Genomic DNA, 49,087 nt, shown 5'->3' with positions numbered 1-49,087 from the left:
CCAGCGGACTCCGACCAGGTCGGCGAGCCCGCCCACGAGCAGGCATCCGATCCCCGCCGGCGTGCCCAGCAACACCGCGATCGGCGCTGCTCCCGCGAGCGACCCCAGGACGATTCCGGCCAGCGGGAGCGAGGCCACCAGCCGTCCGGATGACCGGGGCCCGGCCAGTGCCGAGGTCAGCTCGCCCGCCCGCACCGCGTCGGCGCGGGCGGGCGCCGCGAGCATCGTCGCGACGGGAGCCAGCCTTGCGCCGACGGCCGCGCAGACCTGGTAGGCGACTCCGAGCTGTCGCAGTGATGACGCCTCACTGCGGCACAACAATGGACCGGGCTCCTCCGTCCGGTCGAGCGCGGCACCGAGCTGGTCCAGGGGCACCCAGGCCGATCGTCCCGCCGGTGCCGCAACGAGTTCGTCGATGCCGCCCGCCGCCCGGCGCAGGGCCTCGAGCTGGGTTGCGCCGGCGTCGAGCTCGGCCGCGAACGCGGCGAGGAGGTCTTCGGCGGACTGGCGGACCGCCACCTGCCTACGCCGCTCCCGTGACCGCCGTCGCGCCCGGGCGAGACAGCAGAGCAGCACGGCCACGACGCCCGCCGCCACCGGTCCGGCGGCCAGCGTGAGCAGGACGGCACCGAGGACCAGGCCGATTCCCGAACCGATCACGGTTCCGGTCCTCGGCCGGGTGACTGCGACGGTTGCCGGGACGGTCCCCACGCGCTCGAGTACGGTCATGCTCGCCTCCGCACCTGCGACCCGGCGTCGACCAGGGCTGGAAGCGAGACACCGCGCACGTCCAGCAGGTCGCGCAGGATCGGCAGGCCCTCCGCCGGCGTCTGGTCGCAGGCGCGCATGACTAGCCCGTTCCGGGAAGGTGAGGCAGAAACGACCAGGGCCGGCACGACCTGAACCAGTCCGCTGCCCGCCTGGCGGAACACCCCGATCGCGCAGACCCGGCGGCGGCCGTCGGCCTCCCGGCGAAGATGAACGGCGGTGTGGAGCGCTGCCGCGATCTGGCTGTGGACCGCTGGGCGGGACAGCCCGGCGAGGGCGGCGAGAGCCTCCAGACGGGTGGGCAGCGCACTGGTGTCGTTGGCGTGCACGGTGCTCAACCCGCCCTCGTGACCGGTGTTGAGGGCGACGAGGAGATCGAGCACCTCGGGGCCGCGGACCTCGCTGAGCACCAGCCGGTCCGGGCGCATGCGCAGCGCCTGGCGGACCAGATCGCGCTGGGTCACCTCGCCAGCGCCCTCGATGTTCGGCGAGCGGGCCTCGAGTCGCACCATCCCCGGACGGTCCATGACGAGCTCGGCGGTGTCCTCCACTAGCACGATCCGTTCGTCGGGGCGCACCGCTCCCAGTAGCGCGGCAAGCAGCGTGCTCTTGCCCGAGCCGGTTCCCCCGGTCACCACGATCGCAAGTCGGGCGCTCAGGACTGCGTGCAGCACGGCCGCCACGGCCGGGCTCATTGTTCCGGCGAGCACGAGTTCGTCGAAGGTGAAGGGGCGACGCCGGGTCCGTCGCAGCGACAGGCACGTACCCTGCACCGCAATCGGTGCCAGAACCGCGTGCAACCGGGTTCCGTCGCGCAGTTGCACGTCGGCGAAGGGCATCGCGGCGTCCAGGCGCCGCCCGGCCGTCGCGGCGAGACGAACGGCCAGGCGCCGCACCGCTTCCTCGTCCGCGAAAGCGACCGAGGTACGGATGAGCCGGCCCCGGCGTTCCACCCAGACCTCGCCGGGCCCGTTGACCAGGACATCGGTGACGTGTGGATCAGCGAGGAGGGGATCCAGCGGGCCGGCTCCGAGCGGCTCCGCGGGTACGGTCGTCGGTTCCGGTGGTTTCGGTGGTTCCGGTGGTTCGAGCGGTTCCGGCGGGATTGCGAACGGCGGTGAAGATCGTGTGGAGACCGCGGGCCTCGCGGCCGCTCGGGCAGCCGGTGCGGCCGCGTGACCTGTGGCGGGGAATGGGGACCTGCGTCGCTCGCCGAGCCCGGTCATGACCAGGCCTCCGGATCGGGCCACACCCGTGGCCCGAGAACGCCGAGGCGGGTCAGCAGTTCCTCGCTGAGGCGATCGATGGTGTTCCCGCTGGCTGAGCCGCCGTAGCGGTCGCGAGTGGGAACCGGACGGTGCCGTCGGCTGCTGATCACCCCGGCCAGTGGCACGCCGAGCATCGTGGCGATCGCCTCCGGGGTGAGGCGGTCGGATGGGTGCAGCCGGACGACGGCGCGCACATCGGCAGCCTGGCGGATGGCAGCCGAGCAGACACGTTCGGCCGCCACGATCGACGGCAGGTCCGCGGGCGTGACGATCAGCACCGTCTGGCAGGTCCGCAGGGCCACGGTGGTGCCCGCGTCGGTTGCGGTGGCCGCCGGATTCCCTCGGCCGGGGAGATCTAGGATCACCAGGTCGGACGTGCAACGAGCGGTCGCGAGCAGGGTGGCGATCGTCGCCGGGGGAACGGCTGGGCTGACAGCGGGATCCCAGGACACCACGGAGAGGTCACTCCGGCGGGGCAGCAGGCCGGACCAGGCGATCGGCCCGACCGGGCCGTTCCCGTCCATCTGGTCGTGCTGGTCGTGGCGCGCGGGAAACAGCGACGCCAGGCTGGAGGTCTCCCCGCCAGGGAAGGCACCGGACATGGACGGCACGAGGCGGGCGAAGGCGGGGGCGAGCCCACCACCGTGCGGATCCGCGTCGATCAGCATCGTGCGCAGGTCGTGCCTCAGCCCGGCCAGGGCTAGCGAGACGGCCAAGGTGGAGGCTCCCGTCCCGCCGCGGCAGCCGATGATGCCCAGCGTCACCGAATGATGCCGATCGAGCCCGTCGAGATCGCTGAGGAGGTCGACGAGCCAGGGCTCGGCTTCGGGAAGGAAGACCACGTGATCGGCGCCAATGCGCACGGAGGCGTCCCACACCCGGCCGTCGTCGACGTGTCCTCCGACCAGGACGACATGCCGTCGATCGGGCAGCGCGGCCGCGATGCACGGCTCGATCTCGTCCATTCCGACGATGATCAGGGGGGCCGACGTCCAGTTGCGGCGCACCGCGCTCATCTCGGCGGCGACCGTCATCGATACACCGGCGGCCGCCGCAAGCCGCAACAGATCGTCAAGCAGGTCCGGAATGGCGGTGACGATGAGCGGGCGTACGACCGGACCGTGGTTCTCCGCGGCGGTCAGCAGGGGCGGCGCAGGGGACATGGCGGCCTCGTTCCCATCGGGGTCGGGGAAGACGTGGTCTCACCATGCGCCGCGACAGGCCCTGTGGATGACCGCCCTCCACAGGGCCTGAAGATCTTCTGATGGAAGTTTCGACCGGCCGAGACCCTGCCGAGACCGCAGGCCGGGAACGCGTGGCTGCCGCCTACGTGGCAGGAGGGGCGGCGGCCCACGCAGGGGTCCGTACCGAGTGGTTCATACGGGCAGGTTCGTTGTGGTCCATCCGTGCAGCGGATCCGTCAGGTGCGTCAATCGCGCCGTAAGTGTGGATCAGGTCCGGGCGAGCGCCTCGCAGACGGCGAGGGACTCCCGTGCGGCGAGTTCCAGGGCCTTCGCGCAGTGCCGTACCCAGATGGCCACGCCGTCGGCGCCGCCACCGACATAGGCTGCGGCGGCCTCGCGGTACCCGGCGATGACGTCCCCGGTGCGGTCCACCCGCAGGATGCTCGCCGGGTTCTGCCCCAGCTCGAGATGCCCCACGTCGGTCGCCGTGAGCGCCTTGGGATCGAGGCCCCGGCCGATCAGGACCAGGCGGGTGGCGGCCCGGGCGATGACCCCGTCGAGGGCGCCGAACGGTCGCAGGGCCAGCAGTTCCCCGTGCACCACGGCGGCCACCACGATCGCCGGCGCGCTCGTGGGCGCGACGAGGAGTCCGGTCAGGCCATCCAGCCGGACCGAGGTCTCCACCGAGTGGGGAGGCGGGCCCAACCGCAACGGGTCGAGGATCTCCCGGGTGCCGGCATCGGCCCGCGGACGACCGAGCTCGTCGTCCGGGACGAAACCCCGGCCCAGCAACACGTGCATGCGGGCCAGGGCCTGTCGCGGTGCCTGCTCCCAGGCCGGAACCAGGATGCCCAGCTCGGCGTAGAGCCGAACCGTGCCGAGGACGACAGGGAACGGATGGCCGGATCCGGCCATGGCGGCGTCGTTCCGTGTACCGCGGTCGGTGACCGCTCCGGCCTCCGACGCGTCCGTCTTCTCCAGACCGGGGAGCACACCTTCGGGCCCGGGTCGGGCCAGGTGCGCCCGCAGTTCGTCCAGGCTGATCTCGTATCCCTCGAGGGCGGCGCAGGCGCGGGCGGCCCGCAACGATGCCTCCGCGGTCACCTCGGCGCTCTGGCGGCGCAGAACGCGGTGGCGCAGGAGCGTGTCCACCGCGGATCGGGCGCTGTCCGCCGCTTCGCGCACTCCGGGCAGAGCGGCAACACGGGCGAGTGGATCGGCGGCGAGGACTGTTCCAGACGGGCGGAGACTCACAGCTCGCACGCTACCCGTTCGTGCCATGCGGGCTGGGCCACGCGGGGTCGGACCACCCGGGCCGTGCGGGCCAAGCGGGAAGACGGTGAGACCCGTAGGAGGAGTCACAGGTCTGAGCCGCGTCGTTGGGCCTCCGGGCGGCTCCGCGCGGGGGAGACTGCGTAGAGGGACCGGGGCGGCGGACCGCGTCACGACGGGGGACGGTCGGCCGAGAGGGTGTTGCCGGGAGGGTGTTGACGGTATGGGCCGGAGGGGCCCAGGGCGGATGGCCTCCGGTGGGGCTTCCCGGTCCACCGCCGGTTCGGACCCTGTCGGATCAGGGCGCAGGTCGGATCAGGGTGGTAGCGCGAACTGTCCCGCCGTCCAGCACGGGCGGGTCGCCGCCAGAGGGAGGACCAGAAGTGTCGATCGCAGCCGGGAAGGCTCGGGACGGCCGTGAGCCGACGCTGGGTGAGCTGGTGGCCCTGGCCACTCGCGATGTCTCGTTGCTGATTCGTCAGGAGATCAACCTGGCCAAGGCCGAGCTCGCCCAGCAGGCGGTGTCAGCTGTGCTCGGAATCGGTTTTCTGGCGGTGGCGGCCGGCCTCGGGTTCTGCGCTCTGATCGCCGTCACGATCTTTCTGGGGGAGCTGTTCACCTGGGCCGGCATCGAGCGTTTCTGGTCCTATCTGCTGACGGCCGGTCTCTACCTCGTCGTTGCGGGGCTGCTGGCCCTGTTCGCGATGGCGCGGTTCCGCAAGCTCTCCCCGCCCGAGCGGACCATCCAGACCGTGCGCGACGACATCACCTGGCTACGTAATCCCACGACCGCCCCAGTCGGGTCGACCGCCCCAGTCGGGTCGGCGGGCCCGGTCGGACCGGGAGACGCGGTCGGGTCGGCGGATGCGGCCGCCCACCCGGGCCAGCGCGGGCACTGACACCCCCGCGCTGGGTGCGCGGTGTCCGCCGGTACCCAAGCCTGCCGGCGGTCGGCAGAGGGTCTGGCGACGGAGCCGGCGGCGGACGTTCGAGGGCCGACTGCGGACCCCACGACCGGCCCGTCACGAGCACCGCCGGTCCGGGGCCGATGGCTGGTCTGCCATCCTGGCAGGCGATGGAGGACACCGTTCCCGAGCCCGCCACTGTCCTGGTCGACGGGCCGTGGCGGCATCGTGACGTGTCTGCCAACGGTACCCGGCTGCACGTGGCGGAGTTGGGGAGTGGCCCGCTCGTCCTGCTGCTGCACGGCTTCCCGCAGTTCTGGTGGGCCTGGCGTCACCAATTCACCGCGCTGGCGGCGGCGGGCTACCGCGTCGTCGCGCCGGACCTGCGCGGCTATGGAGCGAGTGACAAGCCGCCTCGGGGCTATGACGCCTTCACTCTCTCCGATGACGTGGCCGGTCTGGTCAGGGCATTGGGGGAACCGGACGCCGCGGTCGTGGGCCACGACTGGGGTGGGCTGCTTGGCTGGACCACCGCGGTTCGTCACCCGATGGTGGTGCGTCGGCTCGCGATCCTGGCCATGCCTCATCCGCTGCGGCTGCGGCACCAGATCGCGGCGGATCCCCGTGGTCAGGGTGCCGCCAGCCGGTACATGCTCGGTTTTCAGCTGCCATGGCGGCCCGAACGGGTCCTGGTGGCCGAGGACGCCGCCCACGTCGCAACGCTGCTACGCGGCTGGGGAGGACCGGGGTATCCGGATGCCGAGGCCGAGCGGCGATATCGATCGGCAATGCGCATTCCCGGGGTGGCGCACAGCTCCCTGGAGTACCATCGGTGGATCTTCCGGTCGTTGTTCCGGCCCGATGGGGCGCGTTTCGGTAGTGTCCTCCGTCGGTCGCTGCGGATGGAGACCCTGCAGATACACGGGGAAATGGACCGTTGTTTCCTGCCGTCCACCGCCCAGGGCGCCGGGCGCTACGTCAGCGGTCCCTACACCTGGCGCCTGCTCGGTGAGATCGGGCACTTCCCGCATGAGGAGGCCCCCGACCTCGTCAACGCCGAACTGCTCGGCTGGCTTCGTCCCTGAGCGTCGCCCGGCCGTCGGTGCGGGAGTACCGGCGGTCAGTTGCACCCCTGCGTGCTCACCTCCGCCGTGGCGATCACCCCGGCGGCGGCAGGCCTGGCCACTTCGGCGGCGCTCAGGACGTAACCGGTGTCGCTGTCGTTGACGGCCGCGGCGAACACGACACCCAGGACGTCCCCGCTTTCGGACAACAGGGGTCCACCGGAGTTTCCCGGCAGCACCCGTCCGCGGACCGCGTAGATGTCGCGCAGGACGAGGCCGTGCGAGTAGATGTCCGGGGCCTGGGCGGTCTGATGGTTGCGGACGCGCGCCGCCACAGTGGTGTAGGGCCCGTCCTGGGGATAACCGGCAATCACTGCGGCATCTTCGGCCGCGGCCGGTGGGTTTATCCGGAACCGCAGCGGCGGCCGTTGCAGGTCCGGCACGCGGAGCACGGCGACGTCCCGGTCGGGGTCGAACAGGACGACCTCGGCCGGCAGGGTGCGCGAGGCCAGCACGATCATCGGACGGTGCACCCCGGCTACGACGTGCGCGTTGGTCATGACGCGTTGCGGGGCGATGACGAACCCGGATCCCTCGACCCGTTTGTCGCAGGACCTGGCGACGCCACGGATCTTCACGATGCTCGCCGCCGCGTTGCGGACCCCGGCAGTCTGGGTGGAAGCGGGATCGGGCGGATCGGCGGCGACGATGCGCCCGCCGCCGAGCCCGGCGAAGACCTCGGGGAAGCCGTTGTTGTCAGCCAGTTGGCGCAGGTCGGCGAATGCACTGCGGACCTCGTTGGGCATCCCGGCGTCCACGGTGGCGAGGATCCGCGATTCCCGGACAGAGCGAGCGAGGGACTCGAAGGGCGACCGATCGACGGCCGTCGCCAGCAGCCAGGCGACAAGAACCACCGATAAGCCGGAGAGCACCGCACCCGCGGCGGCATCGACGGCCCTGCCGGGGCGCCAGGTCACCCGGTCCCGGATGGCGACCCCGACCGCGGTGCCCGCGACCTGCCCAACCAGGGCGAGACCGAGCACGGTCAGGAGACCGACCATGGCGCCGTGGCTCTCCTGACCGATCAGTTCGGCGAAGGGCTTCGCGACCTTGGCACCGAGCACACCGCCGCCGAAGAAGCCGACGAACGACAGCGCGCCCACCAGGAAGCCCTGCCGGTACCCGGAGATCGCGAAGAGCACGGCGAGCAGGAGAAGAACGATGTCCAGGACGTTGAGCACGACGGGCGTCGGTTCGACTCAGGAGATCTTCAGTGTGGCTGTCATGTTGGGATGCAGAGTGCAGACCACCGGGTAGCTACCCGGTTCCGTCACGGAGAAGGTGATGCTCTGTGACTCTCCCGCGGAGACGATGCGCGTGTGTGCCTCGGGAATCCGCGGAATGACGAAGTTGTGCGGCGGGGACTGCGGCGTGACCGAGAAGTCGACGCGGATCCGCCCCGGCCTGGCCACCAGTTCCATCGCGGAGAAGTGCAGGTTTGGCAGGCCCGTGACGGCGAAGATCTGCAGGCCACCCGCTCCCTCGGTGGGGGTGAGGGAGGGCCCCGTCGACGCGCCGTCCTTGCCCGAGCCGCCGCAGCCCGCGGCGCCCAGGAACAGACCGAGCGCCAGCCCGAGGGCTACCGTGAGCCGGCCCAGCCGGGGTGTCCGTCCGGTCCAGCCCGCCCGGTCCATCCAGGCCACCCGAGCGGGCGGGCGCTGGATACCACCCGGCCGTCGTGACCGCCCCTGCCGGGGGGAGTGGATGGACGGTCGCGGTCCCGCATGGTCACGGTCCGCGGTGCTGGTCATCAGCTGTGCCTCTCGTCGCAGGGCGATGCCGGTGCCGTCGGCGGGCTGGACTTGTCCAGTGGCGGGGACTTGTCCAGTGGACCGGACTGTAGCGGTGCAGGGGACGGTGTCGGCGGGCGGGACGTCTGCGCGGGCATGACCGGGGTCCCGCTGGTCGTGGCCCGCGCGACTGGGTAGTCGATGAGCTCGGTGTCGTCCCACGGCTGTTCCCACCCGCCGAGACGGAGAAGAACATCGAGGATGCCCGCGGTGAAGCCCCACACCAGCATGCTGCGGACCCGAAAGGCGGGTCCGGCGAGGCCGGTGCGGTGGCGCAGCATGACCCGGTTGGCCGGGTCGGCCAGCTCCGCGAGTGGCACCCGGGCGACCGACGAGGTCTCGGCGGGATCGACGGGCACGACCGCGCACGGAATACGCCACCAGCCGATCACCGGGGTCACGAGATAACGACTGGCGTGCAGGTAGAGCGGGGAGGCGACGGTGAGCACCTCGACCCCCGCGGGATCGAGCCCTACCTCTTCCTCGGCTTCGCGCCTCTTCCTCGGCTTCGCGCAGCGCCGTGTGCACCCGCGACTCGTCCGTCGCGTCGGTGGCGCCACCGGGGAACGCGGGCTGGTTGGCATGGCTGCGCAGCTCGGCCGCCCGTTCGAGCAGGAGGATGTCCGGCCCCTCCGGGCCATCATCGCCGAACAGGATGAGTACGGCGGCCGGTCGAGCATCCGCGCCCGCATGACCCGGATGGGTCCGGCTGGTCACGAGGGCCTGCCCGGCCTTCTCCGCCAGAGTGCGCAGCCAGGCCGGGGGCGGGGGGATGGTGGCCCCGTCGGCGTTGGCTGGCATCTCGTTCATCGCAGGGTTTCGACGTCGTTGCGTGTTCCCCGGACCAGCCGGGCCGCCTCGGCAGGCTCAGTGGGGCCGAGCCCGAAGGACGGGCACAGCCGGGCCAGCCCGCAGGCGCCGCAGGCCGGGCGGCGCGAGTGACAGATCCGTCGCCCATGAAAGATCATGCGATCGGAGGCGATGGTCCAGTCCCGCTGTTCGATGAGCGCTGCCAGGTCCGACTCGACCTTGACGGGGTCGGTCTGAGTGGTCAGCCCAAAGCGGCGGGACAGCCGCCCGACGTGAGTGTCGACGGTGATTCCGGGCAGGTCGAACGCATGCCCCAGCACGACGTTCGCCGTCTTGCGACCGACGCCCGGCAAGGTCACCAGGGCCGCCAGCGACCGTGGAACCTCACCGTCGAAGCGTTCGGTCAGGGCCGCGCCGATGCCGATCAGCGAGTTCGCCTTGGCGCGGAAGAACCCGGTCTGTCGCAGCATGTCCTCGAGTTCGGCGCGGTCCGCGCCCGCATAGTCGGCTGCGGTCCGATAACGGGCGAACACTCCAGGAGTGACCTCGTTGACCTTCTTGTCCGTGCACTGGGCCGACAAGACGGTGGCGACCAGCAGTTCGAGAGCGTTGTCGAAGTGTAACGCGATGTGGGCGTCGGGATGGATATTGCCCAGCAGACGCACTATCCGGCGAGCCCGCCGGGTCTTCGCGAGCGGGGTCTCCGCCGCGGCGTCGACGGTTGCGGGCATGTCTGGCAGCGTATCTGCCGGTCGATCCGCCCGTCCGGCACCGCTGCCGGGTGGTCCGAACGGGCTCCGGCCAGGTGGCCGATGCGCGACACACCCACCCCCGGTCGCATGCGATGGTCGCCGGTCGGCCACCATGGAGAGGTCATGTTTGTCATTGCCGCGGTCACCTTTCCCCTGCTGCTTCTCGGCCTTCTGCTGGCGATGGAACGGGTGGAACGTCCGTTGAATGCCGCCGACACCGGTAAGGGCCTCGAGGGCTTCCTCGACAACGCCCGGCCGGACGAGGTCAGCACTTTCGTCAATCAGGGCCTCCCCGCCGCGTTGGAGCGCTACCGGCGGCGTCTGCGCCGACCGCCGCCGGGCAAGCATCGAGCCGCCTGACCGCGCGGGGCTAGGCCGGGCCGATCGGGCCTGTCGGGTCCTGTCGATCGGCTTGTCGGAGCCATCTGGGGGTCCCTGGCCGTGCTCTCTGCCGATAGTCCTGGCATGCTCAGGACCGTGGAGGATCTGCTTGCCCGCGTACCACTGTTCGTAGGGCTGTCCGAGCAGGACCGAATGGCCCTCTCTGACCATCTTGATCGGCAGGATGTCACCCGTGGGGACGTGCTGTTCCGTGAAGGAGATGTCGGGGACCGGGTCTTCGTCGTCCTGTCCGGAAAGGTGAAGATAGGACGTCAGTCGGCCGACGGCCGGGAGAACCTGCTGTCCGTGATGGGTCCCGGAGACCTGTTCGGAGAGCTGTCGTTGTTCGACCCCGGCCCCCGCACGGCTACCGCTACGGCAGTCACGGATGCATCGCTGCTGTCGCTGGAACATACCGCGTTGCGTCCCTGGCTGCGATCACGCCCGGAGGCGGGCGCGATGCTCCTACGAGTGCTGGCCCGCCGGTTGCGGCGTACCAATGACAACGTTGCTGACATGGTGTTCACGGATGTGCCGGGGCGAGTGGCGAAAGCCCTCCTCGACTTGGCGGAACGCTTCGGAGAGCCGGCACAGCCCGGCAATGAGGCCGCCGGTGTCCGTGTCGAGCACGGACTCACGCAGGAGGAACTGGCCCAACTGGTGGGCGCATCCCGGGAGACGGTGAATAAGGCGCTCGCCGACTTCGCCACCCGGGGCTGGCTGCGCCTGGACTCCCGCGCGGTCGTGCTGCTCGATCGCGAACGCCTGTCCCGCCGCGCACGCTGAGGCCGGCGACCGGCGACCGGCGAAAAGCTCGGGGTCCCGCCGGGGCCTCGAGCGCCGGTCGACGCGCGCAAGGCCTGGCCACGGGAGGTGACCGCTCCAGCGGGTTATCCGGTCGTCCCGGCCACGCCCGCGGGGGTGGTGGTCGCGCCGCCGGCGGCGTCGGCGGCCCCGCTGACCGGCAGGTTCCCCAGCAGCCGGCGGGTCTGCGGCGCCTCGCTGACAGCCCCCGTGGCGGTCGCGGCCGCCAGGGCCCGCAGATAGGCGGCACGACCGCCTTCCAGATCGCCGTTGGCCACCAACGCGGTGCCGAGCGCGCGGTAACCGAGCACCTGGGCGCGTACGTCCTCGGCACCCACGTTGACCGCGCGCCGGGCCACGATGAGAGCCTGGGCGGGCTGCCCGGCATCCAACAGGATGCCGGCGAGATGGGCGTATGCCTGCCGGCGGGGGAACATCAGGGTTGCCGGTTCGCTTGCCGACAATGCCTCCCGCAACAGCTCGGTCGCCTCATCGAGCCGCCCGCGAGCCCGGGCGATCTGCGCGACCAGTACCTTCGCCCCGAGCTGGGCATGCGGGCGCAACTCCAGCTGCGCGAGGTCCGCCTGCGCGATCTCGGCGGCCTGTCCGGCCTTGTCCACTTCGCCGGCGTCGAGCCAGGTCAGCCCGAGCAGCACCCGGGCCAGCGCGCCGACGACGACGTGCCCGCGGGCGGCCGCCTCGGCACATGCCTGTTCCAGGTACTCTGCCCCGCGGGCCGGTTCGCCGGTGCCACGGGCCGCCAGCCCACGGGCGACCAGGGTCAGCATCGTTCCCCACGCGTCGCCGATGCTGGCGAACAGCTCAGCGGCCCGCTCCGCGTGGGCCTCGGCGGTGGCGATGTCGCCCAGCTCGGCGGTCGCTATCGCGTCGATGGTGAGGCAGACGGCCATCCCCCACTGCTCGCCCACGGAACTGGCCAGCTCGATCAGTTCGCGGGTGAGTTCGCGGGCCCGGGTGAGCTGCCCGGACAACAGCAGCACCAGCGCCTCCGTGCCCCGGCACCAGCCGAGGCCGCCGGTGTCCTCGAGCCGGTCGAACACCGCGGACGCCTCGCGCAGCGTCCGCTCGGCGCGGGGGTAGTCCCCCCGGGTGGTGGCGCTCCAGGCCAGGTGCTGCAACGCCCAACCGACCCCGCGGGGGTCGTCGACCTGGCGGGCGATCGCGAGGGCCTCGCGGTAGCGCTCCTCCGCCGCGTCGATGCGGCCAGCGTTGTATTCGAGCATGCCCAGCCGGCGCAACGCGGCGGCCTCCGCGTGGTTGTCACCGGCCTGTTGCGCCGATTCCAGGGCGGTGAGCAGGCACTGCGCCGCCTCTTCGGCGCGTCCCTGCTTCTGGCGCAGCTCGCCGAGCACGGAGAAGGCGGCGGCCCGTCGGGCGGGTGCGTTGGCCCGTAGCGTGGGGCGTAGCGTGCGTTCGGCCTCGTCGAGTTGGCGCAGCGCGACCAGGGCCTCAGCGTGCAGCACGCGGGCGGCATTGTCCTCATCCGGGTCGATGATGCCGCGGCCCAGACGGCGCGCGTTGGCCAGCAGGTCGGCGGCGGCCCGATGATTGTCTCGGGCCAGCGCCTCGCGCGCCAGCCGGACATGTGCGTGGAACCCGGACATCCGGGACGACCAGGCCGGATCGGTGGCGGGAAGGTTCATCGATGCGGCCAGGTCATAGGCCCGCAGGGCGTGGTTCGCGACAAAGGTGGAGACGGCCCGCGAGCTGCCGACCATCGCCGTCACCCCCCAGCGCGCCGCCGTGGCGTGCCGGCGGGCCCGCTCGACCTTGGGCAGCCCGGCGTAGCCGGCGTCGCGGGCCATGGGATGGACGAACCGCCACCTCGTCTCCGTCGTCCGGGGCGGCCGGGCGAGCTGGCGCTCGGTCAGTACCCGCAGCGCGCGGGTGACCTCCTCGGCGGGCCGTTCGTCGACCACCGGCAGCGCCTCGGCTGGAAACCGCGGGCCGAGCACCGCCGCCGCGCGCAGCACCGCCTTGGCCACCGGGTCGAGATCGTCGATGCGGGCGGCCAGCACCGACTGCACCCCGGCGGGAAGAGTCGCCTCCGTCAGGGAGCCCTCGAGGACCCAGCCCGGCCACTCCCCATTGGTCGTCTCGGCCGACTGGTGCAGCATTCCGCGGTCGATCAGCAGGTTGAGCAGCTCCACCAGGAAGAAGGGGTTGCCATGCACCCGGGAGAGCAGATCGGCCCGGCCGCGGGGCTCCAGCTGCACCCCGCCGAGATGATCCTGCAACAGGCGGCTGGAGGCCTCGAGGCTCAGCGGCTGCAGGGCGATGCGATGGATGTGGGGCAGCTCGGCGAGCCGTGGACCCGTCCGGTCCAGCAGCACAAGCAGAACCGGTCCGGACAACGCCGAGGCCAGCCGGCTCATCGCGTCGCTGAGCTGGCTGGTCGCCCATTCCAGATCGTCGATCATGACCAGGATGGGCCCGGAGGACGCGAGCGCGCCGAGGAGCAGGGCGACCGCGTCCACCGTCGCGTCGACGGACCGCTGTTCGGCCTCCGCGATGTGCGAGGCCCGGACCGCCGGATCCCCCGGAGCCGCCGCGGTGGCGACGGCGGACCGCCGGTCGAGCGGAACGCCGAGCAGCAGCAGCAGTCGGTCGGCGATGCCGGGTGGCAGCCGGGCACCGCTGTGCGGATGCGCCAGCCCCGCCACAGTTCGCCGGACGCGGTCGGCCACCCGGTCGAGGGAGTCGCCGTCGGTCACCCCGCACGCGTTGCGAACGACGTCGACCAGGGGCGCCAGCCCGTGGCCGTCACCGTGCCGGACCGTCCGTCCCCAGAGCACCGTCGCGCGGGGGGTCCGCTCCGCCCGACAGGCGAGTTCGACGGCCAACCGGGTCTTGCCGATCCCGGCCTCCCCGGTGATCAGCGCCACCTCGGGTGACCGGTTGGTGACGACCAGGTCGAACAGATCGGTCAGCGAGGCGAGCTCGGCGTCCCGGCCGAGGAACATGGCGTCGTCGGCGAGTCCGGGGCGGGCGACGTTCGACGGGCGCAGGCTCACCAGCTCATAGGCTGGGACGGGCTCCCGCTTGCCCTTGAGGACCAGGTCGGGCAGCTCTCGCCAGGTGGCCACGGACCGGGTGGCGAGCGCGGTCTCCCGGCCGGCGTAGACGGTGCCGATCGTGGCCGCGGCCGACAACCGGGCTGCGGTGTTCACGGTATCGCCGATCACGGTGTAGGAGAGTGCGGCCTGCACCCCCGCGAGGACCTCGCCGGTGTTGACGCCCACCCGCAGGCCGAGCCGGCCGTCATCGTCACCCCCCGTGGAGGTGAGCACCAGCCGACGAACGGTCTCCTGCATCGCGGCGGCGGCCCGAACGGCACGTTCAGGGTCATCCTCATGGGCGGTGGGGGCCCCGAAGACGGCCATGATGCCGTCGCCGGTAAGGTTGTCGACGCGGCCGCCGACCTCGTCGATCTCGTGGGCGAGGGCGGCGAGGACCCGATCGGTCATCTCCCCGACGCGTTCCGGATCGCGATCCTCTGCCCAGGCGGTGAAGTCGGACAGATCACCGAACAGAACGGTGACGACCCGGCGCTCGGAAGCATCTACCGCGGGACTCTCGACCGAGGTGAACTCCAAGCCGCAGTGGTAGCAGAATCGTCCGCCCGGAACGGCCGCCGAGCTGCACCGGGGGCACCGCAGCGGGCCCGTGTGCGGAGCTGTGATCACTATGGGTGGGGCCTCCCGTCCGGGTGGCCGGTGGGTGGGGGGCCGGACCGGTCGCCCGGTTTCCGGCTGGTCGAAATCGTCATCCTGCGCACGGGCGGTTCCCTCCGTGCCAGAGTTTAGTGGCCTGGGTCTCCTTCCCCGAATCCCGTCCTGTCGGATGACCGACCGCAGCCGCGTCGATGCTGCTGCGATACCGCTGCGTGGTGCGATACCGCCGCGTGGTATCGATCCGATATCTCTCGGTGGTGTCCCGATATCTCTCGGTGGTGTGAGGCGGCCGTCCGGCTACCGCTGCCACGGACGTGCCGCTCGCCATCGGCCTTCCGGCTGGCCGACTGGCCGGCTGGGCTGATCAGGCGCCGTCGGGGTGCTCCCGCAGGTAGGTCAGCTGGGCGCGGACCGACAGTTCCGCCGCGAACCACAGGGCGCGGTCGACGTCCGCGTAGACCCGGCGGACCACGTCGGCCGCATCCGCCTCCGCGGCGTCGACCCCGGCGTCCACCAGAGCACGCCGCACCTGGTCGAGCCGGCTGTGGCGGTGAGCCAGATAGCGCTCGGCCGCGTGGCCGGCCGCGGGCAGTTCGGGGCCGTGGCCGGGCAGCACGGTGGTCTCGCCGAGTTCCCGCAGCAGCCGCAGGCTGTCCAGGTAGTCGCCGAGACGGCCGTCCGGGTGGGCGACCACGGTACTGCCACGCCCGAGAATCGTGTCTCCGGTCAGCACCGCCGGACCGGGCAGGAGGCCGCCGGAGGCCGGGCCCGGCTCCGGCCGGTCCCGGTAATCCGCGGGGTGCTCGTCTCCGCCGGGCGGCCCGTCTTCCCCGAGTGGTTTGTCTTCCCCGAGTAGAAAGAACGACAACGAGTCGGCGGTGTGCCCCGGAGTGGGGAGGACCCGGAGCTCGATGCCGGCCGTGGCGATCACATCGCCGGCCGTGAGCCCCTCCGATCCCAGCCGGAAGACGGGGTCGAGCGCCCGGACCGGGGCGCCGGTGAGATCGTGCAACGTGGCCGCGCCGGCACTGTGGTCGACATGGCCGTGGGTCAGCAGAATCAGGTCGACGCGGCCGGCCGCCGCGACCGCCGCCAGATGTCCGGCGTGGTCCGGGCCGGGGTCCACGACCACACACCTCTCCTCGCCGGCGGCGCGCAGGATCCAGGTGTTGGTGCCGTCGAGCGTCATCGGGCCCGGATTCGGAGCGAGAAGCACGGCGGCCAGGGGAGTGATCTGTCGAGGCGCGGCCATGGCTACTGCTGCGCCCGGTCGGCGGGGCCCGCGTCCCGCAGATCGTCGTGGTTTCCCGGGTCGTCGTATGCCTCGTCATGCGGCAGCAGGAGGCGCGCTTCGCCGCCGCTGACCAGAATCCTCGGCATGATCGGCGACAGGTCGCGGGCGTGGGCGGCGGCTAGTACCGCCGCGACGTCGTCGTATTCGGACAGTTCGGCGAGGGTGAACGCGGTGGGTGGCAGCATGTCCATCGTCCCGGCCGTATGGCGCTCGAGGGCGTCCGCGGGGCGTATCCACTGCATCCGGTCCGCCTCGCTGGAGGGCTGGCCGGGATGCTGGCCCGTGGGAAGCGCCGCGACGAAGAACCTGGTGTCGTACCGTTGCGGCTCGGTCTCGGGAGTCACCCATCTGGCCCAGGGGGCGAGGAGATCGGCCCGCAGCACGAGGGAGTATTTGCGGAGCAGGGCGCTCAGGCCGAGCTCGTGCCGTTCCAGTGCGAGGCGCTCGGCGGCCCGCAGCTGATCGCTGAGCGCCTCCGGGCCGCCGCCGAGCCGGCCGTCCTCGCCCGCCACCGCGCCGGCCAGCAGGATCCCGCATTCCTCGAAGGTCTCCCGCACGGCGGCACAGACGAGCGCGCGGGCGAGTGCGGGATCAGCGTCGAGCGCGTGCATGACCTCGGCGACCGATGGACCCGCCCAGGGCACGTCCGGCCCCATATCGGCCGGATCTACTCGTCCACCTGGGAATGCGTACATCCCACCGGCGAACGCCATGGTCGCTGCCCGGCGCAGCAGGTATGCCTCGATCCCCTGGTTACCCGGCGCGTCGCGCAGCAGCACGACCGTCGAGGCGTCGCGCACCGCCGCGGGCGGATGGCGCGCCGTCACCTCGTCGCGGCGGCCTCCGTCGGCCGGGGACCAGCGCAGCCGAGCGATCAGGGCAGCCTTGTGGTCGACCATTGCCCAGATGCTAGAGCCGTTGGTGCCGAGGCGGGGTTTGTTTGTCCCGGCGGCCGCGGCGCGCCGCCGCGATCCCGAGGCCGGCACCGGCGGGACCGCCTACTACCCCCCGAGCACCAGTTCGATCTCGACCGGTGCGCCCAGCGGCAGCGCCGAGACACCGACGGCCGAGCGGGCATGCTGACCGGCCTCGCCGAAGACCGCCGCGAGCAGTTTACTCGCCCCGTTGACGACCGTTGGCTGGCCGGTAAAGCCGGGGGCGCTCGCGACGAATCCAACCACCTTGATGATCCGGGTGATCCCGTCGAGTCCGTCGGCCACCGACGCCGCTGCCGCCAGCGCGTTGAGCGCGGCCGTCCGGGCGAGCTCCGCGGCCTGCTCGACGGTCACCTCGGCGCCCGCGCCCACCAGGCCGGTGTGGGCCAGCCGGCCGTCCACCAGCGGGAGCTGACCGGCCGTCCAGATCAGGCCGCCCGCCCGGACCGCGGGAAGGTAGGCGCCGGCCGGGGTCGGGACCGGCGGCAGCGTCAGGCCCAGCGCCGCCAGGCGTTCGCTCGGTGCGGCCATGTCAGGACTGGCTCTTGGGACGCTTGAAGTAGGCGACGAGGCTCTCGGGGTTGGGACCGGGAACGATCTGGACTAGCTCCCAGCCGTCCTCACCCCAGTTGTCGAGAATCTGCTTGGTGGCGTGGATCAGCACCGGCGCCGTCACGTACTCCCACTTCGTCTGCATGACACCGGACCTTAGAGCATCGCGCCGACGGTTCCGGACACCCGTGTCACCGGGCCCGAGCCTTCGCCGCCACATCGTCCCGGTCACCTCTCCCCACATCCCCTACCTTGGCTCGCCCCGCGGTGCGCCGCGGGTTTTCTCCCGGCTCACCACCGTGGTGGGGACCGTGCACGCGGGTACGGTCAAGCCTGTGAACGGCGAGAACACCGTGACCGACAGCGAGAACGCTGTGATCGACAGTGAGAACACCGTGACCAAGGAAGTGAGTAGCGAGGTGGCCGGTCCATGGGACCGGCGGTTGCACATCGTTACCGGCAAGGGCGGTACCGGCAAGACGACCGTGGCCGGCGCGCTGGCCGTGGCGCTTGCGACCGATGGTCGTCGAGTCCTGCTCACCGAGGTCGAGGGCCGGCAGCAGATCGCGCAGCTGTTCGACACCCCTCCGTTGCCCTACCGGGAGCGCAAGGTGGCCAGCGCTCCCGGCGGCGGGGAGGTGTTCGCGTTGGCGATCGACGCGGACGAGGCCTTGCTGGAGTATCTAGAGATGTTCTACAACCTGCGGCGGGCCGGGAGGGCCCTGGGCAGGATCGGCGCGGTGGATTTCGCCACGACCGTCGCTCCCGGGGTTCGCGACGTGCTGCTCACCGGCAAGGTCAAGGAGGCGGTCAACCGGCCCGACGCCACCCGGCCGGGAGGGCTGGCCTACGACGCGGTGGTGCTCGACGCGCCGCCCACTGGTCGGATCACCCGGTTTCTCAACGTCACCGCGGAGGTGGCGGGGCTGGCCAAGGTCGGGCCGATCCGGGCCCAGGCCGACAGCGTGATGGCCGTGCTGGCGCCCGATCGGGCCGCCGTGCATCTGGTTACCCTCCTCGAGGAGATGCCGGTGCAGGAGACGGTGGACGGCGTGGCCGAGCTGACCCGTGCTGGTCTGCCGCTCGGCGGTGTGGTGGTCAACATGACCCGCCCGCCCCTGCTGCGCGCGAAGGAGTTCCGCCTAGCCCGGCGCGGGGAGCTGGACCGGGAGGAGATTGCCGCCGGGATCAAGGAGGCTGGGATGGAGCCCACCCCTGAGCTGGTCGAGGCGCTGGCCTGGGAGGCGGCCCAGCACGCCGATCGCGTCGCGCTGGAGGCGGCTGAGCGTGCGGAGATCGCCGGGCTCGGCCGCCCCGTGTATGAGGTGCCGCTGGTTGCGGACGGCGTCGACCTCGGCACTGTCTACCGGTTCGCGGAGATGCTGCGGGCGCAGCAGATGGTGGCATGAGCTCCGCGTGCCCGACGCCCGGTGCACCACGGCGGGAACCCGGGGCGCCGTCCGCCGTGCCGTCCGCGGGGCGGCGAAGGCCGGCAGCAGGGAGCGTCCGGCAGTCGGCGGCGCGTCGCGGCGGGCCGGGAACGCGCCGGACGCGTCCGCATCCGGCCGGCGTGCCACTGCTCGACGTCGACGCGATGCTCGACACGGAACGAATCGTGGTCTGCTGTGGCTCGGGTGGGGTCGGCAAGACGACCATGGCCGCGACGCTCGCGCTGCGGGCGGCCGAGCGCGGGCGCAACGTCGTCGTCCTGACGATCGACCCGGCGCGGCGACTCGCCCAGGCCCTGGGCCTGACCGCGCTCGACAACACCCCACGCGAGGTGGCCGGTGCCGCCGGTGGTCGCCTCGACGCGATGATGCTGGACATGAAGCGGACGTTCGACGAGATCGTCCTGGCGCACAGCACCCCCGAGCGGGCCGAGGCCCTCCTTGCCAACCCCTTCTACCAGTCGCTGTCGTCCTCCTTCGCCGGCACCCAGGAATACATGGCGATGGAGAAGCTCGGCCAGCTCGACGCCACCGGCACGTGGGATCTGATCGTGGTCGACACGCCCCCGACCCGGTCGGCGCTGGACTTCCTCGATGCTCCGACGAGGCTCGGGGCCTTCCTCGACGGAAGGCTGCTACGACTGTTGCTCGCGCCGGCGAAGGCCGGCGGGCGGGCGTACGTGAAGGTGCTCGGCGCCGGCCTCGGCATGTTCACTCGAGTCCTCACCAAGGTGCTCGGCGCCCAACTGCTGACCGACGTCAGCCAGTTCGTGGCGGCACTGGAGACGATGTTCGGTGGCTTCCGGGCGAGGGCGGAGGAGACCTACCGCCTGCTCGGCGATCCCGGCACCTCGTTCATCGTGGTCGCCGCGCCCGAGGCCGCGGCGCTACGGGAGGCGTCCTACTTCGTCGATCGGCTCGACGCGAAGGGGATGCCCCTCGCCGGACTGGTCGTGAACCGGATGCACCACAGCGATGCCGAGGCGCTCAACGTCGAGCGCAGCCTCGCCGCCGCCGAGAACCTCGAGGAGCACGGGGAGCATCCGCTTGCCGCCGCGGTGCTGCGTATCCACGCCGATCGGGTCCGGCTAGCGAGCCGGGAGGCGCGGCTGCGGGAGCGGTTCACCAGCGCCCATCCCGACACCCCGATGGTGGAGGTGGAGGCGTTGTCGGAAGACGTGCACGATCTGGTCGGACTGCGGGAGATCGGCGATGCGCTCGCGCGTGACGAACGGCTGGATCGGACCGCTTGATCAGATTGATCATCCTGATCGGCGAGCCCCGGTTCATCCGGGCGAGAGAACGCGGTTGACAGCGGATGTGTGTGATCCCGGACCGGGACGACGTTGTCCTCGGGCGGGGTATAGCCGGCGAAGGATCCGATCGGCCTTGGGGGACTGGTCGGACCACCGCTGAATCAGCCGGCGGAGGCCGATCTGTGATCGGCCTGGGCGTCCGTGAGCAGCTTCCGCCAGGACGTGACGTCCGGGCGGCGACGTAGCAGCGCGCGACGCTCCCGTTCGGTCATGCCCCCCCAGACGCCGAACTCGACGTGGTTGTCGAGAGCGTCCGCGAGGCACTCGGTGCGGACGGCGCAGCCGAAGCACCGGGTCTTCACCCGGTTCTGGGCGGCGCCCTGGACGAACAGCTCATCCGGGTCGAGGTCGCGACAGGCGGCGTGGGCCGTCCAGTCGCCGTCGACGGTGGAACCCACGAGATGGGTCGTGTTGGCACGGCGTGGCGTGCTGACGGTGGGGGTCAGGCTTCTGGTCATGCCACCTGCCTTTCTTCTCGAGTCCGGGTCAGGGGCCCGTGCGGGTGGTGACGTGGCGTTGCCCCGAAACCGTACGGAGTGGCGTGGCCACGGCACAGACCCCACACGGGTGGTTGTCCAAATGACTAGTCCGGGCCATTGATCCGGATCGCCATGGTAGTGCTGTCTGTGACTTCCGCATGTCTGTTGCGTGACAATGAGGTATCGGCTCGGAGGTGGTGCGGGTTCTTCATCGTTTCGTTTCCGTTTTGACGAGATTGCCCCACTGTGGGACAAAAATCGCGATGACGCCTAAAAGTAGAGGTGTGGAGCGTGGACGGCGGGGCAGCCGGTGTGGAGGTTGTCACGGTTCTCCGGGGCGCGCCCGGGACCGGCAGGGTCGCCGGCCGGGGCTGGAACTGCGACGTCCCAGCTCACGGCATTATCGGCTGCGATGGGCCGCCGCCTTGCGGTGTTCGTGGAAATCGGGGCGGCGGGGGTGGCGCTTGTTGATCGAATGTTGGCCCGTATGCTCCGACGGGTGGCCCAGCCTGGCTGGACGGAGGTCCCTGGATGACCGCGCCCCCTGGGCACCCCACGCCCGGTCGTGGGCAGTTCGAGGATTCCGCCCGCGATCGTGTACCGGGGCGCCGGTACGAGCCTGACGAACTCCGCTTCGGCGACGCCGACCAGCCCGCGCCTCGTCCCATCGCATCATCGGCCCGCCGGCTGGGGTTCGTGGCCACGCGGCTGCTCGGCGCCGGTGTGATCAGCGTGGTGGCGGGCGTGCTCGTCGGCATGCTGGCCCTGCCGGTGGTGGGGGCGGCCGGACTGACCGTCAAGGGCGGCGCGGACGACTTCCTCGACCTGCCGGCCAACCTGGCTGTCCCCCCGCTGGCCCAGGCGTCGCGCGTCCTCGACGCGCGGGGGAACGTCCTCGCCGTGCTGCGCGGGGAGCAGGACCGCGAGGTCGTGTCCCTGGGCCGCGTTCCGCCGGTGATGCGTCAGGCGATCATCGACATCGAGGATTCCCGGTTCTACGAGCACGACGGGCTGGATTACAAGAGTCTCGTCCGGGCGTATCTCACCAACCGGGAGAACGGCGAGGTCACCCAGGGCGGCTCGACCCTGACCCAGCAGTACGTCAAGAACGTTCTTCTGATGTCCGCGACGACGGCCGAGGCGAAGGAGGCCGCGACCGAGCAGACCGTCCAGCGCAAGCTTCGGGAAGCGCGTTATGCGCTGTACCTCGAAGCCCATCTGAGTAAGGACGAGATCCTCGAGCGTTATCTCAACATCGCCTACTTCGGCGATGGCGCGTACGGCGTCCAGGTAGCCGCGCAGCACTACTTCAACGTCGACGTCGACAAGCTCACCCTGCCGCAGGCGGCGCTGCTGGCCGGCCTGGTGAAAAACCCGACCGCCTTCAACCCGGTGATGCATCCGCAGGCGGCGCGGGAACGGCGCAACGTGGTCCTCGACCGCATGTTCGAACTTCATCACATCGACGCGGCGGCCTTTCACCAGGCGCACGACGGCGAGGTGGTGCTCAACCGGCCGCCCCACTCGGCCGATCCCTGCGCCGACTCGGTCGCGCCGTTCTTCTGCGCCCTCGTGCGCCAGCGGCTGCTGAACGACAGATCCTTCGCCCCGACGGAGGAGGACGCGCGCAGACTGCTGTTCGAGGGCGGCCTCACGATCAGAACGACGCTGGACCCGGTGGCGCAACAGGCGGCGCAGTCGGCCGCGACCGAGGTCATCCCGATCGGGAACCGGGTGGCGGCGAGCGTCGCGATGGTGCAGCCGAACACCGGCCAGGTGCTCGCCCTGGCGATCAACCGGGTCTACGGCCCGGCGGCGGACGGACAGCCCGCCGCTCTGTCCACGGACTTCGTCCACACCAAGGAGATCTATCCCGTCGACGAGGACTCGTTCTCCCCGGGATCGACCTACAAGGTGTTCACTCTGATCTCCGCGCTCGAATCGGGACTACCGCTTTCCACGACGCTGCACGCCCCCCTCTGCTACCACTCGAACGTCTTCCCGAACCCGGATCCCCAGGGCAAGAACTGCTACGGCAACGCCGATTCCAGCGAGGACGGTTTCTACTCGTTGACGACCGCCACCTGGTCATCGGTCAACACCTACTACATCCAGCTCGCCGAGAAGCTGGGCGTGCTGAAGACGGCCGAGGTGGCCCGTCGCATGGGCGTCACCTCGTGCCGGATCCGGCAGCACAACAACAACGATCCCGAATGCAGGGGGGTGAACGGGATCGGCCGGGTTGACGGCTCCTCCACCCTCGGATCCAACGAGATCAGCACCCTCGATCTGGCGACCGCCTACGCGACGTTGGCCGCGCGGGGCAGGAAGTGCGACGCGCGGACCGTGCTCGCGATCACCCAGCGGGTGGGCGGGACGGACCGGCCGCTTCCCTTCGACACCGGCGCTCCCTGCCAGCAGGTGCTCGACCCGAAGATTGCGGACAAGGTCAGCGCCGTGCTGCAGGGGGTCATCAACCACGGGACGGCCAGCGGGAACGGGCAGATCGGCCGGCCGGCCGCCGGCAAGACCGGCACCGCGGAGGGGTTCAGCACCGCCTCCTTCGCGGGTTACATCCCCCAGCTCGCCGCGACCGTGACCCTCGCGGACCCGCGCGGACCGACGTCGCATCCCCTGATCAATGTGAAGGGTCGCAACGTCTTCGGTGGCGGATATCCCGCCCAGGTGTGGTCCCGCACGATGATCCGGACGATCGCCGGCCTCGGGCTACCGGTCGAACCGCTGCCGACCCCGGACAACACCCAGCCCAAGGTGCCGACGAAGGTACTGCCGGACGTGGTCGGGCAGCCGCAGCAGGTCGCCGAGCAGACGCTCGTCCAGCTGGGCTTCCATGTCAGGTCGCAGCCGGTCCCGCATCCGGCGCCTCCCGGCACCGTCGTGGCGATGTCGCCCGCCCCAGGCAGTGAGGTCTCGCTCAACACCGAGGTCACCCTGCAGATCTCCGGGGGGCTGACCGGCACGGCCGTCCTGCCGGGTGGATCGGCGCTACCCGGCTTCGGAACGCTCGCCCAGCCGAATGACGGCCGATCGGCCGGGGGCGGCCAGCCGGGCACGGACCTGCGTCGGCAGCTGAACGCTTTAGGCGGCTCGGGGCCGTTGGCCCGGGAGGACGGCAGGGGTGGCCGGGGCCAGGGCGAGAGCCGGCTGCGCTGACCGGCTCACGCGGGCCGCGCGGCTCGCTCAGCCGCCCGCCAACCGGGCCTTCACGAGTGCGGCGACCCGGCCGCCGTCGGCCCGGCCGGCGACCGCGGCCTGCACGGACTTCATGGCGGGACCGATCGCTCGTGGACCGCTGACATCCAGACCCGCGAGTACCTGGTCGATGATCGTGGCCAGTTCGTCGTCGCCGAGCTGCTTCGGCAGATATTCCTCGATCACCTCGCCCTCGGCCCGCTCGCGGTCCGCCTGGTCGCCGCGACCGGCCGCGGTGTAAGCGTCGGCCGCCTCCCGGCGCTTCTTCACCTCGCGGGTCAGGACCTTCGAAACCTCCGTGTCGTCGAGGACCCGCGCGGAGCTGCCGGCCACCTCCGCATCCTTCACCGCGGCCAGGGCCAGCCGCAGGGTGGACGTCCGCAGCTCGTCACGGGACTTCATCGCGACGGTCAGATCGGCGCGCAGACGTTCCTTGAGGGTGCTCATAACCACCGGAGCCTATGGTCTGCGGGCACGGTGGTCACGCCGGTTCCGTCGGCGGGGCACCCGGTGGCGCGCGGAACCGGGCCGGGTGGCGGCAGGTCACCGTCCGCGGTGGGTGAGACTGAGACGATGAACGCGCGTCACACAGCGGCGAGGACTCTCGTGGGTGTCGCGGCCGCGGGGGCGCTCGTGTCGGCCTACGGCGGGTTGTACGAGCGCACGGCGTACACCCTGCGGAGGGTGCGGATCCCGGTGCTGCCGGCCGGCGCGCGCCCCCTGCGCGTGCTGCACATCTCCGACCTGCACGTCACCCCCCGTCAGCACGGCAAGCTCGCCTGGTTGGGGGACTTGGCCCGGCTCGTCCCCGACCTGGTCGCCCTGACTGGTGACGTGCTGTCCGCGGCCGACGCCCGGGATCCCCTGCTCGCCGCGCTGGAGCCGCTCTACTCGTTCCCCGGGGTCTTCGTACCGGGGAACAACGACTACTTCGTCCCGGCCCTGAAGAGCCCGCACCGCTACCTCCGGCGGGGCGACGAGGCCGAGCCCAAGGGCGCTCCGCTGGACTGGGCGGCCTTCGCCGGTGGTCTCGCCGCCGCCAGCGGGTGGACCGAGCTGACCAACGTGCGGGCGGTCATCGAGGTCGACGGTCGCCGGATCGACCTGCGTGGCGTGGACGACGCCCGGCTGCGCCGCGACCGGCTCGCGGTCGTGACCGGCCCCCCGGAGCCCGGCGTCGAGCTCGCGTTGGGACTGTCCCACACACCGGAACCGCGGGTCCTCGACGCGTTCACGGCGGACGGGGTGGGGCTCACCCTTTCGGGGCACACGCACGGGGGCCAGATCCGGCTGCCCCGAGTCGGGGCGCTCGTGACCAACTGCGGGCTGGACCGGGCTCGGGTTCGCGGACTGTCCCGTCACGAGGTCGACGGGCGGTCGTCCTGGCTGCACGTGTCGCCCGGGCTGGGCACGTCCCCGTTCGCGCCGCTGCGCCTCGGCTGCCGGCCGGAGGCGACCCTGCTCACCCTGGTGCCGGCCGGGGTGCCGGCCGGCGACCCCGCCCCGTCGGACCACTGAGCCCGTCGGGTATGCTTCAGCTCGGTCGCGGGGTGTGGCGCAGCTTGGTAGCGCGCTTCGTTCGGGACGAAGAGGTCGTGGGTTCGAATCCCGCCACCCCGACCAGATGACGCGTCGCACCCCGTCTCCCCGGCAGGGAGGCGGGGTTCCTGCCGCCCAGGGGGGATCGGCCGCTTCTGAGCGTCCTACCCGATTACCCGTCCACCCCACGGCCGCTCTCCCTTACCCGCACATCCTCCTCGGCCGCGAGCACTGAGCCGGCAGCTAGGCGCCGGCAGGGCACCGATCGGCCTGCCGTCTTCGGCCGATTGCTGCCCTGCCGCGTTGCGCGGCTTGCATTCGCCGAAATCCCCCCCAGACGGGGGACGCAACCAGTCCGATCAGGCCACTCAGGATAGGGATCAGTGCAGTCGACCGTAATAACGACGGCCTTCCGGGTAAGAACATCGCAACAGTTCTCCTCTGCGGTATCGGATCCGTCGCGCCGCTCACCGTCGGTGGCCTCGCTTCGAGCATATCCAGTATTCTCCTGCCGGGCTCCGGCGAAGTCGTCTGTCGGTAATCCAGATTCGTGATCGCGTGGAGCGGTTGTTCGGGTCGGCGGGAGTGGTGACGTAGTCCTTGGGTGATCTTGGTGGTGCCGGCCGGGCGCGGGATACTGATCCATCGCCGCCGTCTCGTCCCCACCGCCGGCGTCCACGCACTGCCGGGCCCGACCTCCGGCCGCCCCCGGAGCCTAATGGCGGTTGATCGCGACGGCGGTCGTCGGTGGGCCGCCGGCGAAAGGTGCTGCGGGTACGGTCCGCCGTCGGCGGATCTCCCGGACGCGCCCGTCGTGCGACGTGCCCGGGAGCCGGGTGCTCTACCGTGTACCGGAGGGGTCATAGGCTCATGATCGATCATTGGTCCGCCTACGTTAAGATCGCACCATGGAAAAGGGGAAGCGGGAGACAGTGACGAGATATCGCCGAGTGGTCGTCAAACTGAGCGGTCGCGCGATCGCCGGTTCCGCCGAATTCGGCTTCGATTCCAACGCGCTGGAGCACCTCGCCCGAGAAATCATCGCCGTCCGCCAGTCCGGCGTGGAGGTGGCGATCGTCGTCGGCGGTGGGAACCTCTTCCGTGGTAACCAGTCGGGCCGGTGGGGTATTGACCGGGTCGAAGCCGACAATATCGGCATGTTGAGTACGGTCATCAACAGTCTGTTGCTCCGGGGGAAGCTCACCGCGCTGGGTGAGGACAACCTGCGGGTGATGACGGCGGTTCCCGTTCCGGCGGTGGCCGAGCCCTACATCCGGCTGCGAGCGGTGCACCTGCTGGAGAAGGGGGCGACGGTCATCCTCGCCTGCGGCAACGGCCAGCCCTTCCTCACTACCGACTACCCGGCGGTGCAGCGGGCGCTGGAGCTCAATGCCGACGCGGTGCTGGCCGCCAAGGACGGCGTGGACGGCGTCTACGACAGCGATCCGAAGATCAATCCAGGGGCCAGGCTCTTCTCGCACCTCAGTTATGACGAGGTGATCAGCCGCGGGCTCCGGGTGATGGATCAGTCGGCCTTCATCTTGGCCCGTGACTTCGATATGCCGCTGCATATCTTCGATATCGAGCAGCGGGGCGCGATGACGGCGATCTGCCGTGGTGAGCACCGGGGGACGGTCATCTCCTCTTCGCCGGAGAAGTCCGAAGAGTTCGGGAACGAGGTGCTGGCCAGCCCCGCCGAATCGACGGCCTGATCCCGAGGCGCCGGCCACACAATCGATCTCGACGTCGGTCCCGATCTGCCCCCGAGGGGCAGGTCGAGGAAGACCGAATCCGCTTCTCGAAGGACGGGCGCGGTTTGTCTGCACGGCGGCGGACTCACCGCGGGACGCATTACGCCCGTTTCGTGGACGAAGACGACGACTCCTAACCCGGTCCCATAATTCAAGCTTCGTGAAGATACGTTCGTGAAGATACGACTGACCTAGGTTTCCACGGTCGCCGCCGACAGGTCCCCGTCCGCCTGCGCGGCTGATCGTCTCTGTTCCGGACGGCCACCACGCCAGGGATCTTGGACGTCAGTAGGAGCGGGCGATCAGGCAGACGAGGTCGTCGGCGTCGCTGCCGGCCTCGGGGATCCCGTCGTCCGGTGTCTGGAGGCACCGCACGGTGAGCGCTTCCTCGGCGAGCTCGGCCTCGCCCTCCTCGCCGACAAGGCGCCAGGGGATCCGGGCGAAGCCGGCCTGGGCGGCCCGGGCGGCCTCGGCAACGGTGGCGACGTCCGTCGTCCGGCTCTCGCGTAGGGCCAGCGCCTCGGCGTACAGGTCGGCCTGCACCTCGTCCAGCAGCACCGGCACCCGCGCGGCGGCCTCGGCCAGCGGCACCGGCACTTTCTCGGAGGTGTCCCGGCGCACCAGGATGACGTTGCCCGCGGCCAGGTCCCGCGGACCCACCTCGACCCGTACCGGGATGCCCTTGATCTCCGCGTCGGTGACCCGCCGGCCGAAGGACAGCCCAGGACGGGCGTCGACCCGCACCCGAAGACCGGCGTCGGTCAGCGCGGCGGCGATCTGGCGGGCATTCGTGACGACGGTCTCGTCGTCGCGCACCGGCAGGACTACGACCTGCGTCGGCGCCAACCGGGGCGGGACACGCAGGCCGTTGTCGTCGCCATGCGCCATGATCAGCCCGCCGACCATCCGGGTCGAGCAGCCCCACGACGTCGTCCACGCCAGGTGCCGGGCTCCGTCGTCGCCGAGGAAGTCGATGTCGAAGGCGCGGGCGAAGTTCTGGCCGAGCTCGTGACTGGTCGCCATCTGCAGGGCCTTGCCGTCGCCCATCATGCCCTCGCAGGTCATCGTGTTGGTCGCGCCGGCGAACCGTTCCCGGCGCGTCTTCACTCCGACGAACACCGGGACCGCCAGCACCTGCGTCATGAAGTCGCGGTAGACCTCGAGCGCGATCCGACGGGCGTAGGCCGCGGCATCGGCCTCGTCGGCGTGCGCGGTGTGGCCCTCCTGCCAGAGGAACTCGCTGCTGCGCAGGAACAGCCGGGGACGCAGCTCCCACCGGACCACGTTCGCCCACTGGTTGAGCAGCAGCGGCAGGTCACGGTAGCTCTGGGTCCACTTGGCCAGGTATTCGCCGATCACGGTCTCGCTGGTGGGCCGGACGACTACGGGCTCCTCCAACTCCTTGCCGCCACCGATGGTGACCACCGCCAGCTCCGGGCTGAAGCCCTCGACGTGCTCGGCCTCCCGGCGCAGGTAGCTCTCGGGGATGAACAAGGGGAAGTAGGCATTGACGGCCCCGGCGGCCTTGATCCGGGAGTCCACCTCGGCCTGCATGCGTTCCCAGATCGCGTAGCCGTACGGTCGGATGACCATCGTCCCGCGGACGGGGCCGTTGTCGGCCAGCTCGGCCTTGGCGAGCACGTCCTGATACCAGCGCGGAAAGTCGGTCGAGCGGGAGGTGAGTACAGCCACCCCGCCACGATATTGCCTCGACCACGGCTCGTGGCCCCGGGGACCGGCACTTGTTGTGTCCCCGCCCCGGCGGGCGTCCCCGGATGCCGCTCGGAAGGCGCCTCGCGCCGGTCGCGGTCGTCTCGGCTGACGGCCCGTCGCCAGAGTGGACGGTCGCTGAGGGGACGGTTCAGGTCCGGCCCGGATCGCCGCCGCGTCCGACCGGCTGCCCGTCGACCCCGCGCCGAGAATCCCGCGAAACCTCCTGGAATACCAGTGAGACGTCCACGTCGCCGTGATGGCTGACCAGCGCGGCCGTGGGGGGGACGAGGATCATCGCGGTGGTCAGGTCGGCGGCGGTGGCTCCCGGGGCGAGGAGCAGCTCGTGTTGGACGAGTAAGCCGTCGTTGACGGTGACCACCTCGGCCAGTGACCGTGGCCGTCCCCCGATGACCGGACGGGGTTCCGGCAGGAGATCGTCGCTGTCGACGGTGTTCATGTTCTGGTCGTCCTCCGTTGTCGTGTCGCGTGTCGTGCCGCGTCTGGTTGGTGCCGCCGGCACGGGGGTGCGCAGCGCCGGCCCCGGGTCGTCCGGCCGACCGGGCGCGGCGGTACCCGCGGGCTCTGCGCCATGCGGTCTGCCGCTTGCCGGACCCCGCCGATCCGCCGCGTGACGGGACATCGTCGTCCCGCCACGCGGCGGTGGCTGGTCGTGGCGCGCTTCATCGCCGGGCGGGACGGCTCCCGGTGGGCGGGCCGGCGCAGGCGGATGCGCTGGTCGGATGGAACGGACGGGTCGTGCTGCTCTTCGGATACGCCGTTGATGCTGTCAGCCACATCGATGTTGCTTTACAGCAAAGCACGAGAACGCGGGGTTGGCTACCGGCGATCTGTGCTCAGAGTGGACGTCTGGTAACAGAGAACGAAGATCCCGATCAGCTGCGTAGCGCGGCGCGCGGGTTGGCCGCTTCGCCGGCTCCGTCCCACTGCGTCGCAGGGCGCGGCGCCCCGGGTCGGACATGACACGCGTCGGTGAACTTTCGGTGCTTGCCGCGTCGGAAGGTTGGCAGCGATGGTGCCGCTCGATGACCGTGAATGATCCAGTTCCGGCGGCTCGGCGATCTTCCTGTCAAGCTCTCGCCTGTTCCTGTCCGTTCTCTCCAGGCTTCCGTCCGTTCTCGTCCACTTCCGTCCGTTCTCGTCACGCTCCTGTCCGTGGCCGAGAGTCACTCGTCCACGGCGCTCCGGGTGTGGCGTGATGTTTGGGGTGACGAGTGAGAGTGACTATTTGTCGATCATTCGACACGCACGGTTGTGATCGGATTGGCCGCGGGCTGGCTAATCAACCACGAATCCAGTGACATGGATGTGTTCCGGTTGGTGATAGGTCTGCGTTCGCGGACGTTCACCTTGCGTTCATTCGAGATGGCTTCGATTCTTGTCGGCGCCCCAGTCCAGGGGGCGGACGATTCGGCGCCGTAGCGCGCAAGAACGAAGGGCTGCTCGTGAACCGAGGCAAGCGTCAGGCCGCCGTCGGGGCTGCAATGGTGGCACTGCTCACTGTGGCGGCGTGTGGCACCGACGACAACAGTGACTCCGGCGGCACCGGGGCGAAGCCGTCGAACGGGGCGAGTGCGATCGCCTGCGAGAAGGGTTCCATCACCGGATCGGGTTCCTCCGCGCAGAAGAACGCGATGGACGAATGGGTCAAGGCGTACCAGAACGCCTGCGACGGCGCAACGATCAACTACCAGTCGACGGGGTCCTCGACCGGTCGGCAGCAGTTCATCGCCAAGCAGATTTCCTTCGCCGGTTCCGACTCGGCGCTGAAGGACCAGCAGAAGGCCGACGCGGACAATCGCTGTACCCCCGGTACGGCTGTCGACCTGCCGATGGTGGTCGGCCCGGTCGCGCTTGTGTACCACCTTTCGGGTGTCGACAAGCTCCAGCTGTCCGCCCCGACGATAGCGAAGATCTTCTCCGGTGCCATCACCAAGTGGAACGACCCGGCGATCACGGCGGAGAACAGTGGGGTTACTCTGCCTGACGCGCCGATCGCCTCGGTGCACCGGTCCGACGGTTCCGGTACCACCGACAACTTCACCAAGTTCCTGAAGGGCGCGGCCGGCGCCGCCTGGACCTTCGACTCCGGCTCGGACTGGAAGGCCCCGGGCGGCCAGGGTGCCAAGGGCAGCGAGGGGGTGACTGCGACCGTGAAGTCCACCGAGAACTCGATCGGTTATGTGGAGCTCTCCTATGCGGAGAACGCCGGGCTGTCCACGGTCGCGGTCAAGAACGGTGCCGGCGAGTACGTCAAGGCGAGCACGGATGGTGCCTCCCTCGGCCTGAGCACCGCGAAGATCGCCAGCGGTGACGACCTGAAGCTCACCTTCGACTACGCCGCGGCGACCAAGGGGGCGTACCCGATCTACCTGGTCACCTACGAGATCGCCTGCACCGCTGGTCTCCCGGCCGACCAGGCCAAGCTGGTCAAGTCCTTCCTGACCTACACCGCGTCGGACGCGGGCCAGTCCTCGATCGCCGACCTTGGTTACGCGCCGCTGCCGGACTCGGTAGCGACCCGGGTCCGCACGGTGGTCGACAAGCTGTCCTGACGTCGATCTGACGCAGCTCCGATTGGACTATCCGGTGCCCGCGGTGGGGTGAACAGCCCCACCGCGGGTCCGTTGTTCGTTGACGACGGCGAGAGCATCCGGGCCAGAACGGCAGACCAGAACAGCGCACTAGAACAGACCAACAGCAGGCCAACATCACCAGACCAGCCAAGACGGTGACGGCCAGGGCATTCACGAGCGGAAGTCGAGTTCGGAGCACCAGGGGAAGAGGGACCATGACGACGGAGCCGGACAGCTCGGCGGACGCCGAGTCTCGGGGGGCCGCTTCGGCGACGGCCGCCCCATCGGGAGGTGATCGGCCGGCCGGCGGGCTGGCGGACACCTCGACAGGCAAGGCCAAGGTCGGCGTCGCTGACCTGATCTTCAAGAATGCCACCCGCACGGCCGGGGTCGGGCTACTGGTACTGATCGCCGCGATCGCGGCCTTCCTGGTACTGCGCGCCACCAATGCCCTCGACGCCAATACCGGGAACTTCTTCACCACGGAGGAGTGGTTCCCCAACGCCACGCCGCCGGTTTTCGGTATCGCCGCACTGCTGTTCGGCACGATGATCACTGCTGCCATCGCAATGATCATCGCTGTTCCGGTCGCGGTGGGCATCGCCCTGTTCATTACGGTGTACGCACCTCGCCGGATGGCCTCCGCCCTCGGCTACATCGTCGATCTGCTGGCGGCCGTGCCGAGCGTCGTCTACGGCCTGTGGGGACTGCTCGTGCTCGCGCCGCACATGAAGGGCATCCAGAGCTGGCTGACCGACTACTTCGGGTGGATCCCGCTGTTCGAGACCGATCGCGGGGTCGGCCGGTCGATCTTCGTTGCGAGTGTCGTCCTCGCGATCATGATTCTGCCGATCGTCGCCGCGTTGTCCCGCGAGGTGTTCCTGCAGGTGCCTATTGCGCATTGGGAGGCGGCGATGGCGCTGGGCGCGACCCGCTGGGAGATGATCAGAACCGCCGTCCTGCCCTACGGCAAGCCGGGCGTCATCAGTGCCTCGATGCTGGGCCTCGGGCGGGCGATGGGCGAGACCATCGCGGTCGCCCTGGTCCTGCCGGCGTCGTTCAACATCTCCTGGCAGATCCTCGCGCCGGCCGGTAACACCATCGCCGCGAACGTGGCGAACGGATGGGGCGAGGCCAACGACATTGGCCGCGGTGCGCTTATCGCGTCCGGTCTCGTGCTCTTCATCGTCACCATGCTGGTCAACATCATCGCTTGCGCCATCATCGCGCGGCGGCGTGAGTTCTCGGGGAGTGCCGCATGAACACCGCGACCGTTCCCGGCCCCGCCGTCGAGGGCGGTGAGGACCGGCTGCAGCTGCGGGGCCGGGTCCTGCCCCGCTGGGTACCGCTCGCTGCCGTCGCCGGTGCCGTCGTCCTGACGGCCCTGATCTACCTGGTGACCTCGATCTCCAGCAGGATCCAGTTTCCCCTGCTGGTCGCCGTCTTCTTCATCCTCGCGATGACCGTGGCCTCGACGCTGGTCGAGGGCGGCCGCCGGGCCCGGGACCGGTTCGCGACGAACCTGGTCTACGCCGCCTTCCTGCTCGCGGTCATCCCCCTGCTCGAGGTGCTCGTGAATGTGATCGAGAAAGGTGCGAGGCGGCTGCGCCCCGAGTTCTTCACTCACTCGATGAACGGCATCGGCGCCCGTGACGTCGGTGGTGGCATCTACCACGCGATCATCGGCACGGTGGAGCAGGTCGCGTTGGCGAGCCTGCTGGCCGTGCCGTTCGGTCTGCTGGTGGCCATCTACCTGGTGGAATATGGCCGCGGCCGGGTCAGCCGGGTAATCAGCTTCTTCGTCGACGTGCTCACCGGTCTTCCCTCGATCATCGCGGGTCTGTTCATCCTGGCGTTCTGGATCCTCGCCTTCCACCAGGGCTTCTCCGGATTCGCGGGTGCCCTGGCCCTCACGGTGCTCATGATTCCGATCGTGGTGCGCTCCGCCGAGGAAATGCTGAAGCTCGTTCCGGACGAGCTGCGGGAGGCCAGCTACGCCCTCGGGGTGGCGCGTTGGCGGACCATCCTCAAGGTGGTCGTCCCCACCGCGTTGCCCGGGATCGTGACCGGCGTCATGCTCGCGGTCGCCCGCGTTGCCGGCGAGACCGCGCCGCTGCTGCTGACCGTCTTCGGTACGAACCTCATCAACGCCAACCCGTTCTCCGGGGAGCAGTCCGCACTGCCGCTGTACATCTACTCGCAGGCCGGCCAGCCGCAGCAGTCGGCGGTGGACCGGGCCTGGGCCGCCGCCCTGGTACTCATCATCATCATCATGCTGCTCAACTTCATCGCTCGTCTGGTCGTCAGACGCTCGCGGCTGTGATGACCCTGACCCGGGATGACAGCGCGGCACAGATCATGCCCTATCTCATCCCATTTAGTCCCATCCCATCTGATCCGACCCTCTGAAACAGCATCCAGGCAGATCGTGAGTCGAGGTAGCCATGGCCACCCGCATCGACGTTTCCGGGCTGACGGCGTACTACGGGAAGTTCAAAGCCGTAGCCGACGTGAACCTGACCATCGAGCCGAAGAACGTCACCGCATTCATCGGGCCGTCCGGATGCGGGAAGTCGACGGTGCTGCGCACGCTCAACCGGATGCACGAGGTGCTTCCGGGGGCCCGGGTCGAGGGGCAGGTGCTCCTCGACGGTGAGGATCTGTACGGGCCCGGGACGGACCCGGTGGCCGTCCGCCGCACCGTCGGGATGGTCTTCCAGCGACCGAACCCGTTCCCGACCATGTCCGTCTACGAGAACGTCATCGCCGGGCTCAAGCTGAACGGGATCCGCAAGAAGGCGCTCCTCGACGAGCGGGCCGAGGAGTCACTGCGGGGCGCGAACCTCTGGGAGGAGGTCAAGGACCGGCTGGGCCGGCCGGGCGCGGGTCTGTCCGGTGGGCAGCAGCAGCGGCTCTGCATCGCCCGGGCGATCGCGGTGGAGCCGCAGGTCCTGCTGATGGACGAGCCGTGCTCCGCGCTCGACCCGATCTCCACTCTTGCGATCGAGGATCTGATCGCGAAGTTGAAGTCGAGCTTCACCATCGTCATCGTCACCCACAACATGCAGCAGGCGTCGCGGGTCAGCGACTCGACCGCCTTCTTTTCGCTGGAGAAGACCGGCGACCCCGGCCGTCTCGTCGAGTACGACAAGACCTCGCAGATCTTCAGCAACCCCAAGGAAAAGCGGACCGAGGACTACATCTCCGGACGATTCGGCTGACGGACGGGGAGATTGGCGGACAGGACGCGCGGATGCTCCCGGTACCGCGTGGGGCCGGTCAACCGGGGGGGCAAAACCGTGGCTCGACAGGCGAGGACCCGGCCGTTCCGGCAGGCCTGGCGGTCGTGGCAGTAGACCCGGCAGCCGACGGGCGTCGGTACCGCGGCCCATCCGGTGGGACGCGGAGACGGACGACGAGCACCGGGCCGGGGGGCTTCCCGGCGTTGTTGATCGCGGACGAGGACGTCGACGACGGCATGCTCGACGCCTTCGTCGCGAACGGTGTCGAGGTCAGTGTGGTGGCGGACGGGGCGCTGGCCCTGCTGGAGATCGGTCTGCGGCATCCGGCCGCGCTGCTGATCAGTGCCCGGCTGCCCGTGGTGGACGGGGTGACCGTCGTGCGGACGGTGCGTAGCGTGCCCGGTCACGACGACGTGCCGATTCTCCTCGCGGTCGGCCCCGATGACCGGCCGAGAGCTGCCGCCGGACTCGACGCGGGGGCCAGCGCCTGCGTGGGCAAGCCGTACCGGGTTCCCGAGGTCCTCGCGATGGTGGGGTTCATCGGAACCGGACGGGCCGGAACGTATCCGCCCCGGATGCACGAGCCGGAGGTGCTGCGCGGCGGACGGGTGCTGCTGGACCGCGCGGCGCACGAGGTCCGTCTCGACGGGGCCGTGGTCCCGGTCCCGCCGCGGGAGTTCCGGCTGCTCGCGCTGCTCCTGGAACAGACGGGCCGGGTCGTCACGCGCGAGACGCTGCTGCGAGAGGTCTGGGGTTCGGCGCAGACGGAGACGAACACGCTTGCCGTGCACGTGCGGCGGCTGCGGCGGCGGCTGGGCGAGACGGCCGGCCAACCGACGGTAATCGAGAGCATCCGCGGGGTCGGCTACCGCTTCCGCGCCGTTGCCGATCCGGGTTGAGCCCTTCCGCAGGGACGTCAGCCGGGCAGCGCGTAGACGCCCGGCGCCACCCGTACCACGAGGCCATCGTCGATCAGTCCGGCGAGGGCGCGGGTCCGCTGCACCGGATCGTCCCAGACCTGATCGAGGATCTCCTGACCCACCTCCGGACTGGCGTCACGCAGGACGGCGAGCAGCCGGCCGCGGACCTGGCGGTCGGTGCCGGCGTACCCCTGGGGCCGGCGCGCGGGCCCCGCGCTCGGCGGGCTGCCCGCGGACACCCACGCACACCGTCCCAGCAGGGGGCAGGCGGCGCAGCGAGGCATCCGGGCAACGCAGACCAGCGCGCCGAGCTCCATGAACGCGGCGCTGGCCCGGGCGGCCGTCTCGGCGTCCGGCGGCAACAGCTCCGCGATCTCGACCAGGTCGCGGCGGCTGACCGTGGCCGGCTGGTCGGCTCTTCCCTCGACGGCCCGGGCGAACAGCCGGCGCACGTTGACGTCGACGACCGGATGGCGCTGGCGGAAGGCGAAGGCGGCAACCGCCCGCGCGGTGTACGTCCCGATGCCGGGCAGCGCGAGGAGATCGTCGAGGTGCCGGGGGATCTCGCCGTCGTGCCGTTCGACGACGACGGTCGCCGCCTGGTGCAGCCGCAGCGCGCGCCTGGGGTAGCCTAACCGGCCCCACGCCCGGACGGCCTCCCCGGCCGGCTCGGCGGCGAGCGCGGCGGGCGTCGGCCACCGGTCCAGCCAGGCCTCCCAGACCGGCAGCACCCGGCTGACCGGGGTTTGTTGCAGCATCACCTCGCTGACCATGATTGCCCAGGGGCTCGTCAGGGGACGGCGCCACGGCAGGTCCCGGCCACAGACGGCGAACCAGTCCAGGACGAGATCGGCCAGTGGTCCGGGCGCGCTGCTGATTCCGGCTGTGCTGGTCATTCCCGCCATCGTGCCAGGCGACCAGGCCGGCCGGAGGCGGCAGGCGGCCTCCCGTCGCCTTCGGCTACTACACCTAGCACTACCGTACGCAGCGTTACTACACGTAGCGTTCGAGAATGCTCGACTCGGCGAGCCGGGAGAGGCCCTCGCGGACCGCTCGGGCGCGGGTCTCCCCGACGCCGTCGACGGCCTGCAGATCGTCAACCCCGGCGGCGAGCAGTTTCTGCAGGGTGCCGAAATGATCGACGAGCCGGTCGACCACCATCCGTGGCAGTCGGGGCACCTTCGCCAGCATGCGGTAACCGCGCGGACTGATCTGCCGGTCCAGGATGTCCGCCCCGCCGGAGAATCCGATCACCCTGGCGAGGACGGTGAGGTCGAGCAGGTCGGTCGGAGACATCGCGGACAGCTCGCCCAGGACCTGCGCGGCCGTCCCCGCCTTCGACCCGATCGGCAGATAGTCGCGGACGGTGAGTTCACGCTCGGTCTCGACTCCGGCCATCAGCTCCTCGAGCTGCAGGGACAGCAGCCGGCCGTCGGTGCCGAGCTCGACGACGTAGCCTTCGATCTCGTCGGCTATGCGGCGCACCATCTCCAGCCGCTGGCTCACCGAAATCGCGTCGCGGACCGTGACGAGGTCCTCGATCTCCAGTGCGGACAGGGTGCCCGCGACCTCGTCAAGCCGCAGCTTGTAACGCTCGAGGGTGGCCAGGGCCTGGTTCGCCCGGGACAGGATGGCGGCCGAGCCGTCCAGCACGTACCGCCGCCCGGCGACGTACAGCGCGATGATGTGCATCGACTGGCTGACCGAGATGACGGGGAACTCGGCCTGCTTGGCGACCCGCTCGGCGGTCCGGTGCCGCGTGCCGGACTCCTCTGTCGGCACCGTTGGATCCGGTACCAGATGCACCGCCGCGCGGACGATGCGCTGCAGGTCGGACGACAGCACGATCGCGCCGTCCATCTTGGCCAGCTCGCGCAGCCGGGTTGCCGAGAACTCCACGTCGAGCTCGAAGCCACCGGTGCACAGACCCTCGACGACCTTGTCGTGGCCGAGGACGATCAGTGCGCCGGTGTGCCCGCGCAGAATGCGTTCCAGGCCGTCGCGAAAGGGGGTTCCGGGCGCGACCGCGGCCAGTGTCGCCCGGAAGATGTCGTCTCCGGGTGGTCCTGCCATTAGGCTCCCTCAACTCCTCGGCTTCCCCCACCGTCTCCCATTACCACTGTCGCGATGCTATCGGGGCGACGGGAGCCGGTGGGGTCCACCTCATCGTGAAGTACCGATATGGTTAGAAAAATACACACTTTCTACGTTTCATGCATTTTGCCGATCGCGCCGATCAGGTCGGGTACCTCGGTGACTTTCATGCCGTCCGGAGCCGGGCCGGGGTCCGCCGGAACGAGCGCCCGGCGAAAGCCGAGCCGGGCCGCGGCGGCGAGCCGTTGGCGTACCGAGCCCACCGCGCGGACCTCCCCGGCCAGGCCGACCTCGCCGACAGCGACGAGATCGGCCGGCAACGGACGGTCTCTGGCCGCGCTGACGATCGCCAAGGCCGTCGCGAGGTCCGCTGCGGGCTCGGCCAACCGAACCCCGCCGACGGTCGCGGCGTACACGTCGGCCCGGCCGAAGCGCACCTTCGCCCGGCGCTCGACCACGGCGAGAATCATCGCCACCCGGGCCGGATCGAGCCCGGACACGGCGCGCCGGGGGATCTGCGCCGAGGTCTCCGCCACCAGAGCCTGAACCTCGGCGACGAGTGGCCGTCGGCCCTCGACCGTTACGGTGACACAGGTTCCCGGCACCGCCTCCAGCCCCGCGCCGCCGGACCGGGACAGGAACAGCCCGCTCGGGTCGGCGATGCCATGGATACCGGAATCGTCCATCTCGAAACAGCCGACCTCGTCGGCCGGTCCATACCGATTCTTGCCCGCGCGGACCAGGCGCAGTGCGGAGTGCCGCTCGCCCTCGAAATGCAGCACCACGTCGACCAGATGTTCCAGGAGGCGCGGTCCGGCGACCAGACCATCCTTCGTGACATGGCCGACAAGCACCATCACGAGTCCCAGCGCCTTGGCCGTCCGGATCAGGGCCGCGGTGACCTCACGGACCTGGGTGACCCCGCCCGCGGCTCCGTCTACCCCGGCCGCGGAGATGGTCTGCACCGAATCGACCACCAGCAGGGCGGGTGAGACCTCCTCGACGTGACGCAGGACGGCGCCGAGGTCCGTCTCGGCGGCGATCCACAGGTCCTCGTGCAGCGCACCCGTCCGACCCGCCCGCAGCCTGACCTGCGCCGCGGATTCCTCCCCGGTGACGACCAGCGCGCGGGCACCGGCGGCGGCGCTGCGGGCCGCGACCTCCAGCAACAGGGTGGACTTGCCGACCCCCGGTTCCCCGGCGAGCAGGATCACAGCGCCGGGAACGAGGCCGCCGCCCAGCACGCGGTCGAGCTCGTCTATCCCGGTCGGGCGACGCCTCGTCGCGGTCACGTCGACGGACATGACCGGCAGAGCCGGTGCCGTCACTGCGGCGGACGAGGCGGAGCGACCCCCCGCGACCAGGCCGGCCCCGCGGCGTGGGGCGGGGGCCTGCGCCTCCAGCGTGCCCCACTCCTGGCAGCGCGAGCATCGTCCCGCCCACCGCACGGACTCCGAGCCGCAGCTGTTACACCGGAACCCGCCTGAGGCCGCACGGCTCGACGGGCGACCGCCGGCCGACGGGCGAGTGGATGCCATGGACGCAACGTTAGTCCGCTGGTCCGACATGTCGGTGACAGCGGCGCGCGGAATGGGTCCCCGGGCGTCGGGTACCCGCGAATGGGGATACCCGGCCGGATCCCGCTGGGCGGATCGGCCGGCGGTGGGTCAGCCCGCGGTGGTGGCGCCGGCCGACGGCGAGGCGGGCTCCTGCCCTGCCCCCGGGGTCCCGGTAACCGCACCCCGCGCCGCCGAGGCGCCGGGTGCGGGCTGCTCCACCGGAACGTCCAGGGTGATACTGCCGGCCTTGGCGAAGGTGATGGTGACGGGCACCTGGGACCCGATCAACAGGTTCTTCTGGACGTTCTGCAGGGTCGGCGCGGAGCCGTCGGCAATGAAGATCTTTCCGGAACCGGGTGGCAGCTCGGCGGGGCTCGGTACCTTGCCGCCCGCCGCGAGGGGGGAGGACACGCCGATGATGGTGTCAGGCTCGGTGCCCGCGTTGAAGAACGCCGAGACGATCTGTGCGGAGTCTCCCCGGGACAGCGGGCCTGCTACATAGACGTTGCGCAGCGTGATGCTGTCGACGGCGCTCGAAACGCTGTTGGTCGTGGTCCGGGCGAGGTTCGTCAGCGCGTCGTTGCCGGAAGCGCAGCTTGCCAGGCCAGCGGACCCGACCACCGAGGCCAGGATCGCGGCACCGATCCGGCGGGAGGCCATGCGCCGCCTGAAGGTGGACTGTCGACCGGCGTCGTGGCCCGGCTCCGGGGCGGCGGACGCCCCGCCGACGGCGGGTGTGGCTGACGTGGAACGGGCACCCAGACGGCGGCTCACAGCTCGGTGGCTCCTCCTGCGCGAGACCGGTGCCTCGGGTGCGCACCGGTGCTGGTTGACGGTCGTCCCGTGGGGTGATCACCGGTGGCGCCGCCTCCATCGCCGGCCGTCGTAACCGGCGCGGAGAGGCCACCCCCGGTGCCCGGATGATTCGGTCTAAGACGGTCCGTGACGGTCCGTCTCCCGACTCACCCGTGCGGGGCTAACACTAGCCATCCCTCGGCATCACGTGCGGAGGCTGTGGGCGGTACGAAACCCGTGGATCCGGCCCAGGAGCACGCTCGGGCCGGATTCCGGCGCCGTAGCCGGGCCGGCTGGCCTGGGCGGTTGGTCCGAGCGGCCCCGGACGTGGGCAGCATCATGGCGTGGGGGGGGGGAGCCACGACCTGTCGGGCGACCCGGCGGGCGCCGTCCGTTCCATGGCGATAGCCCGTTTCATGGCGGGATGACCGTTTCATAGTCAAGACGACCGTTACATGGTGATGTGGCGCGATGGGTGCTGGTGCGTCGGGATGCGTCGCGGCGGGACCGGGTCGGGTGGGCCCGGGTCCGGCACGGCGTCCCGGCCTGGCCGGAACGCCGTGCCGGCGGGCGGACGGGCCGGCCCCCGCGCCAGGTTCGCCGCGCGGCCGCGCTCAACGTGTAGCCAACATCCGCCGGGTCGTCACCCGTTTTACCTGGTAGGCATCTTCGATGTCGGTGCGCGGCGATCTGGCGGGTGGGTGGGCGGATCTGTGCCCCTGGATGCCCGTCCTCCGGAGCGGGTGGCCGGAAGGCGGCGCCGGGGCCCTCACCTTGGCGTTGCTGGTCTTGGTACCTGCAGCGTGCGTCTGACCTGCGGCGATGCGTGCGTGTTACGCTGGTAGAGGCGGAAGGGGCACGTGACACATGGCGTTCCAAGTCGGCGAGACCGTTGTTTACCCGCATCATGGTGCTGCTCTGATTGACGCGATTGAAACTCGCGTCATCAAGGGCGAGGAAAAACTCTATCTCGTGCTGAAGGTCGCTCAGGGCGATCTGACTGTCCGAGTTCCGGCCGACAATGTCGGCATGGTCGGGGTGCGTGACGTCGTTGGGCAGGACGGGCTGGAACGGGTGTTCGAGGTGCTCCGCGCCCCGCACACCGAGGAGCCCACCAACTGGTCGCGACGGTACAAGGCAAATCTTGAGAAGCTCGCCTCCGGCGATGTGAACAAGGTGGCCGAGGTCGTCCGTGACCTATGGCGACGCGATCGCGAACGCGGTCTTTCCGCGGGCGAGAAGCGAATGTTGAGCAAGGCCCGGCAAATCCTCCTCAGCGAGCTTGCGCTCGCCGAGGGCACCAACGAGGACAAGGCGGAGGCCATGCTTGACGAGGTTCTCGCCGGATGATCGTGGGCTTGTTGGCGCAGGCGTAATTCGTCCGGCCGACAGGCGATCTATTCGGCACGGCATGATAATCCGGAAAGGCATTCTCTTTCCGGGAGACCGCCGTCCCGAGCGCGTTGCCGACTCAGGTTCCGGCTGAGTGGCGTCGAGACGGTGGTGGGCGGTGTTGCGCCCACCGGCGGCTCGCGCCGAGCCGGCTGGATCCGCCATGCCCTCGTGGCGGATGGCACACGGGAGGTCCTGTGGTGGGCGAAGGTCACCGGTTGCCGGTGGCGAGCCCCCGGGTGGCGGCGATCGTGCCGGCTGCCGGCCGGGGTGAGCGGCTGGGGGGAGGTACTCCCAAGGCGCTGCGAGCCCTCGGTGGCAGGCCCATGCTGGTGCGTACGGTGGAATCGTTGCGCCGCTCCAGGCTAGTGACGCAGATCGTTGTCGCGGCGCCACCGACGCTGGTCGATGCCGTGGCCCAGTTGCTCGGCGGGGGCGTGCATGTGATCGCCGGCGGCGCCGAGCGGGTGGATTCGGTCCGCCGCGCCCTGCGGGCCGTGGACGACGACGTCTCCGTGGTACTGGTCCACGACGCCGCCCGGCCGCTGACGCCCCCCGAGCTGGTCGACGCGGTGGCGGCGGCGGTGCTCGACGGGCATCCCGCGGTGATTCCCGTCGTGCCGCTAGCCGACACGGTCAAGGAGGTGGACGCCGACGGGCGGGTGGTGCGTACCCCGCCGCGGGACGGCTTGCGAGCCGTGCAGACCCCGCAGGGATTCCGCCGCGACGTGCTGAGCGCCGCGTATGCGCTCGAGGACATCGCCGTGACCGACGATGCGGGACTGGTGGAGGCTCTGGGAGTGCCGGTGACGACCATTCCCGGCGCGCAGGAGGCATTCAAGGTGACTCGACCGGCGGATCTCGTGCTCGCCGAGGCGCTACTCGCCCGCTGCGACTCCGCGGACGACGCCCGGCCCGCGGAGCCCCAGTTCGCGGGCGCCCGGTCCACGGACGCCTGGAGTGGCGGATGACCGGCGGCCCGCGGCGGGACGAACCCGTCGTGGACGCCGCGCCTACCAGCCGGCAGGCTCCCGCGTCCAGTTTGGTGAACACGGTGATCCTGCCCCGGGTCGGCGTTGGGGTCGATGTGCATCCGTTCGCCGCCGGCAGGCCGTGCTGGGTGGCTTGCCTGGAATGGCCGGGGGAGACCGGGCTCGCCGGGCACTCCGACGGGGACGTCGCCGCACACGCGGCTTGTGACGCACTTCTCACCGCCTCGTGCCTCGGTGATCTGGGTCGAGTTTTCGGCACGGACCGACCGGAGTACGCGGGTGCGTCGGGCGCGGTCCTGCTGGCCGAGACGGCGCGGCTTCTCGGTGCCGCCGGTTGGGCGATCGGCAACGTCTCGGTCCAGGTCATCGGGAGCCGGCCCAGGATGGCCGGGCGTCGCGAGGAGGCGCAGAAGGCGATGTCCGTGGCCTTGGGCGCCTCGGTGAGCCTGTCGGCCACCACCAGCGACGGACTCGGCCTCACTGGGCGGGGCGAAGGCTTGGCCGCCATCGCGACCGCGCTCGTCGTCCGCGCCTGACGGCGAGCCTGTCACCGGTGATATGCCGTTTTGTCATCGACTGACCGCGTGCCGGCGCGGAGATGAGAGGGTGAGCCGACCCTGGCCCCTCCCCGAGGAGTCTGATGGCTGACCGCCTTCCAGAGTTGGTGAGGGCCCTTGCCGACGCCCGGACCTACGTCGTTCTGGCGACGATCCAGCCCGACGGCTCGCCGCGGATGACGGTGCTGTGGGTGGACCGCGACGAGGACGAACTGCTGCTGTCCACGGTGCGGGGGCGCGCGAAGGAACGCGACATCGCAAGGGATCCGCGGGTCGGACTGATGTTCCTCGACCAGGGCGATCCCTACGGTTACATCGAGGTCCGCGGGACCGCTACCCTGATCGAGGATGGCGGCCGGGAACTGATCGACCGGCTGTCGGTGAAGTACACCGGAGACGTGTACCGGTGGGATGATCCGGATGAGGCCAGGGTGGTCGTCCGGGTCGTGGCCGACCGGGTACTGACGGTCGGCTGACCCTCCCCTTGGGTCCCGTCGGTCGAGCGGGGCCGTACCCTTGACAGATGGGTCTCCACCTCCACGACACGCGCAGGCGGCGTGTGCGGCCATTCGAGCCGCTACGCCCCGGTCACGTGGGCGTCTACGTGTGCGGGCCCACCGTGCAGGCGGCCCCGCATGTGGGCCACATCCGCACGGCGCTGCCCTTCGATCTGCTGCGCCGGTGGCTGGTGCAGTCCGGCCACTCGGTGACCTTTGTGCAGAACGTCACCGACATCGACGACAAAATTATCATCAACGCGGATCGGGACGGCACCTCGGTCTGGGAGCTCGCCACCCGGCAGACCCGTGCGTTCGACGACGCCTACCGCACTCTCGGGATCCTGCCCCCGACGATCCAGCCGCGTGCCACCGGTCACATCCCCGAGATGATCGCGCTGGTGTCGGCCCTCGTGGAGAGGGGATACGCGTACGCCAGCGGCGGTTCGGTCTGGTTCCGGGTGGGTGCGTTCGTCGACTACGGAGCGCTGTCCCACCAGCGACCCGACGCGATGCAACCGTCCGTGGAGGCCGAGCCCGGCAAGGCTGACCCCCGCGACTTCGCGTTGTGGAAGGCAGCCAGGCCCGGCGAACCGTTTTGGTCGTCCCCCTGGGGTGACGGCCGGCCGGGCTGGCATCTGGAATGCTCTGCGATGGCCGGAAAATACCTCGGCCCGGTCTTCGACATCCACGGCGGCGGACTCGACCTGATTTTCCCGCACCACGAGAACGAACGTGCCCAGACGGTCTGCGCCGCCACGGCCCGCCCGGTGTCGAACGCGGCTTCGGCCGATTCGCCTGGCCCCGGTGGTGGCGAGCCCGGTGGTGGCGAGATGGCGCGCTACTGGATGCACGTCGGCCTGCTGACGACCGGCGGGACGAAGATGTCGAAGTCGTTGGGAAATTCCGTCCTGGTGGCCGACGCCCTCGACGAGGTCCGTCCGCAGGTTCTGCGTTATCATTTGCTTTCCGCGCACTACCGGTCCACGCTCGACTACAGCGCCGAGGCGCTGGCGGAATCCACCGCGGCCCACGACCGGGTGGAGACCTTCGTCCGCAACGCGTTGGACATCCTCGGCGGGCCCGGGGAGGCGGCGGCACTGGCAGCCGACGAGGTCGTCTCGTCGTCGACCGCAGGGACGGCGGGGAAGGCCGGGACGCGGCCGACGGTGGCCGGAGCCCGGCCGGTGCCGGTTCCCGGGCCGGGTGGTGAGCCGAGGCTCACCCCGCGGCGGGCCTGGTCCGATTTCACCACCGCTATGGACGACGATCTCGCCGTCGGACGTGCGCTGGCGGCCCTGTTCGGCGCGGTGAGTCAGGGAAACCAGGTGCTGTCGAAGGCTCACAGCCGGGAGTTGGCCGGGTGGGTGGACGTGACCCGGCGGATGCTGAACATCTTCGGTCTCGACCCGCATGAGCAGTGGCCTACCGCAGGTGCCGAGTTCAGGCCGGCGCTGGACGGCGCGATGCAGGTCGTGCTGGATCTGCGGTCCGCGGCCCGGGCCCGGCGGGACTATGCGGAAGCCGACGCCATCCGCTCGAGACTGGCAGCCGCCGGCCTGATCGTGGAGGACACTCCAGAGGGCCAGCGCTGGCATCTGGCCTGAGCCGACCGACCAGGTCTCACCAGGTTGATCAGCGTTGACGCCGTGACGATCAGTTGACTGATCTGATCGGCAGGCCGCCTGCCGCCCCGGACGGCGGCAGGCGACCCGGTAGATCAGCGGGCGCGTAATGTGATGCGCGTCCAGGCGCCCAGGTAGACCCGGTCCCCGTCACGTAGCGGAACGGGCTGGCCGGGCTCGATGGGGTCCGGTTCGTCGTTCAGCCGGGTGCCGTTGGTGGATCCCGGGTCGCGGACCGCGTAACCGCCGTCGGGCAGCAGCTCGAACAGGGCGTGGCTGCGGGAGATTCCCGGGTCCTCCGGCGCTCCGGACAGGTCGATGTCCGGATGGATGCCACGGGACTCGCTGCGCCGCCCCACGAGCATCTGAGAGCCGGCCAGGGCGAAGACCCGACGAGGGTAGAAGGTCGGGAACGGGACCCGGTGGTCGTCGCCGCTGTCGTAGTACTCGCGCTCCGCCTCGACGATGGCTTCCCAGACGGTGCTGCCCGTCGGCGCGCGGTCCCGATCCCAGCCGGCGCCGCGCCCGGCGCCGGCCCGTGGGTCGTCGAGGACCGCGTCACGGGGGTCGACGTGGCCGCCGCGGGTGCCGCTGTGCCGCGGGTTGCCGCCCCGGCTCTGGGTGACCCGGTCGATGGATGGCGGGGGTGGAGCGGAGGCGTCCATGCCCAGCGGGTCCGCACCGTAGCCGTACTCGGCGTCGCGTCGGCTCCGGCGGTGCGTGTCCGACTCGCGGTCAAGGTCGCCCCGCGGATCCGGATATCCACCCGGCGTCCGGCTGTCGCGGCCGACGGGGTAGCCGCCACGGTTCTCCGGCGTGCCCCAGTCTCGACCGTAGGGATCGCGCCCGTGGTCGATCCGGTCGTCGGGGGCCGGCTGCTCGTCACGCCCGCGTGGGTAGGGGTCACGATCATAGCCACCGGGCGGGCCGTAGGGGTCCTCCTGATAACCGCGGCCCCCCCGGGACTGGTCGGGGTAGCCGTCACGGCCATACCCGCCGTACGAGTCGCCACCGCGCGGGTCGCCGACGCGCGGCGGGTCCGTCACCCCGGGCAGGTCGGCTGGCGAACGGCGGATGCCCAACGGGTCGTAGCCATCTGGACCGTCCGCATCCGGGCCGGTCTGTTCGGCTGACCCACGCCGACGGTTCCCGTCAGCCGAGCGGCCGGGGGCATCTGCTCCGTAGGGAGCTCGCCCGCCGTCCTCCGGACGGTATTCGTACCTCTCCTGACCACTCATGATCCCAATTCCGCACCGATCGCAGTAGTCGGGTCGTGAGACAGGTGCCCCGTAGGGCATCGTGCCCTCACCTGATCACCGGTTCACCCGGAGGGTCCTCGTCGACCGTGTGTCAAGGACCATCTCATCGATCTTCTTGACGTTCTTCTTCAACCGAACCGTACCTGTTGTGGCATTGTCGACGCGAACCACCTTCTGTAGGAGGCGGTAGGTGTCTTCGTTGCCGGAGGCGAGCGCCAGCTGAGCGTCGCGTCCGAGCAACAGTGTCGCAGTCGCCTCGTCGCCGGCCCGACGCGCCTCCAGGCCCCGTAGCACCGCGGCCGGGAGTTCCACCTGGTCGGTGTAGTGGGTGACTGGGTCGCTGATCCGGCTCCACTGGGTCTCATCGTCCGTCCAAACCGCTCGGACCAGCGCCTTTGACGCCACCCGGCCGTCGACGACGAGGCTGACCCGCGCCGCCGACGTCTCGATTCCCCACGCGCCGGTAGGGTAGCCGAAGCAGCGTTCGTCCGCGGGCGTGGCCTCGCCCGTCAGATCACGTACCACGGGTGCGACCTCCGCGGTGAAGACGCTCATCAGTCCTCCACCCGGGCGGCCACCACCGTGATGTTGTCGTGTCCCCCGGAGTCGATGGCGAAGTCGACGAGGTGGCGGGCGACGTCGATGGCCTCGCAGTGGGGTGGGAGCTGGTTGACCAGCGCGGCCATCACGTCGGGCCGGGACGCGTAGTTCCACAGCCCGTCGCTGCAGACCAGTACCGTGGCCGGCGCCTCGATTGGGAACATCTCGGTGTGCGGCGCGACGTCCTCGACGTCGCCGCCCAGCCAGCAGGTGAGGGTGTGCGCCCGCCGGTGTGTCTCGGCCTCGTTGGCTGGGATGAGCCCCGCGCGCGCGGCCTCAGCCGCCCAGGTGTCGTCGGCGGTCAGCCGCTCGCACCAGCGCGGACCGAGCAGGTAGACCCGGCTGTCGCCGACCCAGCCGACCGTGACCATGCCCGGGCCGTCCGGGGTCGGCGGGGTGACGATGGCCGCGGCGAACGTGCACGACGGCGCCATCCGCCCCTCGGCCGCGCTGAGTTGGGCGATGGTCGCCTGGGCCGCGTCGACGGCGGCGTGCAGCGCGGCCTCGGCGTCCTCCGGGGAGAACCCGCCGACGACCGTGCGGGGCGATGTTCGTGGCTTCTTGTAGTCGGCATACGATGGTTCGAGGATGTCGAGCATCTCCTCGGCCCGGCTGACGCCGCGCGACGGGCGGGTGTCGTGGTGGACGGGGCGCCCCGGGCCGTGGGCACGCACCGCATCCGCGAGGACGGCCATGGCGGTGGTCGCCGCGGCGGCCGAGGCCTGCCCGGAGCCCGGAGTGGTCGACACGCCGTCACACACCACCGCGATCAGCGTGCCGTACACGACGGCCAGGCCCATGGCGTCCTCGTTGGTGGTGTGCCGGACGCCGCGGTCGCACACGCCGGCGAGCTGGCCGAGGTCGACCTCGCTGTGGTCGGCGTCGCCGTGGCCGGGGTCCGGGCCCTCCAGCCCGTGACCACAGACCTCGCAGTACCGGTCGTCGGCATACACCGGCGCCGCACACACCGGGCAGCGACCCAGGTCGTCGTTGAGTTCGAACGGCCCCCCGGTGATCTGGTAGGCGACTGTGGGGGCGTCGTCACGCGGGTTGAGGTCCACCGTCATGCCGCCGGGAGAAATCGGCCGCGGCCGGAAACAGCCGGGGGAACGCATGCGGGCGGTGTGCGCAGAGCCATGTGCTGGGTGCCTCCTGCCCCTGACGGTCGGGTCCTTGACGGTCGGGTCGCTAACGGCCGGATCGTCGATGCTCGCCGTGGCCGTCTCGGGACACCGACGGCGCGCGCCCGATGATCGACCGAGGTGGTCACACTCGTCGAGCTGGTCATCACGCATCCATGGAGACGTATTCTCCCAGCTTCTCCCGCGGCACGTCGAGGGTGTAGATCGCCGTGCCGGCGACCTGATCCGACGCGCCCGCCATCGCCGGCGGGCGACCCTAAAAGAGCGTAAAGGCCGGGGGTGGATGGTGGCAGGGCCCCCGCACTCCGGGGAACCCCGGGCCCGCCGGTCGGCGTGGTGATGCGCACCTGACCCTCCTGACGCCGGTGAGGGGCGGCCGGACCACGTCAGGTCGGGCCGTGGGCCTGCCGGCCCTCAGGATAGGGCGCCGGGTCCCCGGAAACGGCCATGTCGAGGTATGCCCATGGCAGAGGTCCTCCGCCGAGCTCCTGCCGAGCTCTCGCTGAGCGTGCCCCGACACGCCGGTGTCGTCCGCCGTATACCGTGGTCACATGGTCATTCCCCGGGCGTGTACTGGTCGGTGGTCCTGATGGCCGGCGCCGCTCGCCGGGGCGATGGGATCGCCCGCGGCGGTCAGGGCGGTCGGGCCGCCAAGTCCGGTTCCCACCGCAAGGGGGCCTCCACGGGCAGCGGCGGTCACGGCCGCAAGGCGCTGGAGGGCCGTGGGGCCACGCCGCCCGCGCAGCTGCGCCCCGGCCATCCCGCCCAGCGTCGTGCGGCGGCGGCTGCTGCGGCCCGTTCCGCATCGGCCGGAGCCGAGCGGGGT

43 protein-coding genes, 1 tRNA gene and 1 pseudogene are annotated in these 49,087 nt (G+C 70.6%); 21 read left to right on the top strand and 24 right to left on the bottom strand.

Features of this window, described 5'->3' with window-relative positions; genetic code table 11:
* The 4 genes from AC08OT_RS02405 to AC08OT_RS02390 form a co-directional block, all read right to left on the bottom strand.
* Positions 1 to 729: type II secretion system F family protein (locus AC08OT_RS02405; RefSeq protein WP_476602491.1), on the bottom strand; the 729-nt coding region annotated here is incomplete at its 3' end.
* The gene (locus AC08OT_RS02400; RefSeq protein ID WP_476591558.1) at positions 726 to 1,994 is read right to left on the bottom strand and encodes a TadA family conjugal transfer-associated ATPase; all 1,269 of its coding nucleotides are present in this window, start codon (positions 1,992 to 1,994) and stop codon (positions 726 to 728) included. The genes AC08OT_RS02405 and AC08OT_RS02400, both read right to left, overlap by 4 nt.
* Positions 1,991 to 3,199, bottom strand: a complete 1,209-nt coding sequence (ssd, locus tag AC08OT_RS02395) for a septum site-determining protein Ssd (RefSeq protein WP_476591557.1) — start codon at positions 3,197 to 3,199, stop codon at positions 1,991 to 1,993. The genes AC08OT_RS02400 and ssd overlap by 4 nt, the downstream gene beginning before the upstream one ends.
* A 288-nt stretch (positions 3,200 to 3,487) precedes the next feature.
* Positions 3,488 to 4,501 carry a hypothetical protein gene (locus tag AC08OT_RS02390; protein WP_476591556.1) on the bottom strand — a complete coding sequence of 338 codons (1,014 nt, stop codon included), beginning with the start codon at positions 4,499 to 4,501 and terminating at the stop codon, positions 3,488 to 3,490.
* A 374-nt stretch (positions 4,502 to 4,875) separates the two neighbouring features.
* Here AC08OT_RS02390 and AC08OT_RS02385 point away from each other — a divergent pair, with 374 nt between their 5' ends.
* Together AC08OT_RS02385 and AC08OT_RS02380 are read left to right on the top strand one after the other, a co-directional pair.
* Complete coding sequence (locus tag AC08OT_RS02385; RefSeq protein WP_476591555.1) at positions 4,876 to 5,391, top strand: phage holin family protein; 516 nt, start codon at positions 4,876 to 4,878, stop codon at positions 5,389 to 5,391.
* A gap of 176 nt (positions 5,392 to 5,567) precedes the next feature.
* Positions 5,568 to 6,482 carry an alpha/beta fold hydrolase gene (locus tag AC08OT_RS02380; protein WP_476591564.1) on the top strand — a complete coding sequence of 305 codons (915 nt, stop codon included), beginning with the start codon at positions 5,568 to 5,570 and terminating at the stop codon, positions 6,480 to 6,482.
* A 35-nt stretch (positions 6,483 to 6,517) separates the two neighbouring features.
* Here the strand turns inward: AC08OT_RS02380 and AC08OT_RS02375 are convergent, their stop codons facing one another.
* The 4 genes from AC08OT_RS02375 to nth all read right to left on the bottom strand — a co-directional run bounded on the left by AC08OT_RS02375 (position 6,518) and on the right by nth (position 9,852).
* Positions 6,518 to 7,702: a MarP family serine protease gene (locus tag AC08OT_RS02375; RefSeq protein WP_476591554.1), complete on the bottom strand. Its 1,185-nt coding sequence runs from the start codon at positions 7,700 to 7,702 to the stop codon at positions 6,518 to 6,520.
* Between the two features lie 18 nt (positions 7,703 to 7,720).
* A complete protein-coding gene (locus AC08OT_RS02370) occupies positions 7,721 to 8,272 on the bottom strand; it encodes a hypothetical protein (protein ID WP_476591553.1) in 552 nt (183 codons plus the stop codon).
* A complete protein-coding gene (locus AC08OT_RS02365; RefSeq protein WP_476591552.1) occupies positions 8,272 to 8,760 on the bottom strand; it encodes an NUDIX hydrolase in 489 nt (162 codons plus the stop codon). The genes AC08OT_RS02370 and AC08OT_RS02365 overlap by 1 nt, the downstream gene beginning before the upstream one ends.
* A gap of 357 nt (positions 8,761 to 9,117) precedes the next feature.
* A complete protein-coding gene (gene nth / locus AC08OT_RS02360) occupies positions 9,118 to 9,852 on the bottom strand; it encodes an endonuclease III (RefSeq protein ID WP_476591551.1) in 735 nt (244 codons plus the stop codon).
* A 144-nt stretch (positions 9,853 to 9,996) separates the two neighbouring features.
* Between nth and AC08OT_RS02355 the strand changes: the two genes are divergently transcribed.
* Entirely contained in the window at positions 9,997 to 10,233 is a 237-nt protein-coding gene (locus AC08OT_RS02355; protein ID WP_023840719.1) for a hypothetical protein, read from the top strand.
* Positions 10,234 to 10,338: 105 nt separating this feature from the next.
* Positions 10,339 to 11,040, top strand: a complete 702-nt coding sequence (locus AC08OT_RS02350; protein ID WP_476591550.1) for a Crp/Fnr family transcriptional regulator — start codon at positions 10,339 to 10,341, stop codon at positions 11,038 to 11,040.
* A 104-nt stretch (positions 11,041 to 11,144) separates the two neighbouring features.
* Here AC08OT_RS02350 and AC08OT_RS02345 read toward each other — a convergent pair whose 3' ends face one another.
* From AC08OT_RS02345 to AC08OT_RS02325, 5 genes are all read right to left on the bottom strand, one after another.
* The gene (locus tag AC08OT_RS02345; RefSeq protein ID WP_476591563.1) at positions 11,145 to 14,768 is read right to left on the bottom strand and encodes a tetratricopeptide repeat protein; all 3,624 of its coding nucleotides are present in this window, start codon (positions 14,766 to 14,768) and stop codon (positions 11,145 to 11,147) included.
* A gap of 349 nt (positions 14,769 to 15,117) precedes the next feature.
* The gene (locus tag AC08OT_RS02340) at positions 15,118 to 16,005 is read right to left on the bottom strand and encodes an MBL fold metallo-hydrolase (protein WP_462185917.1); all 888 of its coding nucleotides are present in this window, start codon (positions 16,003 to 16,005) and stop codon (positions 15,118 to 15,120) included.
* A gap of 2 nt (positions 16,006 to 16,007) precedes the next feature.
* Positions 16,008 to 16,946, bottom strand: coding sequence for an NUDIX hydrolase (locus AC08OT_RS02335; RefSeq protein WP_476591549.1), 939 nt, complete (start codon positions 16,944 to 16,946; stop codon positions 16,008 to 16,010).
* Between the two features lie 102 nt (positions 16,947 to 17,048).
* Complete coding sequence (locus AC08OT_RS02330; protein ID WP_476594867.1) at positions 17,049 to 17,513, bottom strand: RidA family protein; 465 nt, start codon at positions 17,511 to 17,513, stop codon at positions 17,049 to 17,051.
* 1 nt (position 17,514) lies between these two features.
* On the bottom strand, positions 17,515 to 17,679 hold the full coding sequence (locus tag AC08OT_RS02325) for a DUF4177 domain-containing protein (protein ID WP_462185919.1): 165 nt from the start codon (positions 17,677 to 17,679) through the stop codon (positions 17,515 to 17,517).
* 232 nt (positions 17,680 to 17,911) lie between these two features.
* Between AC08OT_RS02325 and bagA the strand changes: the two genes are divergently transcribed.
* Both bagA and bagB read left to right on the top strand, forming a co-directional pair.
* On the top strand, positions 17,912 to 18,943 hold the full coding sequence (bagA, locus tag AC08OT_RS02320; protein ID WP_476591562.1) for an ATPase BagA: 1,032 nt from the start codon (positions 17,912 to 17,914) through the stop codon (positions 18,941 to 18,943).
* Positions 18,940 to 20,235 carry an ATPase BagB gene (gene bagB, locus AC08OT_RS02315; protein ID WP_476591547.1) on the top strand — a complete coding sequence of 432 codons (1,296 nt, stop codon included), beginning with the start codon at positions 18,940 to 18,942 and terminating at the stop codon, positions 20,233 to 20,235. Before bagA ends, bagB begins: the two co-directional genes overlap by 4 nt.
* Positions 20,236 to 20,399: 164 nt before the next feature.
* Here bagB and AC08OT_RS02310 read toward each other — a convergent pair whose 3' ends face one another.
* The gene (locus AC08OT_RS02310; protein ID WP_462185921.1) at positions 20,400 to 20,756 is read right to left on the bottom strand and encodes a WhiB family transcriptional regulator; all 357 of its coding nucleotides are present in this window, start codon (positions 20,754 to 20,756) and stop codon (positions 20,400 to 20,402) included.
* A 552-nt stretch (positions 20,757 to 21,308) separates the two neighbouring features.
* On the opposite strand from AC08OT_RS02310, the gene AC08OT_RS02305 reads away from it, so the two are divergent.
* Entirely contained in the window at positions 21,309 to 23,951 is a 2,643-nt protein-coding gene (locus AC08OT_RS02305) for a penicillin-binding protein (RefSeq protein ID WP_476591546.1), read from the top strand.
* Positions 23,952 to 23,978: 27 nt separating this feature from the next.
* On the opposite strand, the gene AC08OT_RS02300 is transcribed toward AC08OT_RS02305, so the two are convergent.
* Complete coding sequence (locus tag AC08OT_RS02300; RefSeq protein ID WP_476591545.1) at positions 23,979 to 24,437, bottom strand: GatB/YqeY domain-containing protein; 459 nt, start codon at positions 24,435 to 24,437, stop codon at positions 23,979 to 23,981.
* 126 nt (positions 24,438 to 24,563) lie between these two features.
* Between AC08OT_RS02300 and AC08OT_RS02295 the strand changes: the two genes are divergently transcribed.
* The 3 genes from AC08OT_RS02295 to pyrH all read left to right on the top strand — a co-directional run bounded on the left by AC08OT_RS02295 (position 24,564) and on the right by pyrH (position 27,241).
* Positions 24,564 to 25,508, top strand: a complete 945-nt coding sequence (locus AC08OT_RS02295) for a metallophosphoesterase (RefSeq protein WP_476591544.1) — start codon at positions 24,564 to 24,566, stop codon at positions 25,506 to 25,508.
* A 28-nt stretch (positions 25,509 to 25,536) separates the two neighbouring features.
* Positions 25,537 to 25,613 (top strand) — tRNA-Pro (locus tag AC08OT_RS02290).
* Positions 25,614 to 26,437: 824 nt separating this feature from the next.
* Positions 26,438 to 27,241, top strand: a complete 804-nt coding sequence (pyrH, locus tag AC08OT_RS02285; RefSeq protein ID WP_462203087.1) for a UMP kinase — start codon at positions 26,438 to 26,440, stop codon at positions 27,239 to 27,241.
* A gap of 324 nt (positions 27,242 to 27,565) precedes the next feature.
* Here the strand turns inward: pyrH and proS are convergent, their stop codons facing one another.
* Together proS and AC08OT_RS02275 are read right to left on the bottom strand one after the other, a co-directional pair.
* Positions 27,566 to 28,972, bottom strand: a complete 1,407-nt coding sequence (proS, locus tag AC08OT_RS02280; protein WP_476591543.1) for a proline--tRNA ligase — start codon at positions 28,970 to 28,972, stop codon at positions 27,566 to 27,568.
* Positions 28,973 to 29,141: 169 nt separating this feature from the next.
* On the bottom strand, positions 29,142 to 29,450 hold the full coding sequence (locus AC08OT_RS02275; protein WP_476591542.1) for a hypothetical protein: 309 nt from the start codon (positions 29,448 to 29,450) through the stop codon (positions 29,142 to 29,144).
* 1,006 nt (positions 29,451 to 30,456) lie between these two features.
* Between AC08OT_RS02275 and pstS the strand changes: the two genes are divergently transcribed.
* The 5 genes from pstS to AC08OT_RS02250 all read left to right on the top strand — a co-directional run bounded on the left by pstS (position 30,457) and on the right by AC08OT_RS02250 (position 35,728).
* Positions 30,457 to 31,566, top strand: coding sequence for a phosphate ABC transporter substrate-binding protein PstS (gene pstS / locus AC08OT_RS02270; RefSeq protein WP_476594870.1), 1,110 nt, complete (start codon positions 30,457 to 30,459; stop codon positions 31,564 to 31,566).
* A 236-nt stretch (positions 31,567 to 31,802) separates the two neighbouring features.
* Positions 31,803 to 32,849, top strand: coding sequence for a phosphate ABC transporter permease subunit PstC (pstC, locus tag AC08OT_RS02265; protein ID WP_476594871.1), 1,047 nt, complete (start codon positions 31,803 to 31,805; stop codon positions 32,847 to 32,849).
* On the top strand, positions 32,846 to 33,910 hold the full coding sequence (gene pstA / locus AC08OT_RS02260) for a phosphate ABC transporter permease PstA (protein WP_476591539.1): 1,065 nt from the start codon (positions 32,846 to 32,848) through the stop codon (positions 33,908 to 33,910). The genes pstC and pstA overlap by 4 nt, the downstream gene beginning before the upstream one ends.
* Positions 33,911 to 34,031: 121 nt before the next feature.
* Positions 34,032 to 34,808 carry a phosphate ABC transporter ATP-binding protein PstB gene (gene pstB / locus AC08OT_RS02255; RefSeq protein ID WP_462185928.1) on the top strand — a complete coding sequence of 259 codons (777 nt, stop codon included), beginning with the start codon at positions 34,032 to 34,034 and terminating at the stop codon, positions 34,806 to 34,808.
* A 32-nt stretch (positions 34,809 to 34,840) separates the two neighbouring features.
* Complete coding sequence (locus AC08OT_RS02250) at positions 34,841 to 35,728, top strand: response regulator transcription factor (RefSeq protein ID WP_476591538.1); 888 nt, start codon at positions 34,841 to 34,843, stop codon at positions 35,726 to 35,728.
* Between the two features lie 17 nt (positions 35,729 to 35,745).
* Here the strand turns inward: AC08OT_RS02250 and AC08OT_RS02245 are convergent, their stop codons facing one another.
* The 4 genes from AC08OT_RS02245 to AC08OT_RS02230 all read right to left on the bottom strand — a co-directional run bounded on the left by AC08OT_RS02245 (position 35,746) and on the right by AC08OT_RS02230 (position 40,176).
* On the bottom strand, positions 35,746 to 36,645 hold the full coding sequence (locus AC08OT_RS02245) for an HhH-GPD family protein (protein ID WP_476591537.1): 900 nt from the start codon (positions 36,643 to 36,645) through the stop codon (positions 35,746 to 35,748).
* 97 nt (positions 36,646 to 36,742) lie between these two features.
* Positions 36,743 to 37,822, bottom strand: coding sequence for a DNA integrity scanning diadenylate cyclase DisA (gene disA, locus AC08OT_RS02240; RefSeq protein WP_476591536.1), 1,080 nt, complete (start codon positions 37,820 to 37,822; stop codon positions 36,743 to 36,745).
* A gap of 131 nt (positions 37,823 to 37,953) precedes the next feature.
* Positions 37,954 to 39,411 carry a DNA repair protein RadA gene (gene radA, locus AC08OT_RS02235; protein ID WP_476591535.1) on the bottom strand — a complete coding sequence of 486 codons (1,458 nt, stop codon included), beginning with the start codon at positions 39,409 to 39,411 and terminating at the stop codon, positions 37,954 to 37,956.
* Between the two features lie 99 nt (positions 39,412 to 39,510).
* The gene (locus AC08OT_RS02230) at positions 39,511 to 40,176 is read right to left on the bottom strand and encodes a copper chaperone PCu(A)C domain-containing protein (RefSeq protein ID WP_476591534.1); all 666 of its coding nucleotides are present in this window, start codon (positions 40,174 to 40,176) and stop codon (positions 39,511 to 39,513) included.
* A gap of 888 nt (positions 40,177 to 41,064) precedes the next feature.
* Between AC08OT_RS02230 and AC08OT_RS02225 the strand changes: the two genes are divergently transcribed.
* From AC08OT_RS02225 to AC08OT_RS02205, 5 genes are all read left to right on the top strand, one after another.
* Positions 41,065 to 41,547 (top strand): CarD family transcriptional regulator, encoded by a 483-nt coding sequence (locus AC08OT_RS02225; protein ID WP_476591533.1) that lies wholly within the window; start codon positions 41,065 to 41,067, stop codon positions 41,545 to 41,547.
* Positions 41,548 to 41,789: 242 nt separating this feature from the next.
* On the top strand, positions 41,790 to 42,560 hold the full coding sequence (gene ispD, locus AC08OT_RS02220) for a 2-C-methyl-D-erythritol 4-phosphate cytidylyltransferase (protein WP_476591532.1): 771 nt from the start codon (positions 41,790 to 41,792) through the stop codon (positions 42,558 to 42,560).
* The gene (ispF, locus tag AC08OT_RS02215) at positions 42,557 to 43,117 is read left to right on the top strand and encodes a 2-C-methyl-D-erythritol 2,4-cyclodiphosphate synthase (RefSeq protein WP_476591531.1); all 561 of its coding nucleotides are present in this window, start codon (positions 42,557 to 42,559) and stop codon (positions 43,115 to 43,117) included. Before ispD ends, ispF begins: the two co-directional genes overlap by 4 nt.
* Positions 43,118 to 43,221: 104 nt before the next feature.
* Positions 43,222 to 43,614: a PPOX class F420-dependent oxidoreductase gene (locus tag AC08OT_RS02210; protein WP_476591530.1), complete on the top strand. Its 393-nt coding sequence runs from the start codon at positions 43,222 to 43,224 to the stop codon at positions 43,612 to 43,614.
* Between the two features lie 47 nt (positions 43,615 to 43,661).
* A complete protein-coding gene (locus tag AC08OT_RS02205) occupies positions 43,662 to 45,242 on the top strand; it encodes a cysteine--tRNA ligase (protein ID WP_476591529.1) in 1,581 nt (526 codons plus the stop codon).
* A 113-nt stretch (positions 45,243 to 45,355) separates the two neighbouring features.
* Here the strand turns inward: AC08OT_RS02205 and AC08OT_RS02200 are convergent, their stop codons facing one another.
* The 3 genes from AC08OT_RS02200 to AC08OT_RS02190 all read right to left on the bottom strand — a co-directional run bounded on the left by AC08OT_RS02200 (position 45,356) and on the right by AC08OT_RS02190 (position 48,186).
* A complete protein-coding gene (locus tag AC08OT_RS02200; protein ID WP_476591528.1) occupies positions 45,356 to 46,498 on the bottom strand; it encodes an FHA domain-containing protein in 1,143 nt (380 codons plus the stop codon).
* Positions 46,499 to 46,573: 75 nt separating this feature from the next.
* Entirely contained in the window at positions 46,574 to 47,074 is a 501-nt protein-coding gene (locus tag AC08OT_RS02195; protein WP_476591527.1) for a hypothetical protein, read from the bottom strand.
* Complete coding sequence (locus tag AC08OT_RS02190; RefSeq protein ID WP_476591526.1) at positions 47,074 to 48,186, bottom strand: PP2C family protein-serine/threonine phosphatase; 1,113 nt, start codon at positions 48,184 to 48,186, stop codon at positions 47,074 to 47,076. The genes AC08OT_RS02195 and AC08OT_RS02190 overlap by 1 nt, the downstream gene beginning before the upstream one ends.
* A 538-nt stretch (positions 48,187 to 48,724) precedes the next feature.
* Here AC08OT_RS02190 and AC08OT_RS02185 point away from each other — a divergent pair.
* Positions 48,725 to 49,087 (top strand): annotated as a pseudogene (locus AC08OT_RS02185) (hypothetical protein); the annotation flags it as partial.

It is taken from the genome of Frankia sp. CgJB1 (genome assembly GCF_977947065.1).
The sequence above is the reverse complement of the archived record's forward strand: the minus strand, read 5'-3'. Positions and strand labels throughout refer to the sequence as shown.

Excerpts from the sequence above, each read along its gene's own strand:
- bagB (WP_476591547.1), top strand. The coding sequence starts at position 18,940 with ATGAGCTCCGCGTGCCCGACGCCCGGTGCACCACGGCGGGAACCCGGG.
- AC08OT_RS02340 (WP_462185917.1), bottom strand. The coding sequence starts at position 16,005 with ATGGCCGCGCCTCGACAGATCACTCCCCTGGCCGCCGTGCTTCTCGCT.
- AC08OT_RS02350 (WP_476591550.1), top strand. The coding sequence starts at position 10,339 with ATGCTCAGGACCGTGGAGGATCTGCTTGCCCGCGTACCACTGTTCGTA.
- pyrH (WP_462203087.1), top strand. The coding sequence starts at position 26,438 with ATGGAAAAGGGGAAGCGGGAGACAGTGACGAGATATCGCCGAGTGGTC.
- ispF (WP_476591531.1), top strand. The coding sequence starts at position 42,557 with ATGACCGGCGGCCCGCGGCGGGACGAACCCGTCGTGGACGCCGCGCCT.
- AC08OT_RS02325 (WP_462185919.1), bottom strand. The coding sequence starts at position 17,679 with ATGCAGACGAAGTGGGAGTACGTGACGGCGCCGGTGCTGATCCACGCC.
- AC08OT_RS02295 (WP_476591544.1), top strand. The coding sequence starts at position 24,564 with ATGAACGCGCGTCACACAGCGGCGAGGACTCTCGTGGGTGTCGCGGCC.
- AC08OT_RS02305 (WP_476591546.1), top strand. The coding sequence starts at position 21,309 with ATGACCGCGCCCCCTGGGCACCCCACGCCCGGTCGTGGGCAGTTCGAG.
- AC08OT_RS02190 (WP_476591526.1), bottom strand. The coding sequence starts at position 48,186 with ATGACGGTGGACCTCAACCCGCGTGACGACGCCCCCACAGTCGCCTAC.
- pstA (WP_476591539.1), top strand. The coding sequence starts at position 32,846 with ATGAACACCGCGACCGTTCCCGGCCCCGCCGTCGAGGGCGGTGAGGAC.
- radA (WP_476591535.1), bottom strand. The coding sequence starts at position 39,411 with ATGTCGGACCAGCGGACTAACGTTGCGTCCATGGCATCCACTCGCCCG.
- AC08OT_RS02300 (WP_476591545.1), bottom strand. The coding sequence starts at position 24,437 with ATGAGCACCCTCAAGGAACGTCTGCGCGCCGATCTGACCGTCGCGATG.
- AC08OT_RS02310 (WP_462185921.1), bottom strand. The coding sequence starts at position 20,756 with ATGACCAGAAGCCTGACCCCCACCGTCAGCACGCCACGCCGTGCCAAC.
- AC08OT_RS02195 (WP_476591527.1), bottom strand. The coding sequence starts at position 47,074 with ATGAGCGTCTTCACCGCGGAGGTCGCACCCGTGGTACGTGATCTGACG.
- AC08OT_RS02390 (WP_476591556.1), bottom strand. The coding sequence starts at position 4,501 with ATGGCACGAACGGGTAGCGTGCGAGCTGTGAGTCTCCGCCCGTCTGGA.
- ssd (WP_476591557.1), bottom strand. The coding sequence starts at position 3,199 with ATGTCCCCTGCGCCGCCCCTGCTGACCGCCGCGGAGAACCACGGTCCG.
- AC08OT_RS02275 (WP_476591542.1), bottom strand. The coding sequence starts at position 29,450 with ATGAACACCGTCGACAGCGACGATCTCCTGCCGGAACCCCGTCCGGTC.
- AC08OT_RS02335 (WP_476591549.1), bottom strand. The coding sequence starts at position 16,946 with ATGGTCGACCACAAGGCTGCCCTGATCGCTCGGCTGCGCTGGTCCCCG.
- AC08OT_RS02210 (WP_476591530.1), top strand. The coding sequence starts at position 43,222 with ATGGCTGACCGCCTTCCAGAGTTGGTGAGGGCCCTTGCCGACGCCCGG.
- AC08OT_RS02400 (WP_476591558.1), bottom strand. The coding sequence starts at position 1,994 with ATGACCGGGCTCGGCGAGCGACGCAGGTCCCCATTCCCCGCCACAGGT.
- pstB (WP_462185928.1), top strand. The coding sequence starts at position 34,032 with ATGGCCACCCGCATCGACGTTTCCGGGCTGACGGCGTACTACGGGAAG.
- nth (WP_476591551.1), bottom strand. The coding sequence starts at position 9,852 with ATGCCCGCAACCGTCGACGCCGCGGCGGAGACCCCGCTCGCGAAGACC.
- AC08OT_RS02370 (WP_476591553.1), bottom strand. The coding sequence starts at position 8,272 with ATGACCAGCACCGCGGACCGTGACCATGCGGGACCGCGACCGTCCATC.
- disA (WP_476591536.1), bottom strand. The coding sequence starts at position 37,822 with ATGGCAGGACCACCCGGAGACGACATCTTCCGGGCGACACTGGCCGCG.
- AC08OT_RS02330 (WP_476594867.1), bottom strand. The coding sequence starts at position 17,513 with ATGGCCGCACCGAGCGAACGCCTGGCGGCGCTGGGCCTGACGCTGCCG.
- AC08OT_RS02245 (WP_476591537.1), bottom strand. The coding sequence starts at position 36,645 with ATGACCAGCACAGCCGGAATCAGCAGCGCGCCCGGACCACTGGCCGAT.
- AC08OT_RS02225 (WP_476591533.1), top strand. The coding sequence starts at position 41,065 with ATGGCGTTCCAAGTCGGCGAGACCGTTGTTTACCCGCATCATGGTGCT.
- AC08OT_RS02205 (WP_476591529.1), top strand. The coding sequence starts at position 43,662 with ATGGGTCTCCACCTCCACGACACGCGCAGGCGGCGTGTGCGGCCATTC.
- AC08OT_RS02250 (WP_476591538.1), top strand. The coding sequence starts at position 34,841 with ATGCTCCCGGTACCGCGTGGGGCCGGTCAACCGGGGGGGCAAAACCGT.
- AC08OT_RS02355 (WP_023840719.1), top strand. The coding sequence starts at position 9,997 with ATGTTTGTCATTGCCGCGGTCACCTTTCCCCTGCTGCTTCTCGGCCTT.
- AC08OT_RS02200 (WP_476591528.1), bottom strand. The coding sequence starts at position 46,498 with ATGAGTGGTCAGGAGAGGTACGAATACCGTCCGGAGGACGGCGGGCGA.
- AC08OT_RS02380 (WP_476591564.1), top strand. The coding sequence starts at position 5,568 with ATGGAGGACACCGTTCCCGAGCCCGCCACTGTCCTGGTCGACGGGCCG.
- pstC (WP_476594871.1), top strand. The coding sequence starts at position 31,803 with ATGACGACGGAGCCGGACAGCTCGGCGGACGCCGAGTCTCGGGGGGCC.